59 protein-coding genes and 3 pseudogenes are annotated in these 57671 nt (G+C 42.4%); all 62 read right to left on the bottom strand.

Annotated elements, in window-relative coordinates; translation table 11 throughout:
• Positions 1-227 (bottom strand): annotated as a pseudogene (locus AYJ08_RS05005) (proline--tRNA ligase); the annotation flags it as partial.
• A 32-nt stretch (positions 228-259) separates the two neighbouring features.
• Positions 260-1324, bottom strand: a complete 1065-nt coding sequence (ispG, locus tag AYJ08_RS05010; protein ID WP_064016825.1) for a flavodoxin-dependent (E)-4-hydroxy-3-methylbut-2-enyl-diphosphate synthase — start codon at positions 1322-1324, stop codon at positions 260-262.
• A gap of 41 nt (positions 1325-1365) precedes the next feature.
• The gene (rseP, locus tag AYJ08_RS05015; protein WP_064016826.1) at positions 1366-2625 is read right to left on the bottom strand and encodes an RIP metalloprotease RseP; all 1260 of its coding nucleotides are present in this window, start codon (positions 2623-2625) and stop codon (positions 1366-1368) included.
• A 145-nt stretch (positions 2626-2770) separates the two neighbouring features.
• On the bottom strand, positions 2771-3922 hold the full coding sequence (locus AYJ08_RS05020; RefSeq protein WP_064016868.1) for a 1-deoxy-D-xylulose-5-phosphate reductoisomerase: 1152 nt from the start codon (positions 3920-3922) through the stop codon (positions 2771-2773).
• 41 nt (positions 3923-3963) lie between these two features.
• A complete protein-coding gene (locus AYJ08_RS05025; protein WP_064016827.1) occupies positions 3964-4812 on the bottom strand; it encodes a phosphatidate cytidylyltransferase in 849 nt (282 codons plus the stop codon).
• A gap of 18 nt (positions 4813-4830) precedes the next feature.
• Positions 4831-5601, bottom strand: a complete 771-nt coding sequence (locus AYJ08_RS05030; RefSeq protein WP_064016828.1) for an undecaprenyl pyrophosphate synthase — start codon at positions 5599-5601, stop codon at positions 4831-4833.
• A 71-nt stretch (positions 5602-5672) separates the two neighbouring features.
• Positions 5673-6230 carry a ribosome recycling factor gene (gene frr, locus AYJ08_RS05035; RefSeq protein ID WP_003341354.1) on the bottom strand — a complete coding sequence of 186 codons (558 nt, stop codon included), beginning with the start codon at positions 6228-6230 and terminating at the stop codon, positions 5673-5675.
• On the bottom strand, positions 6231-6956 hold the full coding sequence (gene pyrH / locus AYJ08_RS05040) for a UMP kinase (RefSeq protein ID WP_003336945.1): 726 nt from the start codon (positions 6954-6956) through the stop codon (positions 6231-6233). It abuts the gene before it with no gap.
• A gap of 90 nt (positions 6957-7046) precedes the next feature.
• Positions 7047-7931, bottom strand: a complete 885-nt coding sequence (gene tsf / locus AYJ08_RS05045) for a translation elongation factor Ts (protein WP_064016829.1) — start codon at positions 7929-7931, stop codon at positions 7047-7049.
• A 142-nt stretch (positions 7932-8073) separates the two neighbouring features.
• A complete protein-coding gene (gene rpsB / locus AYJ08_RS05050; protein WP_003341356.1) occupies positions 8074-8778 on the bottom strand; it encodes a 30S ribosomal protein S2 in 705 nt (234 codons plus the stop codon).
• 295 nt (positions 8779-9073) lie between these two features.
• Positions 9074-9808, bottom strand: coding sequence for a prolipoprotein diacylglyceryl transferase (locus AYJ08_RS05055; RefSeq protein ID WP_064016830.1), 735 nt, complete (start codon positions 9806-9808; stop codon positions 9074-9076).
• 1 nt (position 9809) lies between these two features.
• Positions 9810-10406 carry a DUF6115 domain-containing protein gene (locus AYJ08_RS05060; protein WP_064016831.1) on the bottom strand — a complete coding sequence of 199 codons (597 nt, stop codon included), beginning with the start codon at positions 10404-10406 and terminating at the stop codon, positions 9810-9812.
• A gap of 22 nt (positions 10407-10428) precedes the next feature.
• Positions 10429-10758: a hypothetical protein gene (locus tag AYJ08_RS05065; RefSeq protein ID WP_231929006.1), complete on the bottom strand. Its 330-nt coding sequence runs from the start codon at positions 10756-10758 to the stop codon at positions 10429-10431.
• A gap of 18 nt (positions 10759-10776) precedes the next feature.
• Positions 10777-12174, bottom strand: a complete 1398-nt coding sequence (locus AYJ08_RS05070; protein ID WP_064016833.1) for a flagellar assembly protein A — start codon at positions 12172-12174, stop codon at positions 10777-10779.
• 43 nt (positions 12175-12217) lie between these two features.
• Positions 12218-13009, bottom strand: coding sequence for a FliA/WhiG family RNA polymerase sigma factor (locus AYJ08_RS05075; protein WP_003336937.1), 792 nt, complete (start codon positions 13007-13009; stop codon positions 12218-12220).
• Between the two features lie 18 nt (positions 13010-13027).
• A complete protein-coding gene (locus tag AYJ08_RS05080) occupies positions 13028-13423 on the bottom strand; it encodes a hypothetical protein (protein ID WP_064016834.1) in 396 nt (131 codons plus the stop codon).
• A 2-nt stretch (positions 13424-13425) separates the two neighbouring features.
• Positions 13426-13911: a chemotaxis protein CheD gene (locus AYJ08_RS05085; protein ID WP_031413700.1), complete on the bottom strand. Its 486-nt coding sequence runs from the start codon at positions 13909-13911 to the stop codon at positions 13426-13428.
• The gene (locus AYJ08_RS05090) at positions 13898-14533 is read right to left on the bottom strand and encodes a chemotaxis protein CheC (RefSeq protein ID WP_003336934.1); all 636 of its coding nucleotides are present in this window, start codon (positions 14531-14533) and stop codon (positions 13898-13900) included. Before AYJ08_RS05090 ends, AYJ08_RS05085 begins: the two co-directional genes overlap by 14 nt.
• A gap of 3 nt (positions 14534-14536) precedes the next feature.
• Positions 14537-15013: a chemotaxis protein CheW gene (locus AYJ08_RS05095; RefSeq protein WP_031413698.1), complete on the bottom strand. Its 477-nt coding sequence runs from the start codon at positions 15011-15013 to the stop codon at positions 14537-14539.
• 16 nt (positions 15014-15029) lie between these two features.
• Positions 15030-17087 carry a chemotaxis protein CheA gene (locus AYJ08_RS05100; RefSeq protein ID WP_064016835.1) on the bottom strand — a complete coding sequence of 686 codons (2058 nt, stop codon included), beginning with the start codon at positions 17085-17087 and terminating at the stop codon, positions 15030-15032.
• A gap of 19 nt (positions 17088-17106) precedes the next feature.
• The gene (locus AYJ08_RS05105; RefSeq protein WP_064016836.1) at positions 17107-18249 is read right to left on the bottom strand and encodes a protein-glutamate methylesterase/protein-glutamine glutaminase; all 1143 of its coding nucleotides are present in this window, start codon (positions 18247-18249) and stop codon (positions 17107-17109) included.
• Between the two features lie 44 nt (positions 18250-18293).
• Entirely contained in the window at positions 18294-19184 is an 891-nt protein-coding gene (locus AYJ08_RS05110) for a MinD/ParA family protein (protein ID WP_064016837.1), read from the bottom strand.
• Complete coding sequence (flhF, locus tag AYJ08_RS05115; RefSeq protein WP_064016838.1) at positions 19177-20802, bottom strand: flagellar biosynthesis GTPase FlhF; 1626 nt, start codon at positions 20800-20802, stop codon at positions 19177-19179. Before flhF ends, AYJ08_RS05110 begins: the two co-directional genes overlap by 8 nt.
• A complete protein-coding gene (gene flhA / locus AYJ08_RS05120) occupies positions 20802-22835 on the bottom strand; it encodes a flagellar biosynthesis protein FlhA (RefSeq protein WP_064016839.1) in 2034 nt (677 codons plus the stop codon). Before flhA ends, flhF begins: the two co-directional genes overlap by 1 nt.
• A 14-nt stretch (positions 22836-22849) precedes the next feature.
• The gene (flhB, locus tag AYJ08_RS05125; protein WP_064016840.1) at positions 22850-23950 is read right to left on the bottom strand and encodes a flagellar biosynthesis protein FlhB; all 1101 of its coding nucleotides are present in this window, start codon (positions 23948-23950) and stop codon (positions 22850-22852) included.
• Complete coding sequence (gene fliR, locus AYJ08_RS05130; RefSeq protein ID WP_064016841.1) at positions 23950-24729, bottom strand: flagellar biosynthetic protein FliR; 780 nt, start codon at positions 24727-24729, stop codon at positions 23950-23952. Before fliR ends, flhB begins: the two co-directional genes overlap by 1 nt.
• A gap of 3 nt (positions 24730-24732) precedes the next feature.
• Positions 24733-25002 carry a flagellar biosynthesis protein FliQ gene (gene fliQ, locus AYJ08_RS05135; RefSeq protein ID WP_003336924.1) on the bottom strand — a complete coding sequence of 90 codons (270 nt, stop codon included), beginning with the start codon at positions 25000-25002 and terminating at the stop codon, positions 24733-24735.
• A 15-nt stretch (positions 25003-25017) separates the two neighbouring features.
• On the bottom strand, positions 25018-25800 hold the full coding sequence (fliP, locus tag AYJ08_RS05140; protein ID WP_082890869.1) for a flagellar type III secretion system pore protein FliP: 783 nt from the start codon (positions 25798-25800) through the stop codon (positions 25018-25020).
• Positions 25801-25802: 2 nt separating this feature from the next.
• Positions 25803-26474: a flagellar biosynthetic protein FliO gene (locus AYJ08_RS05145; protein ID WP_064016842.1), complete on the bottom strand. Its 672-nt coding sequence runs from the start codon at positions 26472-26474 to the stop codon at positions 25803-25805.
• A 6-nt stretch (positions 26475-26480) separates the two neighbouring features.
• On the bottom strand, positions 26481-26843 hold the full coding sequence (locus AYJ08_RS05150) for a response regulator (RefSeq protein ID WP_003336921.1): 363 nt from the start codon (positions 26841-26843) through the stop codon (positions 26481-26483).
• Between the two features lie 27 nt (positions 26844-26870).
• Entirely contained in the window at positions 26871-28244 is a 1374-nt protein-coding gene (fliY, locus tag AYJ08_RS05155) for a flagellar motor switch phosphatase FliY (RefSeq protein ID WP_064016843.1), read from the bottom strand.
• Positions 28237-29232, bottom strand: coding sequence for a flagellar motor switch protein FliM (gene fliM, locus AYJ08_RS05160; protein WP_018670832.1), 996 nt, complete (start codon positions 29230-29232; stop codon positions 28237-28239). Before fliM ends, fliY begins: the two co-directional genes overlap by 8 nt.
• Positions 29233-29287: 55 nt before the next feature.
• On the bottom strand, positions 29288-29737 hold the full coding sequence (locus tag AYJ08_RS05165) for a flagellar basal body-associated FliL family protein (protein ID WP_031413681.1): 450 nt from the start codon (positions 29735-29737) through the stop codon (positions 29288-29290).
• Between the two features lie 15 nt (positions 29738-29752).
• Positions 29753-29968, bottom strand: coding sequence for a flagellar FlbD family protein (locus AYJ08_RS05170; protein ID WP_031413680.1), 216 nt, complete (start codon positions 29966-29968; stop codon positions 29753-29755).
• 96 nt (positions 29969-30064) lie between these two features.
• Positions 30065-30862 (bottom strand): flagellar basal body rod protein FlgG, encoded by a 798-nt coding sequence (flgG, locus tag AYJ08_RS05175; RefSeq protein WP_064016844.1) that lies wholly within the window; start codon positions 30860-30862, stop codon positions 30065-30067.
• 81 nt (positions 30863-30943) lie between these two features.
• A complete protein-coding gene (locus AYJ08_RS05180; protein WP_064016845.1) occupies positions 30944-31348 on the bottom strand; it encodes a TIGR02530 family flagellar biosynthesis protein in 405 nt (134 codons plus the stop codon).
• Positions 31349-31373: 25 nt separating this feature from the next.
• On the bottom strand, positions 31374-32708 hold the full coding sequence (locus AYJ08_RS05185; protein ID WP_064016846.1) for a flagellar hook-length control protein FliK: 1335 nt from the start codon (positions 32706-32708) through the stop codon (positions 31374-31376).
• 56 nt (positions 32709-32764) lie between these two features.
• A complete protein-coding gene (locus tag AYJ08_RS05190; RefSeq protein ID WP_064016847.1) occupies positions 32765-33664 on the bottom strand; it encodes a MotE family protein in 900 nt (299 codons plus the stop codon).
• Positions 33665-33678: 14 nt separating this feature from the next.
• Positions 33679-34131 (bottom strand): flagellar export protein FliJ, encoded by a 453-nt coding sequence (gene fliJ, locus AYJ08_RS05195; protein ID WP_003336911.1) that lies wholly within the window; start codon positions 34129-34131, stop codon positions 33679-33681.
• Position 34132: 1 nt separating this feature from the next.
• On the bottom strand, positions 34133-35455 hold the full coding sequence (gene fliI, locus AYJ08_RS05200) for a flagellar protein export ATPase FliI (RefSeq protein ID WP_003336910.1): 1323 nt from the start codon (positions 35453-35455) through the stop codon (positions 34133-34135).
• Positions 35452-36288, bottom strand: coding sequence for a FliH/SctL family protein (locus tag AYJ08_RS05205; protein WP_064016848.1), 837 nt, complete (start codon positions 36286-36288; stop codon positions 35452-35454). Before AYJ08_RS05205 ends, fliI begins: the two co-directional genes overlap by 4 nt.
• A complete protein-coding gene (gene fliG / locus AYJ08_RS05210; protein WP_031413673.1) occupies positions 36272-37285 on the bottom strand; it encodes a flagellar motor switch protein FliG in 1014 nt (337 codons plus the stop codon). Before fliG ends, AYJ08_RS05205 begins: the two co-directional genes overlap by 17 nt.
• A gap of 12 nt (positions 37286-37297) precedes the next feature.
• On the bottom strand, positions 37298-38872 hold the full coding sequence (fliF, locus tag AYJ08_RS05215) for a flagellar basal-body MS-ring/collar protein FliF (protein WP_064016849.1): 1575 nt from the start codon (positions 38870-38872) through the stop codon (positions 37298-37300).
• A gap of 37 nt (positions 38873-38909) precedes the next feature.
• The gene (gene fliE / locus AYJ08_RS05220; RefSeq protein WP_064016850.1) at positions 38910-39212 is read right to left on the bottom strand and encodes a flagellar hook-basal body complex protein FliE; all 303 of its coding nucleotides are present in this window, start codon (positions 39210-39212) and stop codon (positions 38910-38912) included.
• Between the two features lie 19 nt (positions 39213-39231).
• Complete coding sequence (flgC, locus tag AYJ08_RS05225; protein ID WP_064016851.1) at positions 39232-39693, bottom strand: flagellar basal body rod protein FlgC; 462 nt, start codon at positions 39691-39693, stop codon at positions 39232-39234.
• A 3-nt stretch (positions 39694-39696) separates the two neighbouring features.
• On the bottom strand, positions 39697-40107 hold the full coding sequence (flgB, locus tag AYJ08_RS05230; protein WP_064016852.1) for a flagellar basal body rod protein FlgB: 411 nt from the start codon (positions 40105-40107) through the stop codon (positions 39697-39699).
• Between the two features lie 345 nt (positions 40108-40452).
• Complete coding sequence (gene codY, locus AYJ08_RS05235) at positions 40453-41232, bottom strand: GTP-sensing pleiotropic transcriptional regulator CodY (protein ID WP_003336902.1); 780 nt, start codon at positions 41230-41232, stop codon at positions 40453-40455.
• 57 nt (positions 41233-41289) lie between these two features.
• On the bottom strand, positions 41290-42690 hold the full coding sequence (gene hslU, locus AYJ08_RS05240; RefSeq protein ID WP_064016853.1) for an ATP-dependent protease ATPase subunit HslU: 1401 nt from the start codon (positions 42688-42690) through the stop codon (positions 41290-41292).
• A 6-nt stretch (positions 42691-42696) separates the two neighbouring features.
• On the bottom strand, positions 42697-43248 hold the full coding sequence (hslV, locus tag AYJ08_RS05245) for an ATP-dependent protease subunit HslV (RefSeq protein ID WP_003336900.1): 552 nt from the start codon (positions 43246-43248) through the stop codon (positions 42697-42699).
• 6 nt (positions 43249-43254) lie between these two features.
• Positions 43255-44181 carry a tyrosine recombinase XerC gene (gene xerC / locus AYJ08_RS05250; protein WP_003336899.1) on the bottom strand — a complete coding sequence of 309 codons (927 nt, stop codon included), beginning with the start codon at positions 44179-44181 and terminating at the stop codon, positions 43255-43257.
• A 61-nt stretch (positions 44182-44242) separates the two neighbouring features.
• Entirely contained in the window at positions 44243-45556 is a 1314-nt protein-coding gene (trmFO, locus tag AYJ08_RS05255) for an FADH(2)-oxidizing methylenetetrahydrofolate--tRNA-(uracil(54)-C(5))-methyltransferase TrmFO (protein WP_064016854.1), read from the bottom strand.
• A 59-nt stretch (positions 45557-45615) separates the two neighbouring features.
• Positions 45616-47694 (bottom strand): type I DNA topoisomerase, encoded by a 2079-nt coding sequence (topA, locus tag AYJ08_RS05260; protein ID WP_064016855.1) that lies wholly within the window; start codon positions 47692-47694, stop codon positions 45616-45618.
• 84 nt (positions 47695-47778) lie between these two features.
• Entirely contained in the window at positions 47779-48867 is a 1089-nt protein-coding gene (gene dprA / locus AYJ08_RS05265; protein ID WP_064016856.1) for a DNA-processing protein DprA, read from the bottom strand.
• A 142-nt stretch (positions 48868-49009) separates the two neighbouring features.
• A complete protein-coding gene (sucD, locus tag AYJ08_RS05270; protein WP_031413662.1) occupies positions 49010-49912 on the bottom strand; it encodes a succinate--CoA ligase subunit alpha in 903 nt (300 codons plus the stop codon).
• 54 nt (positions 49913-49966) lie between these two features.
• Entirely contained in the window at positions 49967-51127 is a 1161-nt protein-coding gene (gene sucC, locus AYJ08_RS05275) for an ADP-forming succinate--CoA ligase subunit beta (RefSeq protein ID WP_064016857.1), read from the bottom strand.
• A gap of 198 nt (positions 51128-51325) precedes the next feature.
• Positions 51326-52396 carry a hypothetical protein gene (locus AYJ08_RS05280; RefSeq protein ID WP_064016858.1) on the bottom strand — a complete coding sequence of 357 codons (1071 nt, stop codon included), beginning with the start codon at positions 52394-52396 and terminating at the stop codon, positions 51326-51328.
• 36 nt (positions 52397-52432) lie between these two features.
• The gene (locus tag AYJ08_RS05285) at positions 52433-53323 is read right to left on the bottom strand and encodes an AlbA family DNA-binding domain-containing protein (protein WP_064016870.1); all 891 of its coding nucleotides are present in this window, start codon (positions 53321-53323) and stop codon (positions 52433-52435) included.
• A 154-nt stretch (positions 53324-53477) separates the two neighbouring features.
• Positions 53478-53762 carry a TrmO family methyltransferase domain-containing protein gene (locus AYJ08_RS24880; RefSeq protein ID WP_064016859.1) on the bottom strand — a complete coding sequence of 95 codons (285 nt, stop codon included), beginning with the start codon at positions 53760-53762 and terminating at the stop codon, positions 53478-53480.
• 262 nt (positions 53763-54024) lie between these two features.
• Positions 54025-55212: an outer membrane protein assembly factor BamB family protein gene (locus tag AYJ08_RS05295; protein WP_064016860.1), complete on the bottom strand. Its 1188-nt coding sequence runs from the start codon at positions 55210-55212 to the stop codon at positions 54025-54027.
• Positions 55213-55607: 395 nt separating this feature from the next.
• Complete coding sequence (locus tag AYJ08_RS25030; protein WP_483295056.1) at positions 55608-56177, bottom strand: hypothetical protein; 570 nt, start codon at positions 56175-56177, stop codon at positions 55608-55610.
• A gap of 18 nt (positions 56178-56195) precedes the next feature.
• A pseudogene (locus AYJ08_RS25035) lies at positions 56196-56516 on the bottom strand (ATP-binding cassette domain-containing protein); the annotation flags it as partial.
• 177 nt (positions 56517-56693) lie between these two features.
• Positions 56694-57653, bottom strand: a pseudogene (locus AYJ08_RS25040) (ABC-F family ATP-binding cassette domain-containing protein); the annotation flags it as partial.
• Positions 57654-57671 lie beyond the last annotated feature (18 nt).

Here is a 57671-nt window from a genome sequence, read left to right on the forward strand (position 1 = left end):
TGAATTGTTGGCATTAAAATCTCTTGAGCACCTGCGTTATTCATTTCTTCACGCACGATGTTTTGAATTTTTTGGAGGACACGTAGAGCTATCGGCATAAATGTATAGATACCGGAAGCTAACTGTCTTGCAAGACCAGCACGCAACAACAGTTTATGACTGGCAATTTCTGCGTCTGCTGGCACCTCGCGTAAAGTAGGGATTAGTAATTGGCTTTGCCTTAACACACAAGTTCCTCCTTTGATCAAATCAACACGTTCTATTTCTCTTCCATGATTGTGTTGATTTCTTTCATTAACTCTTCAAAAAGTTCATCTTCTTTTACTTTACGGACGATTTCACCGTTGCGGAAGATTAGTCCCTCTCCATTACCGCCAGCTACACCCACATCAGCTTCGCGTGCTTCACCTGGTCCGTTGACTGCACATCCCATAACAGCTACCTTCAATGGTTTCTTCAACGTGCTAACTGCGTCTTCCACCTTCGTGGCCAATCCGATCAGATCAATGGCACAACGCCCACAAGATGGGCAAGCAATTACAACTGGATCGTTGTTCACGATATCTAGACTGCGCAAAATCTGTTTCGCTACCTTAATTTCTTCAACAGGATCGGCAGTGAGGGATACGCGAATTGTGTCACCGATCCCCATGGATAAAACCGTACCAATTCCTACAGCAGATTTAATGCTACCAGAGAATTGTGTACCTGCTTCTGTTACCCCTACATGCAACGGGTAAGGACGACGTTCGGCCATTAACGAATACGTCTGAATCATGGTTGGAACATCTGAAGATTTTAGTGAGATCGTAATATTATCATAGTTCAGGTCTTCTAAAATCTCTACATGGTTCATAGCTGATTCCACGATCGCTTCCGGACTAGGATATCCGTATTTGTCTAATAAACGTCTTTCTACTGAACCTGAGTTTACGCCAATACGAATAGGAACATTTCGTTCACGACAAGCATCAACTACTGCCTGAGTTCGTTTCCGATTTCCAATATTCCCTGGATTAATTCGGATTTTATCAATCCCGCTCTCCAATGCTGTAAGCGCTAATCGATAGTCAAAATGGATATCAGCTACTAACGGCAATGGAGAACGTTCCTTAATTTGCTTGATTGCTTTTGCAGCATCTTCGTTAACAACCGCTAAACGAACGATTTGGCATCCAGCTTCATGCAATTGCTCTATCTGTTTGAGCGTAGCTTCTACATCACGCGTATCAGCGGTGGTCATAGATTGGATAACCACACTTTTTTGTCCTCCAATTTGGACTCCGCCTACAAATACCGGTTTGGTCTCCTCGCGCTTATACAAAGTAAGCACACTCCTTTATCTGTTTCTCTCTACGTGTTGAATTACTGTAAAAAGAGACGTTGTATATCATTCCAAGTCACAACTAGAATTAACATCATCAATAAAGCAAAACCAACAAAGTGAACCATGCCTTCTTTGTTAGGATCAATTGGTTTACCGCGCAATGCCTCAATGGCAATGAACACAAGGCGTCCACCGTCTAAAGCAGGAATTGGCAGCAAATTAAAAATACCAAGGTTAATACTCAAAAGCGCTGTCCATGTAAAGAGTGCCGCAAGACCATTTTGCGCAAATTGACTGGTCATTGTAAAGATCCCTGCTGGTCCACTTAAATCCTTCACACTTACATGTCCCGTAAAGAGCTGTGCAAGATTGGTAAAGATGGTTTTCGTCCAGAAGATTGTTTGGTCAATACCATGTGTCAGCGCTAATCCAATCTCTCTTTTGACACCGGCGCCAACCATTATTTTACCTTGTTCATTTACCTGTACGGGTACGACCATGTCTTGCCCATCTCTATTGATCTTCATTTCAATATTTTTATTAGGGGATGCATTAACAGCTCCCACAAACTGGTTCCAGTCATTTATTGGTGTCCCATCGATGCTAATAATGCGATCTCCCTGTTTCAGCCCCGCCTGATAAGCAGGTCCATCCGGAATAACTTGGCCTAAAACAGCATCTTTTGACGGAGCTCCGAAGAATAAAGCCCCCATCACAAAGATAATAAAAGCTAAAATAAAGTTAGCAGCAGGACCAGCAAAAATAGCTAGGAAACGTTGCCATATTGTTTTCCCTTTAAATTGACGATTAAAAGGAGCGATCTGTACTTCCTTGCCCTCAATCACTAGCATTGTCTTGGGATCAACAGCAAATGTCTTCATTTCTCCCTGTATATCCAAGGTCATGATCAAATCATGCTCCAGATCATAACGAACCACATTACCAATCGTTGCATGATTGGGGATATCTTTAGGAGTAACATAAATGTGAGAAATCTGATTAGCTTGATTAAATAAAACCCCGACCTCCATATGAGGTTGTAATACTTCCATCTCAGGGTCTTCACCAGCCATTCGAACCATACCACCGATGGGTAACCAACGCAACGTATATTCTGTTTCGCCCCTCTTAAAGCTAAACATTTTTGGTCCCATTCCAAGAGCGAACTCACGGCATAAAATACCTGCCCGTTTTGCTAACAAAAAATGGCCCATTTCATGGAAAAAGACCAACAATCCAAAAATTACTACGAAGGCGATTACCGATCCAAAACCAATCTGTACGGGAGGCATTTGCATAGATATAGCCACCTTTCCTTCTATTTCGTGATTGAGAAGCACTCACCCGTTCTATCGAAACAGGACCACTACTCTACTATATGTAGGTAAAGCGTCTAATCAGTACCCTGTCTCTGGCAAAGCTTTTCGCTTGTTTCTTTCCCTCTTATTTGCCCCAGTCTCGTGCAGCTTGTCGTGCCCATGCGTCAACTTCGTCAATCTCTTCTAAGGTAGGGTGCGGACTCGTGTTGTGTAAGGCACATACCTGATGAACAACCTCTTCAATTCCTACGATTGTTAGTTCATCCTGCAAAAACCGCGAAACGGCAACTTCATTGGCTGCATTTAGCACAGCGGGCAGTGTACCTCCAACCTTACCGCAATCGTACGCTAGTTTTAAGAGTGGATAGCGGGTGAAATCCATCTCTTTAAAATGAAGCGTCCCGCATTTCACGAGATCAAGAGTCTCAGTCGGCAACGGCCAGCGGCTTGGATAGGTAAGAGCGTACTGAATGGGAACCTTCATATCCGGTGTTCCCAATTGTGCTATCACGGCTCTATCTTTGTATTCTACCATAGAATGAATAATACTTTCATAGTGAAGAATTGTCTCTATCTGCTCATATGGCATTCCAAATAGCCAATGAGCCTCTACTACTTCAAATCCTTTGTTCATCATAGTAGCTGAGTCAATCGTTATTTTGGCTCCCATGCTCCAATTTGGATGCCGCAAAGCATCTTCTCGAGTTACATGAGCTAACTCATCTCGAGACAGATGGCGAAGTGACCCTCCTGAAGCAGTAATAATGAGTTTGGAAACATCCTGTCGATTCTCCCCGTTTAGAGCCTGAAAAATGGCAGAATGCTCGCTGTCAACAGGAACAATTGTCGCCTGATGCCTTTGGGCAGCCTCCATGACCAAGTGTCCTGCACTTACCAGGGTTTCCTTATTAGCAAGTCCAATTGTTTTGCCACGTTCAATCGCAGCCAGGGTTGGTTTTACTCCTACACTGCCTACTACTGCTGACATAACAAATGATGCTTGAGGATGTGTTGCTACCTCAATCAAGCCGTCTAATCCATACACGATCTCTGCGGATAAAACTCCCGCAAGGCGTTTCGATAACTCTCGTGCAAGCTCTTCTGTCCCTACGGAAATGAGTTCCGGTTTAGCATATAAAGCTTGTTCTTCTAATAAGTCAATGTTAGTACCGGCTGCCATGGCTACAATGTTAAATTGTTCGGGGTGCTGTTTCACTACTTCCATAGTACTTGTCCCGATCGAACCGGTAGAACCTAACAGCGATATGTTTTTCACCCATCTCACCTCAAAACCCCTATTTGTCTACGAGCTGCTACTTAAAACAAGCCAAACAAGTACAGTATCGGAAACACAATAAGCATACTATCAAATCGATCGAGAATGCCTCCATGCCCTGGTAGAATATGACCTGAATCCTTTACTGAGAAATGGCGCTTGTAAGCTGATTCTACTAAATCTCCTAGCGGACCGACAATACCTGTAATGGCTGCAATTGCTAAAGCTTGTCCCCACGGAAGAGCTCCGGGTACTTGCAAAAAGATCAGGCAAGCATCAATTGCCCCGACAACCACAAGGGAGGCAAGGAAACCTCCAAGCGCTCCCTCTACTGTTTTATTTGGACTAATATCTGGCCATAATTTACGTTTGCCAAATGCTTTTCCTGCAAAATAGGCTCCAGAATCTGTTGACCATACAGATAACAAGATGATAATCGTAAGCCAAAATCCAGTTAAGCCGATCCCCCCGCGAGCGACGGCAACGTAGTGAAAACCATATCCTATGTATAACGCTCCGAGTAATACCAGAGCGGCATGTTCAATATGAAAGCGATTTTTACTAAGTACAGTATAAAATAGCAACAAAAATAAAGGTAACAGCAGAATTTGACCCCATTCCACTGTGATTGTGCCAATACCATTTACCTTCAAAAACCCCAGCACTGGGAATAATAAAGCTGCGAGGTCTGGTTGCCATGCACTTATTAAAATCACATAGCCTAGTATACCTGGAAAACTAAAAGGCTTTATGCTGGCCATGCGTAAAAATTCAAAAAGGCCGATGAAGGCCATAAGTAATACTAGGGACGAGTACCAAATCCCCCCCAGATATACCAGGGTGAGAAAAACAACACCCCCAAGTAATCCGGTAATTATCCGTTCCTTCACTTGTTCCACCTCTCCAGATCAAACTGCGCCATAGCGACGAGCTCGACCTTGGTATTCAGCAATCGCCTGTACGAAATGCTCTCTGGAAAAATCGGGCCAATACACATCCGTGAACCAAAATTCCGTATAAGCTAGTTGCCATAGCATGAAATTGCTAATACGAATTTCTCCGCTCGTGCGAATTAACAAATCAGGTTCGGGAATTCCTTGTGTATATAAATGTGAGGCAATTGTTTCCTCATCAATTTGTTCAGGTGTTAGCTTGCCTTGGGCGATCAATTGAGCAATCTCTTTTGTCGCTTTTAAAATTTCATCACGCCCTCCATAATTAAGGGCAAAATTAAGTTGTAAGCCTGTATTATTTTTTGTCTTTTCCTCTGCTTCAATTAAAGCGTTTAGAGTATGAGAAGGTAAGCCTTCTCGAGAGCCTATCATACGTATCCGAACATTTCGTTCAACTAATTCTACCAATTCAGTCGACAAGAACTCCTGTGGGAGTTTCATTAGAAAATCAACTTCGTCTTTAGGACGCTTCCAATTCTCTGTAGAAAAGGCGTACATCGTTAATACACCTACACCGATTTCATCTGCTGTTTTTACCACATCTTTTACGGTTTTCATACCCTGATGGTGCCCAGCAACACGCGGTAAATTACGTTTTTTAGCCCATCGTCCATTACCGTCCATAATGACTGCTACATGGTGCGGAATGACTCCTGCCTGATCAAACGCAGTGCTTTTATATTCTTCCTGCCTACCGCTAAACATTTTTCCTAACCGTTCTAACATACAGGTTTCCCCCAAAAAGAGAGATATAGACATAGCTCCCCCTCATCACAGAGGGGGAACATTTTCTCACATTATACCTCGAGAATGTCCTTCTCTTTATCTTTTACGATTTTGTCAACTTCCGCAATAAACTTATCGGTCGTTTTTTGAACCGTTTCTTGATGACCGCGGGATTCATCCTCAGAGATTGAAGCCGCTTTTTCCAACTTTTTAATACCATCATTTGCATCGCGACGTACGTTGCGAATTGCTACTTTTGCATCTTCTCCGCTCTTGTTTGCAACTTTTACTAAGTCGCGGCGGCGCTCTTCTGTAAGTGGCGGAACTGCAATGCGGATTACGGAACCATCATTAGTTGGTGTAAGTCCGATATCAGACTGCATGATTGCTTTATCAATATCTTTTAGAGCGTTCTTATCCCAAGGCTGAACTTGCAGCATACGTGGTTCTGGAGCAACTACGTTAGCCAATTGATTGATTGGTGTTGGTGTTCCATAGTAGTCTACCATGATTTTATCCAACATAGCCGGAGTCGCACGACCAGCACGCAATGTCGCTAGGTCCTTTTTTAATGTTTGAATCGCCTTGCTCATGCGATCTTCCATATCCTTTAAAATGTTTTGTGGCATTTAAGCATCCCCCTTTACTATAGTCCCAATTTTTTCTCCCATGACGGCCCGACGAATGTTGCCCTCTTCCGTTATGGCAAAAACAATAAGTGGTATATGATTATCCATGCAAAGACTGGAAGCGGTAGAATCCATGACGCCTAAGCCTTTGTTTAAAACTTCAAGGAAAGTTAGGTTATCGTATTTTGTAGCGCTTTCGTCAATGCTTGGATCGGCTGTGTACACACCGTCCACCTTATTTTTTGCCATCAGGATAACCTCTGCTTCGATCTCGGCAGCACGCAATGCTGCTGTTGTATCGGTGGAGAAGTACGGGTTACCTGTACCAGCCGCAAAGATGACAACTCGCCCCTTCTCTAAATGACGAATCGCCTTTCTGCGAATGTATGGCTCAGCTACTTGACGCATCTCAATAGAAGTTTGAACACGGGTAGGTACGCCGACCTGTTCTAATCCATCTTGCATCGCAAGTGCGTTCATAACAGTTGCAAGCATGCCCATGTAGTCAGCCGTTGCGCGATCCATTCCTTTGGAGCTTCCGGAAAGACCTCTCCAGATGTTTCCTCCACCTACTACTACGGCTACTTCTACACCTAGCTCTACGATTTCCTTTATTTGATTTGCAATCGAAGCGATAACTTTTGGGTCGATTCCATACCCTAGTTCCCCAGCTAGTGCCTCTCCACTCAGCTTTAGTATGACTCGTTTATATGCAGCGTCTGGCATGCGAAAAGACCTCCATTTTCATTTCGTATTGCTCTTATTTCCTGTCTTTCTTTAAAAATAGGGAACACAGCGGTGTTCCCTATTATCATCTTATTGCTTATTCACTTGCGCCATTACTTCAGCAGCAAAATCTTCTTGTTTCTTTTCAATACCTTCCCCAACTTGGAAGCGAGCAAAGCCTTTGAAGCTAGCTCCTGCTTCTTTCAACAATTGGGAAACGCGTTTGTCTGGGTCCTTAACGAATGGTTGCTCTACTAAGCAATATTCTTCAAAGAATTTTGCCATGCGGCCTTCTACCATTTTGTCTACGATGTTAGCAGGCTTTCCTTCAGACAACGCTTGGTTTTTCAATACTTCACGCTCACGGTCAATCACGTCTTGAGAAACTTCTTCTCTCACGCCAAAACGTGGGTTAGAAGCTGCTGCGTGCATTGCAATGTCTTTTGCCAATACTTCATTGTCAGTGTCATTTAAAGCTACCAACGTACCGATTTTTCCACCCATGTGCAGGTATCCACCGAAAACGCCGTTGTCAGCTTTTTCAAGGATTTCAAAGCGACGGAAGCTGATGTTTTCACCAATTGTTGCGATTTTCGCGTTGATGGTTGTACCCAAATCTTCTCCACCTTGGAACGCTTGAGTCAAAGCTTCTTCAACAGTAGCAGGGCGAGCGTTTACTACATGCTCAGCGATATCTTTAACTAGTTGTTGGAACTCAGGGTTTTTAGCAACGAAGTCTGTTTCACAGTTAACTTCTACTACTGCACCAAAGTTTCCGTTAATTGCAAATCCAGTCAAACCTTCAGCAGCGATACGTCCGGACTTTTTCGCAGCCTTTGCGATACCTTTTTCACGAAGTAGGTCAATCGCTTTTTCGATATCACCGTTTACTTCTTCTAGTGCGCGTTTGCAGTCCATCATACCTGCGCCTGTTCTTTCGCGCAATTCTTTAACTGTTTGTGCCGTAATTGCCATTGAATTACATCCTCCTTCAACTAATCCGCAAGCATCTTATTGCCTACGTATGTAATGTGTGAAACTCTTCGTCGGGAGATACAATTGTATTCGTAGAAAAAGGTGGACGGGGTTCTGAAAACCCTCAGTCCACCCTCATTCATTACGCCGTGGTTGTTTGCTCTCCGCCTTGGTTTCCTTCAGACAGAGCGTCAGCCATCTTGCCAGTTAATAGTTTAACAGCACGGATAGCGTCATCGTTACCAGGAATCACATAATCGATTTCGTCTGGATCGCAGTTAGTATCAACGATCGCTACGATTGGGATACCCAATTTACGAGCTTCCGCAACAGCGATGCGCTCTTTGCGAGGGTCGATTACGAACAATGCGTCAGGCAATTCTTTCATGTGTGCAATACCGCCCAAGAATTTCTCTAGGCGATCCATTTCTTTGTTCAATACGATAACTTCTTTTTTAGGAAGAACATCGAAAGTACCATCTTCTTGCATACGTTTTAGTTCAGCAAGACGAGCAGTACGTTTTTGAATAGTTTCGAAGTTAGTCAATGTACCACCCAACCAACGTTGGTTGATGTAGTAGTGACCAGTGCGTTCAGCTTCTTCTTTAACAGACTCTTGCGCTTGTTTTTTCGTACCAACAAAAAGTACTTTACCTTCGTTAGCAGCAACTTCGCGCATGAAGTTGTAAGCCTCTTCTACTTTTTTCACCGTCTTTTGCAAGTCGATGATGTAAATTCCGTTACGTTCTGTGAAGATATAGCGATCCATTTTTGGGTTCCAACGACGAGTTTGGTGACCGAAGTGAACACCAGCCTCAAGAAGTTGTTTCATAGAGATTACCGCCATATTTCACACCTCCTCTAGTTTGGTTTTTTGTGTCAACCTCCGCCGACCGCATTTTTCAAGCAAAACTACCAAATGGTAGCACCGTTGCCGAAATTAGCCTGCGTGTGTATTTAACACCGAAGAAAACTATATCATATCAAAATAACAAATGCAATAAAGAGTGTTAGAAAAGTTGCTTCGGCTTACCGTTATTTTCACCTAACGATATCCATTTTATCCAAAAAATGAACGATATATCATCAGTAAGCCTATTTTTTAAGTAAATGACTATAGGAAGCATTCTATTTACTGTCACTTATTTATGTTCAGATAATGAATCAGCTACAGGAGTTTTAGGCGGCTCAGGAGGGGTCGGAGGAACTGGCTGCGTTATACCTGATGTATCCTTTTGCTCTGCTCCCGGCTTATTATTCGTAGTTTGCTCAATTGACTGCTCCTGCTTTTTCGCAGGCTCTTTTTCGCCTGTAGTGGACGTGGATGGCTCACTGTTCTCCTTAGAGCTATGATTCTGTTTTGAAACATCCTTTGCTTGTTGTTGCGTTGTAGCTGATGAGCCTTTAGCAGGCTGAGTCGTTTTATTGCTTTCTTTTTCGTTTTCTTTCGTTTTCTTATCCGATTTATCGGTTGATTGTTCCGTCTTCTTTTTCTCTTTGCTGGACTCATTCATTTTCGGAGAAGCCTTCGTTGCTTCCTTATCATGCTCAGAAGCTAGCTTCTTTTTCTCACTATTTGCTGTTGGAGCAGTATCAGGCTTCTTCTCTGGTTGCTTTTGTCCAGCTGGAGCAGAGATAGCTGGTTGCCCGTTTTGTTTTTCTTTACTCGTATTTGGAGTTGCTTGTGGCTGATCTTTTAAAGGAACCTGTGCTTGCATACGCTGAAATTCTTCTTTAGAAAGAACAACCCACCCCTGAGTAGCAGCGATTTGCTTTAGTTCATCTATGCTAATCGCCTTCTGTCCGAAGACTAGAAGAAATACGGCAGAGAATACAATCCCTAGTCCAAAACCCATCCACCCGATTCTCGTTCTCATGTCAGGCCTCTCTTTCAATCGGCTCGGCAAGCGTTAAAATTAATTCAATCTCCCCATGGCCAGCTCCAAGCTTTTTAGCTATCTCGGGAGTAGTAAGCCCTTGTTGTACTAATTCAAACACTCGCTGGTACCGATCTTTTAATGCCAACACGTCTTGAGAAATCTCTGGTTGCTGGTCAGCGCTAGCTTGGCTCAACATCTGGGATTGCTCTACTCCCTTTTTTATTAAAGCGTGGGATTGTTGCAACTCACTAAATTGAAGATGTAATTTTTCCATCTCCTGCTGAAGAGAAAGATTGTCTTGTGCATATTGCTTAGCAGAAGCGAATAATTCCTGCTGGCTTTTTCTGATTTGCTCGATGTTCGCATGCAAATTCTCAGCTAACTCTTCATTTTCCCTTTTCACCTGTTGAACAAAGCGTTTAAGCGTTGTTTCCATGCTAGCGCGATCCAGACTGGTGAGCTCTGCATGCTTCATCGAAGAAATTGCTTCAGAACCGATCTCGTGATGTTTTCTTTTAGATAACCAAAGGGAGAGGCCTGAAAGCGCAATAGCGATTAGGCCAACTCCTAGTAGTATATATAACAATTGAGTCATTTTCTTCACCTAGTTAGAATAGTTACAAAGAAATATCAATATGATGCCCACGGATTGGATCAGGTGAAGGATGGGTTTGCGCTTTCATTTCTCCTTCTGCTTGTCCCTCTCGCATTTGTTTAGGTTCTCCCCCATGCTTCTTTGCAGACTCTTCTTGTTTATTTTTAACATGCTGTTGTTCTGATTTATGCACATTCTCCGTTTTATTCCGTTTGGCTTCAGCTAGCCTCTTCTGTTCTTCCTTAATCTGCTGTTGCTCCGCTGCAGCCCGTTGTTGCAGTTGTTCTTGCCATCTACCTATCTCTTGTGTCCTTGGAATAGCATGCTGTAATTCGAGTGCTTTAAAACTCATCAGCATCTCTCTCCTTTTCTAAATGAGAGTGGAAGTAGATATCTCTCCATCCAAAACTAGGAATCGAGTACGGCTAAACTCTTGTTTAATAAAACGCACATGCTTACCAAAAACCAGTTTTGCTCCTGGGAAAATTAGCTGAGATACCTCAATATAGGATGGGATCTCTTGGTCTAATTCTGCCTCGAGCCGTCGTTTTTCTTCTTCTAACGTTTTTATTTCTTTATCCAATACGAGCTGCGTATTGGTCAATTTAATCTGTAACGACTTCTTGTCAGAAGGCAAATCTCCATAGGCTTGCATCATTTGCGACAATACCTGTAGCCCTTGATCTGCCTTGCGCTTCTGATCATGAAGGTCGGTTAATTTCTTTTTAATTTGGCTGACTTCTTCGCGGCATTGGGGCTTAGCACCCACTTCAAGACTGGTTGGCGTAGAGCTCATATTGCCGACTACCTGTGCAATAATCTTCTCGCCTGCTTGAACGACACCACCAATAATAATCCCCTTGGTTCCTTTGCAAACCACCTGCTTCCCAGCCTTTACGTGTGAAAACATGATGCTTTGTTTAACGAAAACGTTATTGCCGGCAGTTACATTCCCATTTTGAATATAGGAGGTCGTCACGTTATTTCCTGCTTGAACACGTCCCTTATCCTGACCAGCAATCCCGTTTTTAATATCAATGGAGCCTTCTGCAATCAGCTCGGCACCCTCTACACTTCCATAGATACGAATATCGCCTGTGGCTTTTATCGTAAACCCAGTTGGCACATGGCCACGAATAACAACAGTTCCAACAAAATCAATATTACCTACACTAAAATCAACGTCTCCATTGACTTCATAGACAGGGAACACATGAATCTTGTCATTGTCCACTGATACTTGACCGTCTATTACAGCGTATGCCAATGTTCGTTCTTCATTTAACACAATCCCTTTACCAGGCTTTAATAAAGCTTCTTTACCTGGCTTTGGTGGGATCACTTCATCTGTAACCGTTCTACCTGGTACTCCCGGTGTTGCCATAATCTTTTCTGCTAAAAGCTGACCACGTGTCACATTAGCAATATTGAGAACGGAATAATAGTCCACTCGTCCATCTTCAAGCACTTTGGGGGAAGTTTTCTCTGCTGACTCATCTTGAAATAGATAACGAATGCTACCATTTTGACCCGGTATCGGTTTCACTCCTTTAGCAATACTGAGAGGCGTATCAACATATTGCGATGGGGCAGAACAGATAGCACGCACATGATTTTCTATTATTCCATATCTCACACCTTTTGTTTCACAAAATCGAATCAAGTCTTCCTCTTTAAGCGGGACATCACTTGTTGCTTTTAATGTAATTTCAGCAAGAAGTTTGTCAGATGAAATGTGAATTTCCGCGTAATCGGTAATTTGATTCACGAAAAACCCCCCTTTTTCTGCGCTTCTGAGCGCCACCAGTTTTCTACATTAACTGCGATTTCCATTTTGCCAACGTATTGCGTAGACGAAAAATCGCTTTGGAATGCAACTGGGAAATACGTGAAGGGGATAAGCTCATGACCTCAGCGATTTCAGACAGAGTTAACTCTTCAAAGTAAAAAAGTGAAACAACGAGGCGCTCTTTTTCTGGTAGTTTGTCAATGGCTTGAGTTAAAACTTCCTTCAAATTCTGCATTTGGGCGACGTTTTCAGGATTTGGCATAAGATCATCTATTAAATAAGCATGACGAGCAATTTTCTGTTCATCTTCATCACCTACTGCTTCGTCAATCGACAACATACTGGACAGCGAGGTATCATACATCACCTGTTGAACTTCTTTTTCCGTTATTCCCAAATGAACACTTACTTCTTTCTCAGTGGGAGAACGTAACAGATTTTGCTCTAAATATGTATATGCTTCTTCGATTTTTTTTGCCTTATCCCGTACCGTGCGAGGAATCCAATCATTTTCACGCAATCCATCAATCATGGCTCCGCGAATTCTCCACATGGCATACGTTTCAAATTGCAAGCCCCGTTTATAATCAAACTTGTTTAAAGCATCAAGCAACCCGAATCGACCATAGCTGATGAGATCATCCTTATCCACGTTGTTAGGTAAACCTATGGAAAGACGCATTGCCACTTTATTTACTAGCGGCAAGAATTTTTCCACCAGTTCTAATTCCGCTTCTCGACTCCCGTTTTCTTTCCATTCCATCCATTTATCAAATTCTTTTGTTACCTTCTCTTGATTATATACGCGAGCCATGGTTTAATCACCTGCCTTTTACTCATCAGTAAATCTTCTTAACGTTTGGGCAATTAATTTTGGGTCATGCTCTGCAGATTCATCTTGTACACGCTCTACTTTTAGTGGAATAAACTCTTCTTCTGGATGTAAAGACTCGTTCGTTTCTTCCTGATCGGTAGCAGCTTCCTGCTCTTCCCCTGCCGCTGCTACTTCCTCGTCGCCATCTATATCCTCCAGCTCGTTAGGATCTTCTTTTGGAAAAAGAATGGATAATACCCACTGAACAAGAAAGGCGATGATAAAAATAACCAGAAAAGCCATAACTCCACGATAAAACGATACAACAAACAAATTGCCAGTAATGGCAGCCAAAAACGTTAGTAGAAATGCAATGCATCCTAACCAAAGACTTCTTTTCACGGTTTGGTTCATGGTTATACTTCCTTAGTTCCTTGATTTACGGTCCGGATTTGCAATACCCCGGTTTCCGCATCAACTTCAATAGTTCGTCCGCAATTTCCACCAGTATCCTCTGCAATAATCTGAATGGAGAATTGTTTTAAAGCTGCTTTGCATGCCTCCACATTCCGCGGTCCAATTCTCATTGCATCGTTGGTAGAAAGAAAGGTAAACATTTGGGCGCCTCCAGCTAACTTAGCTGTCATATGACGGGTTTGGGCTCCCAGTTTCTTCATTCGTTCAACTAATTCAGGAATTGCTGTATCAGCATATTTCAAATGATTGGTCTCTGTATTTTTCCCTAGGCTTGAATCCGGTAACATGACATGTGCCATCCCCGCAATTTTAGTACTACGATCATAAAGTACAACCCCAACGCAAGAACCTAAGCCCGTCGTGCGAATATGATTGGGGGCACTAGCTACTCCTGCGTCTGCCATTCCAACTTTAATAATTTCCATCTAACGGGACCCCTAATGCTTGGAATAATGTTGCAAATGAATCCGGATCTGGGATGAGGAAAAAGTGACCTTGCATTTTTTCGTTGCCTTCCATAAAAGCTGTGTCGATCGTTAAAGCAAAATCACCAGCCCGACCTAGTTCAATAAGTCCATAGCTCAAAAGAGCGCCTGCCATATCAATCGCAAGAGCAGGTACAGTCGGTTGCATATTAAGCTTCGTAAAATCAGCCAGTGATGACAGATAAGAACCAGCCATAATGTTGCCGATCTCATGCAAAGCCGATAATTCCATTTCACTAAATATCTCTTCCTGCTCTTCTTGTGGTACAATCCCCAGCAGATGCTGCAATAGATTTTTAGCGGAAGGAATATCTATAATAAAAAACATATTTCCAGGGCAATCGCCTTCTACACGTAAAAAGACTGCAATTACCACTACCTCATCTCCACCCAGGAAATCAGCAATTTCCTGGAAAGAGATGATTTTTACTTGTGGAACGGTCATGTCGATTTCTTTTTGAATCAATTGCGAAAGTGCCGTGGTTGCATGACCAGCCCCAATATTACCTACCTCACGAAGCACATCTAATTGAAATTCGCCTAATTTCTTAATATGAGTCATAGACTAAACCTCAAACGAATCCAATTGTTTAATCTCTTCTGTGCTCAACACTTTATCTAGATTTAATAAGATGAGCAGACGTTTTTCTAATTTAGCTACACCACGTAAATAGGTTGCTTCTACTCCGCCAACCACGGCTGGTGGCGGTTCGATTGCATTAACAGGGATATCAACCACGTCGTTTGCAGAATCAACAATTAGTCCAACTTCCAGTTCGTCTACAGCTACGATAATCACCCGTGTAGCTTCTGTGCATTCTGTTTCTGCCAATTGAAAACGACTGCGCAAATCAATAATGGGTGTAACCACACCACGTAAATTGATAACACCCTTTACAAACTCTGGTGTGCGAGGTACGCGGGTAATATGTTCCAGCTTCTCAATCGATCTAACCTGCTGAACCTCTACACCGTACTCTTCGTCTACCAATCGAAAAATAATTACTTTTACTTCTTCAGATGCTGCTTTCATATCCAACATACTCATGACCTCCTACCTACTTAATTAAGGCATTGCAATCGAGAATTAATGCGACCTGTCCATCACCTAAGATCGTTGCTCCGGAAATGGCAAAGACATTGACTAGATACTTGCCTAGCGATTTCAGCACGATTTCTTGTTGTCCAATAAAGGAATCAACAACTAAGCCAGCCATTTTTTCCCCTTTGCGAACAATAACGACAGCCACCTCGTCCTCACGAGCTTTTCCATTAGATGGAATTTGGAAAATTTCTTTGAGAGACACAAGAGGTACAATACGTCCTCGGAAGTCAATCACTTGTTGACGATGAGCCATCATGATTTCGCTTTTCTTGAAGACAGCAGTCTCAATAATGGAGCTTAACGGAACCGCATACTTCTCATTTTCAACCTGAACCAGCATTGCAGAAATAATAGAAAGGGTCAGCGGTAGCTGAATACGGAACACAGAGCCTTCATTTGGCGCTGAGTCAACTGATACGGAGCCACCTAGTGATTCAATCTTAGTTTTAACAACATCAAGACCTACACCGCGTCCTGAGATGTCAGATACTACGTCAGCCGTACTAAATCCTGACGAGAATAAAAGTTCATATATCTGTCTATCCGTCATCGTTTCCGCAACAGCGGCACTTACTACTCCACGGCTGATCGCTTTGTTACGTACCTTATCCTTGTCAATACCTGCTCCATCGTCACGTACTTCAATAAAGACGTGGTTGCCGCTATGATACGCTTTTAGCTGAACCACACCCTCTTCTGGCTTACCAGATTGTTTACGCTTCTCAGGAGACTCTAGTCCATGGTCGATAGAGTTACGCAATAGGTGAACAAGCGGATCGCCAATTTCATCAATTACAGTACGATCAAGCTCCGTTTCAGCCCCAAAAATCTCTAGATTTACCTTCTTGTTTAATTCCTTAGCCAAATCTCGAACCATCCGAGGGAATCGGTTGAATACCTGCTCTACTGGAACCATGCGCATGGTTAGGATGATATTTTGTAGATCACCGCTAATTCGGCTCATGTGTTCCACTGTTTCATGTAGCTCTGTTTTACCGATTTCTCTGGCTAACTGCTCTAAGCGTCCGCGATCAATAACTAGCTCGCTAAACAAATTCATTAAGATGTCTAGACGTTCAATATCTACACGGATGGTTTTGCTAGCAGCAGGTCTTTTAGCAGGAGCTGCTGGGGTTGCCGGCTTTTGCTCTTTTTCAGACTTAGCAACTTCCTTGACAGGAGCTGCCGCAGCTACTTCCTTGTCACCCTCTGCCAATTTAATCTCTTCAATCAAAACCTCCTCGATCTCAGAGATATTGCTGATTGCTTTGTGAATCTCTTCTAAAGATTTTGAAGTGATATAAACAACCTCAAAGGATCTATCAAATTTTTCATTTTCAATTTCTTCTACGGAAGGAGTTGACTTGATTACCTCTCCATGTGTGTCCAGTTGGTCAAATACCATATAAGCACGAGCTGCTTTTAGTACACATTCTGCTTGCAGGCTAACACGAATCCAATATAAATTGTTTCCTGTTTCCTGCGATTGGCGCATAATTGTAATTGCATAATCATCTAGCTGATAGTCGCGTGTTACAGCTTGGGCTTCTTCAACCTGATCATTTGTTTCAGAATCAGAGTCGTCACCTTCAGCTAATGTAGCGGTAGGCTCAGAGGATGATTCGTTAAAATCTCCCGCCACTATGGAACGTAGGACTCCTACTAACGCGCTAACGTCAGCGGCCCCGTCGCCACCTTCCATGATGTTTTGAACCATACCTTCCATAATATCTACACTTTTGAAAATGACGTCCATGATGTCGGTTGTAATCATTAGCTTCTGATTACGGATCAAATCAAGCACGTTTTCCATTTCGTGTGTTAAGCTAGCCAAATCTTCAAAGCCCATCGTTGCTGCCATTCCCTTTAAGGTATGAGCTGAACGAAAAATTTCATTAACGATTCCAATGTCATGCGGATCGGTCTCCAGAGTCAACAGATTGGAGTTAATCGCCTGCAAATGTTCCTTGGATTCTTCAATAAACATATCAAGATATTGATTCATATCCATGTATCTATAACCTCCCCCATCATGTTACGAGTCGAACTAACGTCTCTGCCATGTGGTCCAGTGGAACAATATGATCCGCTAATCCAGCTTGAATGGCTGCACGTGGCATTCCGAACACGACACAACTACTCTGATCTTCTATCAATCCTACAACGTGATGAGCTTCCTTCATCTGTCGTAAGCCCGCTGTCCCATCAGCTCCCATGCCAGTCAAAATGACCGCCCACTGCCTTGTATGCGTAAGTTTGCTCGCTGATTCAAACAAAACGTCAACGGACGGACGGTGACCGCCACGTGGCGCCTCTTGATGTAATTTAATGATGATTTTTCCACCGGATGGTTGCATGGCTTCCATATGATAGCCTCCCGGTGCGATATAAGCTGTACCTGCCTTCACTTCTTCTCCGTCAGTTGCTTCCTTTACTGTGATTTGGCACATGCTATCTAGACGCTGGGCCAAACTTTTCGTAAATCCTGGTGGCATATGCTGCACAATCAATATCGGTGCTGGAAAATAAGCAGGTATCTGAGTTAATAAAGTTTGTAATGCACGAGGTCCCCCTGTGGAAGTTCCTAAGAACACAACCTTCGTCCCTGACTTATCTGTCAAGTCCGCATGTTGCACTCCCATACTTTCTTTCAGAGGAAGGACTTGCTCATTCGTTTTTTCTGTTTGAAATAGCTTCTTCTTTGGCTCTGTTAGTGGTTTTTTAACAGGAGCTTTCGCGATTGGAGCTATTTGTTTATGCCTGAAACGTCCCTTTGCTGCCGCAGCTTCCTTTACGAGTTCGACAAGCTGTTTGCCAACTTTATGGATGTCTAAGGAAATGGGTCCAGAGGGTTTGCCAATAAAATCAAAAGCACCTAACTCCAGCGCTTTTAAAGTGGCATCCGCTCCTTCTTTAGTCAAGCTACTCAACATGACAACAGGCAGAGGATGCTCTACCATCAGCCTTTCTAATGTTGCAAGTCCATCTAAAATAGGCATTTCCACATCAAGCGTAACCACATCTGGCTGTAGTTCTCTTACTTTTTCTAAGCATTCCATTCCATTTCGAGCACGAGCCACCACTTCAATGTTGGGATCGCTTGTCAAAATGTCAGAAATGACCTTGCGCATGAAAGCGGAATCGTCTGCCACTAGTACTTTAATTTTCGTCATGTTACCGCTCCCTTCTAGTCACTTCAATCGTTTACACCATCTGATTATATCCATTTTCTTAATTTAGCAAGAAATCCTTTTAATCCGCCTTGCTCTTCCCGATCTGTTGAAGAAGGGTTGAGCTGGGCAGTATATTTTGCAGCCAGTTGGCGAATGCCTTTTGCCATCTGAGACTGTGGATAAACGAGTAAAAGGGGTTGCTGCTGCTTTACTGCCTTAGAAACATACGGGTCGTCCGGCAATATTCCAAGTACTCCTATAGGAAATTCCAAAAAACGTTGGGCTACTGTAATCAGTTTGTCAGCGGTTTGCTGACCTTCCCGTGCTGTTGAAGTACGATTTATAATTAACTTGATGTTAGCATCAGGTTTTTGCAAATGAACCATCTTCATCATCGCATATGCATCCGTGATAGCTGGTGGCTCAGGTGTGGTCACCAGCAGAATTTCATCAGATGCCATTAGAAATTGCAAAGATTCTTTGCTAAGTCCAGCCCCTGTATCAAAAAGGATAATATCGGCATAACCTTGTAATTTTCCCAATTCATCAAAAACCTTGCTCAATTCCCAATCTTGGAGTCGAGACATTTCGCTAAAGCCTGAGCCACCTGCAATGAATTCCAGACCTTTAGGACCTTTTTCAATGATGTCCCATACAGTATGGTCTGCTTCAAGAAGATGAAATAAGTGTTTCTTAGGAGTAACTCCCATTAAAACGTCAAGATTAGCTAAGCCTAGATCAACATCAAATACAAGAACCTTCTTGCCTTGCTCCATGAGACCTAGGGCTAAATTAAGCGTGACATTTGATTTACCAACGCCACCCTTTCCGCTAGTAACGGCTACGAGTCGCGTTTTGCGCGTCTCTATCTTTTCTTCGTACGCTTGCTTCTTCCGTTGAAACTGTTCCCGCAGCTTTTGAGCTTGATCATGCATATGCCTCTTCCCCCACGATCAACTTGGTCAGTTTCTCCGTTGTGATGACTTCAATATCGTCAGGAACATTTTGTCCTGTAGTCAAATAAGAGAGAGGAAGATCAAATTGCTCAAGTAACGACAAGATGGGTCCATAATGTAGTGTTTCGTCAGCTTTTGTTAAAATAACCTGCGAGATAGGCACGTTCTTAAACTGCTCCATGATTGCCTGCATGTCCGCAAATTTGGAGGTTAGACTCATGACTAATAAATGCTCGCTCATTTCTTCCCATTGTAAATACTCTTTTATTTTGCTTACAAATTCATCATTTCGATAGTTACGTCCCGCCGTGTCAATGAATATTAGATCATAGCCCTGCATTTTGTCCAAGGCATTCTCCATTTCATTTGCAGAGAAAACGACTTCTAAGGGTACATTTAAGATATTGGCGTATGTCTTTAACTGCTCTACTGCTGCAATTCGATAGGTATCGGCCGTAATAAACCCTACCTTTCGTTTTTCCTTTAACATATGCCAGGCTGCCAGCTTGGCAATTGTCGTGGTTTTACCCACTCCTGTTGGTCCAAAAAAGAATAGATATTTTTTCGGATTCTTCGTTTTGGTTTCATCAGGTACATGCTTAGCGATTCGCTCGGCTATTCTTTGCTTCATCAAGCTGTCTACTTCTTCTTGGGTAGCATGATATGGATCAGATAGCTCTAGCAAAATATCGTGCAATAGTGTAGCAATCGTGCTTTCTTGCATTTCATTATGTAAAAGCTTCTCTCGCCATTCGGCAAGGGATGGAGGCAATTGCTCACTGGCCTGTTTAGCAAACAAGAGCTTGTGGAGCATTACTCTCATATCTTTTAGCTCTCCAATCATATCCCGATATTCTTGCATACCTGTTGCTTGATCAAGTCGTTTCTCTTGATGCGCTTTTTCTGTAGAAACAGAAGTCCCAGTCTGATTCATTGATACAGAGGATGCCAAGCTCCGAGAATGATCTGGCAACGAAGACTCTTCTGCGATAGGATTAGAGGTCACCCCTTCTGATGAAGTTCTGAATCCCACGTCTTCCTCTCGCTCCTGCGCTAGAGGAGCGCGATCAGGAGTTGACTTCGGTAATACTGTACTCGCTTGTGGATTGGAATCTGTAAAGGTATTTATTGCTTGCTGATAACGGATGGCCGCAAGCGCTCCTGCCAGTGACTTGGGTTGCCCCTCTGGCTGCACGGCATCTCCATTTTGCGCGGGAGTTGCCAATAGCTCCTCTTTTGGACTTGCGTGAGGAGCTGCGTTGGGCTGAGAAGCTGTTTGAATAACCTTGGGACTCTGTCCAACAGAGGATTGCTCATTGTTTTTAGGTGCTTGATACCCTTGCTTGCCTACCAATGAATTCCCAGTCTCTTGCCTATCCAGTTTAGGAACGGAAGTAGCAGGCTTTGCTGGAGCCTGCTTTTCTTCCTTGGTTTCCGCTGCTGCGATCACTTCGATTTGCTGTTTTTTAAACAGCCCCATGAAGCCGCCTGTCTTAACTTGCTTCGTATTTAAAATGACAGCATCTTTCCCGAGTTCGACACGAATCTTTTCTAAGGCCTCTGGCATTGATTCAACCAAGTATCGTTTGACTTTCATTATACATTCACCACTCCTACACTCTGCACTTCAACATGAGGCTCTAATTCACTGTACGACAGAACAGGAATGTCAGGCAACATGCGCTCCATCAATTGTCGCAAATACATGCGAGTCATAGGAGAAGATAGGATAACAGGCTGTTGACCCATATTCACCATACGATTTACTTGCTCAGATACATTTTGGTAGATGCGTTGAGAGGTATCCGGGTCCATAGCTAGGTAACTACCTTGTTCAGATTGCTCAACACTCTCGGAGATGGTTTTTTCCAAACTTGGTCCTGCCGTAATGACTCGGAGCGGTTCTCCAGGCTGTGTAAACTGTAAAGTAATTTGTCTAGCTAATGCCTGTCTCACATATTCAGTCAATACCTCTGGGTCCTTAGAGAACATAGCATGATCAGCCAATGCTTCCAAAATGACTGGAAGATTACGAATCGAAATTTTTTCTTTTAATAGTTTCTGTAGAACCTTCTGAACGTCACCAATTGAAAGCAAGGATGGGATTAATTCATCTACCAACACTGGTGCTGTTTCACGTACGTTATCAATTAACGCTCGTGTCTCCTGACGTCCGAGTAATTCATGAGCGTGGCGTTTAATAATCTCTGTTAGATGGGTAGCAACTACGGATGGCGGATCGACAACCGTATAGCCAGATAGCTCAGCCATCTCTTTATTTTCCTCAGAAACCCAAAGAGCTGGTAGGCCAAACGCCGGTTCCATCGTAGGGATACCCTCCACAGATTCATCCTCAAATCCAGGACTCATTGCCAGATAGTGATCCATTAAAATCTCACCCGTTGCAATCACGTTGCCTTTGATTTTGATGATGTATTCATTCGGCTTCAGTTGAATGTTATCCCGAATACGGATAACTGGAACAACTAGTCCTAATTCAAGAGCGCACTGGCGACGGATCATAATGACTCGATCGAGTAGATCTCCACCCTGCTTCGTATCTGCTAACGGAATTAACCCATAGCCAAATTCAAACTCAATCGGATCAACCTGTAGAAGATTAACCACACTTTCTGGACTTCGAACTTCCTCAAGCTGCTGCTCTTCTTCCTGTGTAAAGGATTCGGCCAATTCGCTCTTCTGCTGTTTGGTTAATCTCATTGCCGCAATACATAAAATGACTGCTACTATAGCCGTAGGAAGTAGGCTGATTGGTGTTAACAATCCGAGTAATAGCATCGCTGCAGCAACCACATACAGTAATTTAGGGTGCGCGAACAATTGTTCTGTAATATCCTCCCCTAAACCGCCTTCCGAAGATGCACGTGTTACAATAATACCTGTTGCTGTCGAAATCAGAAGCGCAGGAATCTGGCTTACTAAGGCATCACCAATCGAAAGGAGTGTAAAGGTACTTAAAGCTTCCATAAAGCTTAATTTATGTATAGCTACCCCGATAATAAAACCGCCAATAATATTGACGATAAAGATAACGATACCTGCGATAGCATCCCCTTTTACGAATTTACTCGCCCCGTCCATGGAGCCGTAAAAGTCTGCTTCTCGTTCAATTTTACGACGTCGCTGTCTCGCATCTTGTTCACTAATCATTCCTGCATTTAGGTCTGCATCAATACTCATTTGCTTCCCTGGCATCGCATCTAATGTAAAACGAGCAGCAACTTCCGCTACACGTTCCGAACCTTTCGTGATAACGATGAACTGGATGATGATCAAGATTAGGAATACAACAAAACCGATAACAGCGTTACCACCTACTACGAAATCTCCAAACGCTTCGATAACTGTACCGCCCTTACCTGTAGATAAGATGTTACGGGTAGTTGAAACGTTTAGAGCCAACCGGAATAGTGTTGTTAATAGCAATAATGTAGGAAAGATGGAAAATTCCAGAGCCTCTTTGGTATACATCGAGACGAGCAGGATAACCAGGGCCAACGATATATTAACAATTAGTAGCATATCTAACAATCCGGATGGTAAAGGGATTACCATCATTACGACAATGCTTAACACGAAGATGATCATGCCCAACTGTTTTGCACCCATCTCGTCTCCTCCTTTCATCGTTTCACTTTACCTTGAAGTTTATAGACATAGGCCAATACCTCTGCTACCGCTTTGAACAGTTCCTCTGGAATGGTTTGACCAACCTCCACCTTTGCGTACAATGCCCTCGCAAGTGGTTTGTTCTCCATTGTAACTACGCGGTTCTTTTTGGCGATTTCTCGGATTTTCAAAGCTAAAAAATCCTGACCTTTAGCAATCACCGTCGGCGCCATCATTTCAGCAGAATCATACTTAATCGCTACCGCAAAGTGGGTTGGGTTGGTAATAATGACATCTGCGTTAGGAACTTCCTGCATCATGCGGCGCATGGCCATCTGTCTTTGGCGTTCTTTAATTTTACTTTTGATGAGGGGGTCACCCTCCATTTTTTTATGTTCATCTTTAATGTCTTGTTTGGACATGCGTAGATTCTTTTCATATTCGTAGCGTTGATATAGATAATCAAGGAACCCTAAGATAACCAACAGCATTCCGACTGAAATCCCCAGCTTCACGACCTGCCAGCCTGTAAACTCTAGCACTGCTTCGATTGTGGAAAAGGAAAGCCGCGGAATCTTATCCTTGATGTCCCATAAAATCATGTAAACAACAATCATTCCTGCAGTGATCTTTAAAATAGACTTAAACAATTCAACAATAGTCCGGATCGAAAAGATTTTCTTAAAGCCTTCGATTGGATTTAGTTTTTCTAGTTTAAATTGAATTGGTTCTAAAGAGAAAAGCACCCCGACTTGCAAATAGTTGACCACTAACGCGACCAACATGCAGACGCCAAACACCATACCCAGAATCTTGGCTGCCTCCCTGACGACCTGCAGGGTAATCACCTGAAGATTTTCAGCATTTACTTCCCAGGTCGCATAACTGCCCAACGATTCGCGTAGAATGCCTTCAAAGATGCCCAACATCCAAGAGCCAGCGATCATCAACAGAAAAAATACGGAGCTGATCATAAAAGCGGGAGCCAAATCTGAACTTTTGGCAACCTGCCCTTTTTTGCGAGAATCCTGACGTTTTTGAGGAGTTGCTTTTTCTGTTTTTTCGCCGTTAAAAAATTGCAGGTCTACTGTCACAAAAAAACGTGGATAACTCATCATGCTCCTCCCAAAATCAAGATCAATTCCGCCATAGCCTGAAACATCTTGGAAATATAATTACTAAGCACTAAAAAGAATCCAGGCATTACGAAAATGAGCATTAAAAAGCTAATTAACAGTTTCAATGGAAGACCTACCACAAAAATATTAAATTGTGGAACCGTTTTGGCGATAATACCAAGAGAGAGGTCTACCAGAAATAAAGCAATAACAATCGGGATTGCCATCATGAAGGCGCTCAAAAACATCTGCGAAAAAGCCTTCAGCATAAACTCTCCAAATGCTTCGGAAGAAAACGAGACTCCGAGTTTGCTAATCGGGATGGTCTGATAGCTTTTCAGAATGCCCTGAATCATCAAATGATGTCCATTAATACTCAAAAAATATAAGGTAGCTAAGATTTCCTTCAAACGACCCGAAATTGGTACATAAGCACCTGTAGCCGGATCTACAACGTTAGCCATAGCTAAACCCATTTGCAAATCCATGAGTCCACCCGCTACCCGTACAGCCGAAAACATGAGCTGCAGCAAGAACCCCAATAACAAGCCCACGATCGTTTCCTTTACTACATAAGCAGCAAAAGTGATATCCAGCGGAATTTTATCCAAAATAGGCACATAGGCAAAACTGATGAACGCCATAGCAGCAGCAAAGCCAATCTTAAACTGATTAGGCATACCGCGTTGCGTAAATAGTGGAGCCGATACCACAAAGGAAATAATTCGCACAAATACCAGCAGGTACATGGGCAAGAACGTTTCAATCAGTTGCATATTCTACCCCACAAATCTGTACAGGTTACCCATGATATTTGCTGTAAATTCAATGACAATACGCAGCATCCACGGACCAAAAATGAGCAAGGAAAGAAACACAGCTACGATCTTGGGAATGAACGCCAACGTTTGTTCTTGAATTTGTGTTGTTGCCTGAAAAATACTCACCATTAGCCCGACTAACAGCGCAATTCCCAAAATAGGGGCAAGCACGATCAATATGGTATATACTGAGGATTGCGCAATTTGTAAGATCATATCTGATGTCATGTTTCATCAGGCCTCCTAGAAGCTTAAAAAGAGTGATTTCACAACGAGGTACCAGCCGTCCACCATGATAAACAACAGGATTTTAAACGGCAGTGAAATCATGACAGGCGGGAGCATCATCATCCCCATCCCCATCAAAATACTAGCCACAATCATATCGATAACCAAAAATGGAATAAACAACATAAAACCGATTTGAAAAGCTGTTTTTAATTCGCTGATGGCAAAAGCAGGAACCAAGGCTACTAAAGATACATCTTCTATTGACTTTGGTTTTTCAGACTTCGAGTATTGCAAAAATAACGCTAAATCCTTTTGTCTCGTCTGCTTAAGCATAAACGATTTTAGAGGAGTAACTGCTTTATCCAATGCTTGTTGCTCCGTAATTTTCCCCTGCATAAACGGTTTTACTGCGGTATCGTTAATGGTTTGAAATGTAGGCGCCATGACGAAGAATGTTAAGAACAACGCCATACCCACAATCACCTGGTTAGGTGGCATTTGTTGAGTAGCCAAAGCCGTACGTACAAACGACAGCACCACTACAATACGCGTAAAGCAAGTCATTAAAATTAAGATGCTGGGTGCTAAGGCTAAGACCGTGAACATTAACAGCAGTTGAATCGTAGAAGCTGTTTTCTCAGGAGTATCTGCTCCCCCGCCGATCTTAAACTCTACCTGTGGAATTTTGTTTAAAAGTCCTGCTGCATCTGATGTACTTGCTTCAGCAACCTGTGTATAGGTCATCAAACAAAGAAACGTTGCACATATGAATAGAAGTGGCAAAAATCTGTTCATGACTAATCCCCTTTGCGGCGGTTCTGTTCCCATTGATTCTTTTGTTGCTCCGCATGGGAGACTTCCCGCCACTGTTCGTCCAGTAGCTGATCAAAAGAGGCATCTGTTTGTTGAGTGTGCGTGGATGTAGTCTTAGATTGTGCTTGAAACAAATGGCCAAGCTTATTCCATGACCAGTCAGGAGTTGTTTTATTCTCGATATCGGCCAAAATAACATCCAACTCATCACCAGGCGGAATCTGCCGGATAAGTTGAATATTATCCCCCACGCCTAACACATAAAGCGAGTCGCCAATCATCACCAATTGAATGGACTTACCTGTTCCAAGAGAAAAGCCTCCTAAAGTTCGAAATGGGCCACTTTCTCGAAAACCGCCAGCTTGTCTCTTTCCTAACCATTTGAATAACAGATAGATTAGGCCGACAACTACTGCTAATGAAAAGACGATTTGGACCACATACCCAAGAATACTAGGGCTTTTTGGAACTGGAGAATCCGTAGATAACTCTCCCCCAGTCCCTTGTTTTCCCTGTTTTGCATCCTGCTGTAACCAGTCAAAAGCTGACCCTTCTGTCTGTTTTGCCTCCGCATAACTTACTGTTGGTGAAGGCGCTACTACAGCAAAAACTAGTAACATTGCCACGAACAAACTGCGAATGTTCATTGCATTCATAATCGTTTAGCTCAACGTCTTTTTGATGGCTTCGATTACTCGATCCGCTTGGAAAGGTTTTACGATAAAGTCTTTCGCACCAGCCTGAATAGCATCGATAACCATAGATTGTTGTCCCATTGCGGAACACATGATAACACGAGCATTAGGGTCAAGCTTGCGAATTTCCTTCAAAGCTGTGATACCATCCATCTCTGGCATTGTAATATCCATTGTTACTAAGTCAGGACCTAGTTCCTTATATTTCTCAACTGCTTGGGCACCATCGCTTGCTTCCCCAACAACCGTAAAACCATTTTTCGTCAAGATTTCCTTTACCATCATTCTCATAAATGCTGCGTCATCCACGATTAACACTTTGTTAGACATCCTACTGTTCCTCCTTAAAGAATCTGCTTATTGTAACTTCTGTACACGATCCCATTGACTAATTATATCGGTTACACGCACACCGAAGTTTTCGTCAATGACAACGACTTCACCTTTTGCGATCAGCTTGTTGTTGACTAATATATCAACAGGCTCACCCGCTAATTTGTCTAACTGAATAATAGAACCAGCAGACATCTCTAGTATATCGCGAATTAGTTTTTTTGTACGACCCAACTCAACAGTTACCTGAAGCGGAATATCCAATAGCAGCCCTAGGTTCTGCTCATCTGACTGAGCAGCATTGTTTCCTTGGAATGGGGCAAATTGTGCTGGTTGAACATTCGCTGCCGCTACCTGTGAGTTAACCGCTCCCCCAGCATGTTGTGGAGCCTGAGCATATGGCTGCGGATATGGCGGGTATGGATACGGATATGGAGCATACCCTTGATTTGGCGGATAGCCATATGGTGCTGGTTGCGGCGGATACGGATGCGGTGGTTGTTGTTCATAACCACTCGGAGCCGCGCCTATAGGCATACCAGGTGTTTGTTCCATAACTGGCTGTTGAGGCGCTGATGCTGCCATTGGTGCTTGTGCTGCAGGTGTTCCTTGCGGAGCTGCTGCTGGTTTTTCAAAATCCATGGACGCTTCTTGCATGATAGAAGCTGTTGCTGATGTCTCAACCATCTCCGGTCCTTCACTTCCCATCAAACGACTAATCATTTGTTTGGCAAAATCAATTGGCAAAAGCTGCATAATGTTAGAATCAATTAGCTCTCCTTGATCTCCAACCTTAATCTGGAAGGAAATCTTGACAAGCTCCTCACCGCTAGGCAATCCTTCTTCTCCTTGCCCATTTTGTAGGTCCATCATATCAATCCCAGGCGGAGAAATGTTAACTAATTGATTGAAAATAGTCGACATCGAGGTTGCGGCGGAGCCCATCATTTGGTTCATCGCTTCCTGCACAGCACTCAAATGCATTTCTGATAGCTCAAGAGCATTATTTCGACCATCGCCACCCATCATTAAATCTGCAATGACAGAAGCATCTGCTACCTTAATAACAAGCATGTTGATACCTTGGAAGCCATCCGTATATTCAACATGCACCGCAACATGCGGTCGCGGAAATTCATCGACTAACTCGCTTCTCTTCACGATGGAGACTGTTGGTGTCGTAATATCTACCTTTTGACTTAGCAGAGTAGATAATGCCGTTGCTGCACTGCCAAACGTAATATTACCGATTTCACCTAAAGCATCTTGCTCAAAGGGAGAGAGATATTCATCAACATCGGGGATGCTGTTCTCCACTTGTGTTGGCTCCTCAGAGAGGTTATCGTTGGCTTTTAGCAAGGCATCAATCTCTTCTTGAGACAACATATCTCTACTCATAGTTTTCCTCCCCCTCCTCTATCACTTCATCGATTTGTACAGCTACCTTACCTTTTAATGTACCTGGCTGCCCGTAGAATTTCAGGCAATCGCCCACTTTGATATGTAATCTGTTATCGATGGTTTGGTCCAATTGAATGACATCACCTTGTGTTAGTTGTAAGAATTCTCGTACGGTGATGGTGCTTGTTCCTAGTTCCGCACAAATCGGCAATTTAGCAGTTTTGACTTGATCTTCTAAAAGCTGTCTTTCTGCTTCATCTCGTTGTCGTCGCTGTGTTGAGAACCAGTATTGCCCCGATAATTTTGGCATGATCGGTTCTAATACCACGTGCGGCAAGCAAAGATTAATCATGCCTGTCGTATCACCAATCTTGGTGCTAAAGGAAATAACAGCAACAATTTCATTAGGTGAAACAATCTGCATAAATTGCGGATTCATTTCCAGAACTTCCAAATATGGATCTAATTCAATAATTTGTTTCCAAGCTTCGTGAAAACTATCTAGCGCCTTGCTGAAGACGCGTTCCATTACGGTCGTTTCAATCTCGGTCAATGCCCCCATTTTATCTGGGATCATTCCTTGACCGCCCAATAATCGATCCAACATCGCATAAGCGATATTTGGATTTACTTCCATTACCATTCTACCTTCTAAAGGCGGTGCCTCAAAGATATTTAGGATGGTCATCTTCGGTATAGATCGGATAAATTCGTCGTAAGGCAACTGGTCAACAGAGGCGACATTAATTTGCACGAAGGTCCGAAGCTGCGCTGAAAAATAGGTAGTTAAGAGTCTGGCATAATTCTCGTGAATTCGCGTAAGTCCGCGGATCTGATCCTTAGAGAAGCGAAGCGCTCGCTTAAAATCATATACCTTGATTTTTTTCTCGGCATCTTCTTTTTTAAGTTCATTAGCATCCATTTCTCCAGAGGAAAGAGCAGCTAATAACGCGTCTATCTCACTTTGTGAAAGTACCTCGGCCATGGCGGTCACCTCCTTTTGCGCTTTGTTTCATCCCACTCATCGTTTTTCTCATCTCTTATGTCTTTTTTAGGTTCGTTGTGCTAACAAGAATGATTCTACCATCTTGCATAATTGAATTCACATCATTTAGGACTTTGGCCTCAAGCTTGTTAATGCCTTCCGTTCCTTTTAGATCCTCTGGAGTCAATCCAGCCAAGCTTTTAATAATAACCTGCTTTACTTGCGGCAATCTTTTTTCTAGCTCAGCTTTGCCGTCTTTACCGTCTGCTGTAATGTTAAAACGTACTACCACGAAGTTATTGGTTAAGAGGTTAGTGGTAATATCTTCGGTATCTACCGAGTATTCCTTCATTTCATCTGCATTTAATGCTTTTACTACCTCTGCTCCGTTCGTTTGTTTTGCTGGAGCAAATGTGTACATGTACATAAAGAATGCTGCCACACCTAACAGAGTGATAGCAATTAGAATAATAAGTGCCATATTTACCAATTTATTTTGAAACATAGCGGCCTCCCGTTATTAGCTAGATTCGCCTGGTTGCTCAAGCGTCTTTGCCAAATACGATTCCTGATAGAACTGCTTCATTTGAAGAATGATGTCTTCGACTGTCTCTTTGACCAGATACTTCTTGCCAGTGGTTAAGGTAATAATGGTATCTGGTGTTGCTTCTACTACTTCAATATGAACCGCGTTTAAATAAAATGTGTTTCCGTTAAAACGGGTCAAGCGAATCATCGAACGACTCCTTTCAAAGGTGGCAGAGGAGGAGATATTCCTCCTCTTGCCTTATCGTTGTGATGCGTATGATTACTTCTAGCTACTAGCTGTTACCTAGCGTTTTAGGTTAATCAGTTCTTCCAAAACAGTGTCGGAAGTGGTGATAATACGGGAATTCGCTTGGAAACCACGCTGTGCAACAATCATTTCAGTGAACTCTTCACTTAGGTCTACGTTGGACATTTCAAGTTGACCTGAAAGAATTTTAGAATTAGCATCTGTTGGAGTAGTAGGCTCCATTTCAATGTTCCCTGATGCTACTGTAGTTTTAAATAGGGAACCACCCACTTTTTCTAATCCCCCTGGATTTGGAACTGTAACCAAACCTATTGTAGCAGCTGTTTGTACTTGTTGATCGTTCCCAACAGTAGTGATTACCCCATCAGAACCAATTGAATAAGACACTACATTATCTCTCTCAATCTGAACAGGTTGTCCAGTCTCATCTAGTAGCTTCATTCCTTGTGGGTTAACAAGAAATCCCTCAACATCACGCTCAAAGTTACCGGCACGAGTCAGATATTTATTCTCTCCATCCGAAACCACGAAGAATCCATCACCTTCAATAGATAAATCAGATGTCAAATTCGTGGTCATTGGGCTACCAACAGAGTGAACGACGTTAATGGCAGCAACTGTTGTTCCCAAACCTATTTGCTTTGGATTAACACTACCGCGTGTTTCAGATGGTCCTGATTCACTACCAACCTTTTGGCTTAAAATATCCTGGAACATGACACGGCTCTTTTTAAAACCAACCGTATTCACGTTAGCAATATTATTACCAATTACATCTAATTTTGTTTGAAAACCCTTCATGCCGGATACACCGGAATACATCGAACGAATCATCAATAAACCTCCCTTTTTAAAGTATGGATTACCTCAGTCATTTGGCAACCCGTGGGCTTCCTACATGAGGGCCGGCCCTATTTATACAAAGACTGCACTGTCAATATTGGTAAATACATTTTCCTTCATTCGGCTTTCATCCATAGCCGTAATTACCTTGTGATTCGAGATGCTTACGACATAGGCGACATTATCCATTAAGATTAGGGACTCTCGTGCTCCTTTGTCCCTCGCCTTTTGAAAGCCACTCTCCAACCGCTGCATATCTTCTGGTTGCAGCTCAATACCACTCTCACGCATTCTCTGTACTGCATGCTGGCTAAAGGAGAGGGCTTTTGGAGAGGAGTTCTGACTCTGCTGGGTCGTTAAGGAATCAGAAAGCCATTGATCAAATGGCTTAGTCGCTGGTTGCGAAGCTCCCGTCTTCTTAGGAGTGGAGAGCCGCGAAGGATAATAGGTGCTTCCTACACGTATATGATGGTTCAAAGCTATCCCTCCATCCTTATACCCTTTATGCGTTCAGGTCTACGCGAGATGCTCCCAGCCTTCTACTGCTTTCACGCTCGCCATCGAGAACACTGTCAAAGGAAGCCTCTGCTTGCTCGCTCTGCGTACCTTGATCCTGTGATTGCTCACGAGCCTGCTGACCACCATTTCCCTTGTCCTGATCAAATGAGAATGTGGAATTATTGTTTTGTTGGCTTACTTCCAGCTTATCCACTTGGATCCCCTGCTGAGCAAAAGCGGTTCTAAGCTGAGCCATTTGTTGATCCAGCATGTCTTTGCCATGTTTGGATTCAGCAATAAAGTGAGCGGTAATTACACCATTGTGTGAGCTAATACGCACATCAACTTTACCTAGCTCCTGTGGATAAAGGATAAGCTTTGCTTCCGTTACCCCTTGGAGTGTTCCTACTTTTAGCTGACGGACAAATATATCCGTAACCTGTTGAGGCATCTGTTCTGCTCGAACCGGGAAGCTTCTCATTTCCGGTGCTGTCGCTGATTGCTTTTGCACCGGAGTAGCTGAAATGTTCTCCACGTGAAGTTGAGTGGTCGCATCTACGTCTCCATCAACTGTCTCTTGGTTCAAAGCTACTGGTGTGATTGCTTCCTGCATGGTAGCTTGGAACGATTTCACCTGAATACCCGCTTCCTGGCCATATTGGCTCAGTGCGTGATTAACTCGAACGGGTTGCATATGAGTAGGAATTTGGTTGGAAACCTCTGCTCGATTAGCTGTAGCAGGCATCAGCTGCTTTTTCAATTGAGGAGTAACCGATACGGATTGTTGCTCTTCTAAAGCCCCATCCTTTTGTAAGGAAATCCCCATTTGTCCCAGCGTTTTTTGCACGGTTTCAAGCAATTTTTGATAGTCTCCCTTTGCTTGATCAGGAGTCATCGACGGCAGCTTCTGCAACAAATCAGTTAATTTGTTAGCATCCTCCGCAGACATTCCTTGTGCTGTTAATGCTTGAAGTAAAGTTTGTTTTCCCTCATTCGTTGTAAGTGTGATGATTGGAAGCTTGCCGGCAACAGATTCCTCAGCTTGTCCATCCTCCACGCTGATTTGCTGTTCCTGTGGCAAGAGCATCTGTTGATTGGCTCCTAGCAACTGCTGAAGCATCGCCATCAGATCCTCCAAAGCACTTGCATCTTCTTTAGAAAGACCCGGAAGCTCCACTTCAGACATGTTAGTAAAGGCTCCAACCGCTAAGCCTAATTGCAAAGAAAAAATTCCTTGCTCCTGGCCGGCTACAGAAGCCTGTCCTCCATTTGATAGTGGAGTCGCTCCTGTTGTGCCAGTTCCCATAGGCATCACAGTTTGCATGTTTCCAATATTCATCTAATCACCTCCTATATAATTTCGTTGCTATGTAAACGATGAAGAACATTTGTACTTCATCGAGGCAACGCATTCGTCAAGCGCGCTGCTAATTCGGGGTTTGTCTTGCTAATTTCACTTAGCAGCTCGCCCCGTTTATTGTCAGATACTTGTCCCAGTACGCTTAAAGCACGTTCTGAATTAATTTTATACAGTGAGATGATAATTTTAGATGCATCTCCTGCATTCATAGATTCAAAGCTTTTAACTAATTTCTCTGCATCTATTTTGCTTGATTCCCTAGTTTCACTTAAGGCTTTCGTTAAAACTTGGACCCGTTGTTGTAAGGCAGCTATGTCATCATCCTTGGAAATTTGATTATCCTTTAGCAGGATAGAAATATCTGCGGCCTTTTTTGGGTCCATCTTCGCTAGTAGCTGAGCCTGTTCGTCTGTCTTCATCTTGGAAAGAACAACAACGGCTTCCTCCTTGCTAAGATTACTTACTATCGCGGCTGCATTTTTAGCCGACATCGAGCTGTATATCTTAGCTAAATCCTGAAACTGCTTTTGTCTTTCTTCCTCTTCTATGCGCTTTTCTTCAGTTGCTTTTTGTAAATTAGCAATTTGTTTTTGTAAAGCTGCAATTGTGCTATCTTTTTGACTTACCTCTTTTTGCAATTGATCAGCAGCCTGTTTGCTCTTAGCTGCTTCCTCATTTACCTGAGCTTTTGTTTCTGTTTTGCTATCTTCTTTGCTACCTTCTACCGTTTGGCTAGTTGGTGTATCGTCTGGTATCAGCTTTTCTACATATGGAATGTTATTTAGCCAATCTTTTACGCTTCCCACGACATCGTAGCCAAGGAGGCTTGCCAAGATTCCAGCTAACAAACTAGCAAATAAGGCAGGAATAACAATGATGTATAAGAGCCACTCTAGCCTGTTATACTCGCGTTCCTCCTGGATTTCCTCTTCCATGAAGACGCCTCCTTTCACACCTGCTTCAATTGTCGGAGGAATCGATTTGTGCCGATCTCATCCATTTCTTTTTGTTCTACTTGGTTTTGCCATTCTATATATTTGGTTTGAGCTTTATCACGCAGGGTTGACCACAGCTTGGATTCTTGCAAATGGTAGTGCAATTTTTCCTTGCAACGCTCAATTTCTTTATCACAACCAATAATGCGACGTTTTTGCGTTTCAATCTGGCGGTCAACTACCTGCTGAAATCTCGTTACGGCTAATAAGTCAGATGCGCTGCATGCAGAATGTTGCATATCCACAAGCGAATCGGACATCGTATTTCGCTTATCAACAAGTCGATATAGCTTTTGCTCTTCTTGTTGTTTTTGTTGTACCGATCGACCAAATGCCCATTGTGCTTGTTCTGTTTCTTTTTCCTTTAAATCAAGTACTTTTTGCATATGGAAGCGAAAAGGCTTCACGTTACATCACACTCCCAAAATGAGCGGTTAATGCTTGCAGAGTCGTATCAAAATCGGAGGGCTCATTAACACCCTGTGCCGTAAATGCTCGAATCGTCTCTCTATGACGAATAGCGGCATCAATTTCTCGATTCGTTCCCATCTTGTACGCTCCAATATTGATTAGATCCTCTGCCTCTTTATATGTAGCCATGTGTCGTTTTAATTCCTGAGCTGCTTGTAAGTGCTGTGGAGTGCAAATCTCACTCATTACCCGACTCACGCTTTGCAAAATATCAATCGCAGGAAAATGCCCTCGTTGGGCAATTTTGCGATCCAACACAATATGACCGTCTAATATCCCCCGCACAGCATCGGCTATCGGATCATTCATATCATCAGAGTCAACCAATACGGTATACAAAGCGGTAATGCTACCTTTGTCTGATGTACCTGAACGTTCCAATAGCTTAGGCAACATAGCAAATACAGACGGGGTATATCCGCGTGTAGCTGGTGGTTCACCAATGGCGAGACCAATTTCACGCTGAGCCATAGCAAAACGTGTCACAGAATCCATCATTAACATCACGTTAAGCCCACGATCTCTAAAATATTCAGCAATCGCGGTAGCAATCATCGCACCTTTAATACGAATCATTGCTGGTTGATCTGATGTAGCAACTACAACAACAGACCGTTTTAATCCCTCTTCGCCTAAATCTCGCTCGATAAAATCTCGCACTTCACGTCCACGCTCTCCGACAAGAGCAATAACATTAATGTCAGCAGTCGTATTGCGAGCAATCATGCTCATCAAAGTACTTTTTCCTACCCCAGAGCCGGCAAAGATACCTACACGCTGACCTTTTCCCATTGACAATAAGCCATCTATAGCTCGAACACCTAAACTTAGGGGTTCTGCTATTCTCGGTCTCGTCAATGGGTTAGGTGGCATGTTATCAGTTGGATAGTTCGTTAGTCCATAGGGAAGCGACTCATTTGATAAAGGACGACCTAAACCGTCAAGAATACTTCCTAAAATTTCGGGTCCTACCTTCACTGATAAAGGTCTGCCTGTAGCTACTACATCACATCCAGGACCGATGTACGACAAATCACCAAGTGGCATTAATAGAACCTTTGTATCTCGAAACCCCACCACCTCAGCCATAATTGGCTCTTTGTGATGAGGCGATTCAATCATGCAAATCTCACCTAATTTAGCTTCAGGACCTTGAGATTCTACAGTGAGTCCCACTACCTGTGTCACTTTACCATTTATCCGGTGAGGAGTGATTGTTTGCATAGCAACTTTATATTTTTCTGCGTTTAATGTAATCATTGGGATTCACTTCCCCGCGCTACGTCCATCAGAATTTGTTTGACTTCTTTTAGTTGAGTATCAATTTTGGCATCCACGCTTCCGTAGGCTGTCCGGATAATGCAACCTTCATCTTCAACGGCATAATCTGGATAAATGCCTAGTTCCGCTTGCCCATCGATTAACGAAAGCAATTGTTCACGATGCTCTTCGACAAATGGATACAGTTTGTGATTCACCAAAATAGATACTTCTCCATGCGAGCGTGAGCTTTTTAAAGCCTGACGAACAATCTCAACGACCTTTTCAGGTGCCAGCGTCAGCTCATCATGAATGATTTTACGAGAGATATCTAAGCTCAGTTCTACTAAAAATGGCTCGGCTTCCGCTATAACCTTCTCTTTGGTCTCATAAGCTTGCGTTAAAACATCCTTAGCCTTTTGAACATTTTCCTCCTGTTCAAGACGTGCCTGCTCTAAGCCCTGCTCCTGACCAAGAGTGTATCCTTCCTCACGAGCCATTTCCTTGGTCTGCTGCGCCATTTCCTCTGCTTCTTTTTGTTTTTGCTCCCACCACTCGGCTATCTCCTGCCGAGCTTGCTCGCGCAATTGCTCTGCTTGATTAGAAGCATCAGCCATAATACTTTCAGCTAGCTCTTCCGCATCTCGTAGAATGGCTTTCGCTTCTTCTTCCAGTTTCTGATGTTCTAAAACTTTATTTTCCAGCAACATTTCGTCTACTTCATCCGTCTGTACTTGTAAAGCAGCATTCATTTTCTGAGTTACTTCAAGTACATAGGCATCTACAGACTGGACATATCGATTTGCCTTAAAAATCCTAGACAATGATATCATCTCCTCCACCGCGGGCGATGATGATTTCTCCAGCTTCTTCTAGGCGACGAATAGTAGCAACAATCCGGGATTGTGCCTCCTCAACATCACGCAATCGCACAGGTCCCATAAACTCCATTTCTTCTTTGAAGGTATCTGCCATCCGTTTGGACATGTTGCGGAAAACCGTTTCGCGAACTTCTTCACTTGCCACTTTAAGCGCAAGCTGTAAATCGTTGTTGTCCACATCGCGAATAACACGTTGAATGGAACGATTGTCCAGTGTAGCAATGTCTTCGAATACAAACATCCGTTTTTTGATCTCTTCCGCAAGCTCCGGGTCTTGAATCTCTAGTGAATCAAGGATGGTTCGTTCCGTACTACGGTCAACACCATTTAAGATGTTTACGATTGATTCAATACCACCCGCTTGTGTGTAATCTTGGGTTACAGTTGCAGAAAGTTTTTGTTCCAATACCTGTTCTACCTGAGCAATTACCTCTGGAGATGTACTATCCATTAAAGCTATCCGTTTAGCTACATCTGCCTGACGATCCTGCGACAGTGATGACAAGATCATGGATGATTGCTGCGGTTCTAGATAAGCTAGAACCAATGCAATGGTTTGTGAATGTTCATTTTGGATAAAGTTAAGGATTTGACTAGGGTCCGCTTTTCTAGCGAAGTCAAACGGGCGCACTTGCAAATTGGCTGTCAATCGGTTCAAGATATCTAGCGCTTTGCTTTCTCCTAATGCTTTTTCCAAAATTTCTTTTGCATAAGTAATACCACCTTGTGCTATTACTTCCTTGGCAACTGCAATCTGATGGAATTCTGCCAGAATTTTGCCTTTTTCTTCATGATCCACTTTACGTACACTGGCAATTTCCAGTGTAAGCTGTTCAATCTCATCTTCACGTAAATGCTTAAATACCTGTGCCGAGACATCTGGACCAAGCGAAATGAGCAAAATCGCAGCTTTTTGCCTTCCAGTTAACTCTTTTGCGACACGAGCCACTAAACTCACTCCTTAGTCTTCTGCTAGCCACGTACGAAGCAGAACGACGAACTCGTCTGGATTGCTTCGAGCCAATTTTTCCAGCTGTTTACGAACCACCGCTTCATCTGTATCTTCTTCCAAAGTAGATAGGTCTGGAATATCAGGCGATGGAGTAAAAGGAAATTCCTCTTCGAACTCTACCTCTTCTTGCTCTTGCTGTTTGCGTCGACGAATAAGCATAAACGCAAGTGCTCCTATGGCTAATAAAGCTACTGCTCCGACTCCATACATCACGGTTGGAGTAAAGAAGCCATTGTTGTTATCATCTAGCTTGCCGGAGAACGGTTTTGCAAAAACAGAAATACGCTTGTTCACTTCATCATCGGGTAAATTCTTATTGCTGACGGCTACACGAACAACATTACCAATTACTTTTTGTATGTTTTCTTTGGTAGCGTCATCCAACGTTCCTCCATTTGGAGGCTCAACCCCAACGTTGATAGAAATATCGACAATTTGATATGGACTAGCGGTTACGTTCTTCGTTATACGATTTACTTCACGATTGACAGTATCAGACAGCTCTTCATATTCACTATTGCTACCTTGAGTTGTAGCAGACTGATAACTACCAACTTGGTTATCACCTGTACCGGCTACACCACCGATCGGCGGAGTTCCTTGTCCGGTATATGCTTTTGATAATTTTTGAGAACTAATTATAATGCCTTCATCATTTACAACAGGTGAAACTAAATTTTCTACACGGTTTTCTTTTGAGAAATCCATTTGTACCATTGTATGTACGACAACTTTGTCTCGGCCCATAATGGTGGACAGCATGTTGAATAAGTTCTTCTGTATTTCTCTTTCTACTTTGTTGCGTATCCGCTCTTGCTGTTCAAAAGCAGTAAGTGTACTGCCCTCTTCTTTACCAGCTAACTCCAATGTATTGGAATACTGATCGGTAATCGTTATGTTTTCTAAAGGCAAGTTTTTCACTGAGCGTGAAACAATATGATACAAAGATTTGATTTGTGCATCGTTTAATTGAGTACTTGGGTCTACCTCTACCATGACTGATGCTGTGGCTTTATCTGTGTTGTCCGTCACAAACGTGGTTTCTTCCGGCATGGTTAGAATGACTTGGGCAGTACGAACCCCTTTGACTTTTTCCAAGATTTTTCGAATCTCCTGTTGAAGAGCGTCCTTCTTCATCACTTCAAACTGGCGATCGGTCATGCCAAACATATTATTAGAGAAGATTTCAGAGCTGATTCCAGCATCCTTAGGAATTCCTTGAGCTGCTAGATCAACTATGACATCTTGCGCCATTGTTTGCGGCACTTGAATACCTGTCCCATTTCCAGTTAAACGATATGGGATGTTTTTTGCTTCTAGTTCTTGTTTGATCGCACCAACTTCTTGCTCACTCAATCTGTCATATAAATTTACATATACAGGACGAGAAGCTATGTATAAATAAAGGGAAAGCGCGATAAGTAGGAAAAGAGCTGAAGCACCTATCAATAATTTTTGTTTTTTCGTGAGCTTGTCCCACATTGTCTTTATCTTGTCTCGATATAACAATAAACGTTCGTTCATGGTTCACCTCTACAGAGCTGCATACCCGTTTGGAACCTTACACCTGCATGCGCATGATTTCCTGATATGCTTCGATCGCTTTGTTACGTACTTGCATCGTCATTTGTAACATGAGAGAAGCTTTTTGACCCGCTACCATCACCTGATGGACATCGTTCACTTCTCCTGCGGCATATTTTATTGCCATTTCTTCTGAAACTAATTGCGCCCGATTCACCTGATCAAGGGCATCGGTCATATAGGCCGAGAAATTGCGCGCTACTTCAGCCGGTGAAGCTGTATTTTTTACTTGTTGCAGCGGCTGTGCATTTATGACTGAACCTATGTTATTAATTTCCACCTGTCAGCCAACCCCTTTATTATTTACCATTAATCTCTAGTGCTTTTTGCATCATGCCCTTTAATGCATTCATAGCTGTAACATTTGCCTCATAAGACCTAGAAGCAGAAATCATGTCAACCATTTCTTTTGTCACGTCTACATTAGGCATCAGGACGTATCCATCTAGGTCTGCGTCCGGGTGCTCAGGATTATAGACCCTTTGAAATTGACTATTGTCCTCCTTAATCCCGGTAACATGTACCCCAGATTCCTGACGACCTGCTACATTCCCGACCGCTGCTTGTAGAAGATTGTCGAATGACTCTCCTGTTCTTGGTGATAATTCTACCATCTTACGTCGGTACGGTTGCCACGCCCCATTTACGAATTTCCCGCGAGTCGTATGGGCATTTGCGATATTAGAAGCAATCGTATCCAGCCTTAGCCGATTGGCAGTCAAGGCAGAGGCACTTGTATCAATTCCACGAAACAGACTCATCTACTATCTTCCTCCCTCAACAACACTCTTCAGTTTCGTAAAGTATCCATTTGTTAGCTGAACTAGGCCGTTATACCAAATGGTGTTCTTGGCCTGTTGGCTCATTTCAGATTCAATGTCCACATTGTTTCCATTGTTTTGAATTGACGTTTGGTTGTTCGTTATGATCTGGGCCTGAGGGATATTACCTAAACCTGTGCCAAATGGAATGTGTCTCTGATTCGTTCGATATGCTTCTAAGGTTCGACCACTATTTCCTTCCAATGCCTCCTTCAGCAAGCTTTCAAATACTACATGCTTGCTCTGAAAATGAGGGGTATCAATGTTAGAAATATTGTTGTTAATCACTTTTTGTCTAAGCATAGCGGCGTCTAATGAGTTTTCTAGTACATTTAATTGCGTAGATTGAATCAAGTTTCTCTCCCCTCCTTTGTGCCTAAGCTTACATTTTTCTTCTATTTTCTTTGCAATTCGACATCTAACACGCACCTATAATACCATGAAGAAAACTACTAAGAAAGCCCTATCTTACTAGGACTAGGAAAAATGTTACAAAAGTCTCAATTGGTTAAAATGCCTATAAAAACAGTGCTTTTTACCAATTTTGTCACATTCGTTTCATAAATGTATTAATAATGTGAATACTTATTGTGAATACTATATAACTAAGTGATAAATATGAAAAAAAAGAGAAGAAGGTCAATAGACCCCCTTCTTCATTTTTCAATAAAGCGCATAACAACTGGGTTTTATGTCAGTTTATGGCGTTTTAAGCTTTTCTAATTCCGGAAGAAGTTTGCCATTTAGAACTTTAATAAATGTACCCTTCATACCCAAAGAACGCGATTCAATAACACCAGCACTCTCTAATTTTCTCAAAGCGTTAACAATAACAGAACGTGTAATACCTACGCGGTCAGCAATTTTGGAGGCAACAAGTAGGCCTTCTTTCCCATCTAGCTCTTGGAAAATATGCTCAACCGCTTCAAGTTCACTATAGGACAATGAGCCAATAGCCATTTGTACAACAGCTTTGCTGCGCGCTTCTTCTTCAATTGCCTCTGCACGTTCACGCAAAATTTCCATACCTACTACAGTAGCGCCCACTTCAGTTAGAATTAGGTCACCTTCGACAAATTCTTTATTTACACGAGCCAAGATCAATGTACCCAATCGATCTCCGCCGCCCATAATTGGAACAATTGTAGTCCAACCTGTAGGGAACACTTCTTTCATTTCCACTGGGAAAGCACTATGTGGACTGTTTACATCAAGGTTTGCAGATGTTTCTTCAACTTTTAATAGACCATTGCTATATTCTTCTGGGAAACGGCGATCTTCTAGCATTTTGCGAATACGATCATTGTCGATTTCCTGTGCAATTGCATATCCCAGTAATTTTCCTTTTCTACTTAAAACGAAAATATTTGCATCAATAACGTCACTTAGTACGCTTGACATTTCATTAAAATTAACCGCGTTACCAGCCGTTTTTTGAAGCATACGGTTAATCCTTCTAGTTTTTGTTAGTAAATCCATTGTATATTTCCTCCTGACATCTTCTCACAAATAGATCGCCAATATCTATTTTTCTCTCTATAAAATGTATTGACTTAGGTCGCGATTCTGTACAATACTACTTAACTTTTCTTGTACATATTGAGCGGTAATATTGATCACACTCAGGTTAATATCTGGTGCTTCAAAAGATAAATCCTCAAGCAATTTTTCTAATAGGGTGTGAAGTCTTCTTGCTCCGATATTATCAGTGCTTTGATTCACCTCTGTTGCCAATCGTGCTATCTCATGTATAGCATCTTCAGAAAACACAATTTTAATTCCTTCCGTTTCCAAAAGGGCTTGATATTGTGTAATTAATGCATTTTTAGGTTCTGTCAATATTCTTATAAAATCTTCGACTTTCAGGCTTGAAAGCTCTACTCGGATCGGGAAACGTCCCTGTAATTCCGGAATAAGATCAGATGGTTTGGCTACATGGAACGCTCCAGCAGCCATGAAAAGCATATAATCTGTCTTCACTGGTCCATACTTGGTCATAATCGTAGAGCCTTCCACAATCGGTAAAATGTCACGTTGCACTCCCTCACGTGACACGTCAGGCCCACGACTATCCTTTCCGGCGATTTTATCAATCTCGTCGATAAAGATAATCCCAAATTGTTCAGCTCGAGATATTGATTCTTGAGTCACTTCATCCATATCCACCAGCTTTTGAGCTTCTTGTTGAGTCAAGATTTTACGTGCTTCTCGGATGGTCAGCGTGCGTTTTTTGGTTCTCTTAGGCATCAAGCTCCCAAACATTTCCTGCATCTGATTCCCCATCTGCTCTGCACCAGGAATTTGCAACATATCAAACATGGACGGTGACTGATCTTCTACTTCTATTTCGATCTGTTCGTCCTCTAGCTGACCTGCCGCTAGCTTCCAGGCCATTTGTTTTCGTTGTTGCTCTAAGGTTGGATCTTCCTGATCGCTTTTTTCGGTTTGTTGCTGGTTAGAAAATAACATCTCAAAAGGATTCTTAAAGTTGTTTTGCGGTTTCTTTGAAGGAAGTAAAAGCTGAACTAGCGCTTCTTCAGCATTTTTCTCCGCCTGTTCCTTGACTTTTTCCATCTTTTCCATTTTGACAATTCGGATAGATGATTCCACTAAATCGCGTACCATCGATTCTACATCGCGACCTACATAACCGACTTCTGTATATTTTGTAGCTTCTACTTTTATAAACGGAGCTCCGGTTAGCTTTGCGATACGACGCGCAATCTCCGTTTTCCCGACTCCAGTCGGTCCAATCATCAAGATATTTTTAGGAATCACTTCATCCCGAATTTGTTCCGGCAAGCGACTACGACGATATCTATTGCGAAGCGCTACAGCAATGGCACGTTTGGCCTGCTGCTGCCCTACAATGTATTTATCCAAATGTTCTACAATCAAGCGGGGGGTCAATTGCTCCCAATTTACTAACAAGGACATCTCTCCCTACCCTTCCATTTTCATGTCTTCAATTACTAAATTCGTATTCGTAAAGACGCAAATTTCAGCGGCTGTTAAAAGACTGGCTTCAGCAATCTGCCTAGCTGTTAGCTCTGGTGCATATTTTTTCAAAGCCCGTCCCGCTGCAAGGGCAAAATTTCCGCCTGATCCGATGGCTAGTATGCCGTCGTCCGGTTCAATAATTTCACCATTACCTGAGATTAAAAGAAGATGCTTGCGATTACACACAATCATCATGGCCTCCAAACGGCGCAATACTTTATCAGAACGCCATTCTTTAGCTAGCTCGACCGCCGCTCTCTGTAAATTCCCATGATACTCTTCCAGTTTGCCTTCAAAAAGTTCAAACAAAGTAATTGCATCAGCTACAGAGCCAGCAAATCCTGCCATAACTTCCTCTCGATATAGTCTTCGTACTTTTTTGGCGGTATTTTTCATTACCATACTGTTGCCAAACGTAACCTGACCGTCTCCTGCCATCGCCGCTTCACCCTTATGCTGGACGGCAAAAATGGTTGTAGCATGAAATTGTTCCATAGTCGTTCACCCCCTGTGAAAATTTGCACGCGGATGTGCAGTATCGTATACCTCCCGCAATCTTTCTTTTGTAATGTGAGTGTATACTTGTGTAGTGGAGATATTCACATGTCCTAATAGCTCTTGTACCGTCCGCAAATCTGCCCCTGCATTAAGTAAATGGGTAGCAAAAGAATGACGGAAACTGTGCGGTGAAATCCCTAGATGAAGGGCTGCTTGCTGTAGATACTTATCTACCATTCGGCGCACACTACGATCAGATAAAGGGGTTCCCCTATAATTTAACAAGAGTATTGGGTTATCTTTTTCAGCCTTGGCTAATAACTTCGGACGACCTGCCTGTAAGTATTCTTGCATGGCTTTGATAGCAAAACTCCCAATTGGCACATATCTTTCCTTAGCACCTTTACCGAACACAAGAGCAATTCCGTTTTGAAGGTCAACATCATTAATAGACATTGTTACCAATTCAGACACGCGCATTCCACTTGCATATAAAAGTTCCATAATAAGGAAATCGCGAAGACCAAGCGGTGTAGATGTATCAACTACTCCCAATAGAGCTTCTATTTCATGCGGATACATAAAGGTAGGTAGCTTCTTCTCTACTTTTGGTGTAGACACCATTTGGAAAGGATTTTGATCCAAATGCTCTTCACGCATTAAAAAGCGATAGAAGCTCCGCAAGCTAGACAGTTTTCTCGCAATACTTCGACGGGAAAGACCTTTTCTCGCAAGATGAGCTAAAAAAGACCGACCATGTAAATAAGAAACAGCAGCAAATTCATTGATTTGTTGCTGTTTCATAAATACGACAAATTCATTGATATCTGCTACGTATTGCTTCAGCGTATGAGGAGAGACGTTTTTTTCCACCTTTAGGTAATGGATGTAAGATGTGATCCATACGGAAAACTCTGATGAATTGTCCATCTGAGATGTACTCCTCCCAAATCACATATATAGTAACATAGCGTTAAACAATGAAACAACTTTAATTATGTCTTTTATGTGTAAAATTCTGAATACTGCCAAGCGCGCGTTCAGCAAGCTTTTCGTTTTTTTCCTTTTTGTTCCTAATTTTAATTCCTAAACCTGGTAAAAGACCAAAATTAGCGTTCATTGGCTGGAAATGTTTGGCGTTGGTTGTTGTGATATAATGTGCCATACTGCCCATTACGGTCTCAATCGGAAGAATCATTTGCTCTTCACCCTTAGCAAGACGCGCTGCATTGATACCCGCTAGTAATCCAGAAGCCGCAGACTCAACATAACCCTCAACACCGGTCATCTGTCCTGCAAAAAACAAACTATCCCTATCTTTATATTGATAAGTTGGTCGTAGCAACTTTGGTGAGTTGATAAATGTATTGCGATGCATAACCCCATAGCGAATGATTTCACAATTTTCCAGTCCTGGAATCAATTGAAAAACCCTCTTTTGTTCAGGCCATTTCAAATGAGTCTGAAAGCCTACTATGTTATACAAAGTTGCAGCACTATTGTCTTGTCTTAACTGAATAACAGCATGTGGTTGTTCCCCAGTACGCGGGTCTATTAGCCCTACTGGTTTCAACGGACCAAACAGCATTGTTTGCCGCCCGCGAGAAGCCATGACCTCAATCGGCATGCATCCTTCGAAAAAGACCTCTTTTTCAAATTCCTTTAGAGGAACAGTTTCTGCAGAAATTAATGCATCATAAAAACGATTAAATTCCTCTTCGTTCATAGGGCAGTTTAAGTATGCCGCTTCCCCTTTATCATATCGAGAAGCAACAAACACTTTTTCCATGTCAATTGAATCCTTCTCGATAATAGGAGCCGCTGCATCATAGAAATACAGATACTCTTCTCCCGTAAGCTGCTTTAATTTGTCAGAAAGTGCTGGGGAAGTAAGCGGACCAGATGCAACGATCACAATTCCCTCGGGAATCTCCGTAATTTCTTCATTAATTACCTCAATTAACGGATGGTTACGTACTGCTTCCGTAACATACTCTGCAAATTCATGACGGTCAACAGCCAAGGCTCCACCAGCAGGAACCTGGCATCGATCAGCTGCCTTCATGATTACAGAATCAAATTGACGCATTTCTTCTTTTAAAACCCCAACGGCATTGGTTAATGAATTAGCTCTAAGCGAATTGCTGCAAACCAATTCAGCAAATTTATCTGTGTGGTGCGCCGGAGTTTGCTTAACCGGTCTCATTTCGTACAGCTTTACTGCAACACCAGCCTGAGCGATTTGCCAAGCAGCTTCACTCCCGGCAAGACCTGCTCCAACCACGGTTACAAAAGGTTGTGTCATGGTGAAAAATCCTCTCTATACCTACTATTTAATTAATCAGGGGAATAGAACAAAAAGTTCTAAGAATCCCCTTCTTCTTCGTAATCACATTTTGTACAGACAATATTTACGCCTTGTTTTTTTCGTTTCTTTTCAACGAGCATCTCGCCACACTTTGGACAAGGTCTGGAAATTGGTTTATCCCAGGACAAAAATTCACATTCCGGATAGTTGGTACATCCATAGAAAATACGATTCTTTTTGCTTTTACGCTCGACTACCTCACCACTTTTACAGCTAGGGCATTTAACACCGATATGCTTGACAATTGGTTTGGTATTTCTACAGTCTGGAAACCCAGAACAAGCGAGGAATTTTCCGAAGCGCCCTAATTTGTAAACCAAATGCTTACCGCATAGTTCACAAATCTCATCAGACACCTCATCCTTTAGCTCCACTTCCTTCATTTCTTCTTCTGCAACTTTAACCCGTTCGGAGAAGCCTTGATAGAAAGAATCGAGAACCTTTACCCAGTCTGCTATCCCATCCTCAACCTGATCAAGCCCACCTTCCATTCCAGATGTAAATTCTACATCTAAAATTTCAGGGAAAAACTCTTCAATCAAAGTGATGACGATCTGACCAAGTTCGGTAGGTATAAACCTCTTCTCTTCTAAAGCCACGTATCCACGCTTTTGAATTGTTTCTAGAGTAGGAGCATAGGTGGATGGACGACCAATTCCGTTTTCCTCTAACGTCTTGACCAATCTTGCTTCCGTATAACGTGGCGGTGGCTGTGTAAAATGCTGTTTTGGCTCAATAGCTCTCTCAGATAGAAGCTGCCCTTCCTCGATTGGAGGTAACAGCTTATCATCTTCATTGGAACCGTCATCATTTCCCTCAACATACACTTTCATAAAACCTGCAAATTGTACTTTAGAACCGCTGGCACGAAACATCACACCATTGTTTTCTATGTCTACGCTCATTGTATCGAGAACGGCTGAGGCCATTTGGCTTGCTAAAAAGCGTTCCCATATTAAGCGATACAATCGCATTTGATCTCGACTTAAGTATTCCTTCATGTCATCAGGCGTACGTAAGACAGACGTAGGGCGAACCGCTTCATGAGCATCCTGAGCATTTTCCTTCTTAGGTGCTTGACGAGGTTCCTTTACAGAAAACTCCTGCCCATAATGATTGTTTATGAATTCCTTCGCTTCGTCTTGAGCGGTTTGTGATACGCGTGTTGAGTCTGTACGCATATACGTAATTAAACCGACCGTACCTTCTTTGCCTAAATCAATACCTTCGTATAGTTGTTGAGCAATCATCATCGTCTTAGCAGTACGGAAATTAAGCTTACGAGCGGCTTCCTGTTGCAAGGAACTCGTGATAAAAGCAGGAGCTGGATGACGCTTGCGTTCCTTCTTCTGCACTTTTACGACTCTGTATTCGTCTTTCTTGATTTTTCTCAAAATCTCTTGGACATTCTCTTCTGAAGAGAGTTCTACCTTTTCGTTAGCATATCCATAAAAACGTGCTTCAAATGGTTTTTTATTGGATTCTAATGTAGAAGTAATCGTCCAATACTCTTCAGGAATAAACTGCTGAATCTCTTTTTCTCGATCGTTTATCATTTTTACTGTTACAGATTGAACACGACCTGCACTCAAGCCCTTACGTACCTTTTTCCATAAGATAGGACTAATATTATAGCCCACGAGACGGTCCAAAATTCTGCGAGCTTGTTGAGCGTGAACCAAATCCATATTAATGTGTCTTGGATGCTTAAATGCATCTTTAATAGCTTCTTTCGTGATCTCATTAAACACTACACGCAGAGGCTTTGTCATATCAAGACCAAGATATGTGGCTAAATGCCAAGCAATAGCTTCCCCTTCACGATCCGGGTCGGCTGCGAGATATACTTTAGTCGCTTTCTTAGCTGCATCTTTCAATCCTTTTAAAATGTCACCTTTACCACGAATGGTTATGTATTTGGGTTCAAAATGGTTACCAACATCAACCCCCATTTGACTTTTAGGGAGGTCGCGCACATGGCCCATTGACGCTTTCACGACATATTTGCTGCCCAGATATTTACCTATCGTCTTTGCTTTCGCCGGGGACTCGACGATAACGAGAGTATCAGCCATTCTATTTTTTTCCCCCTTACAAAATGAATCTCCCCTATTATTCAATACGGGATATCCATTTGTCAAACTTCTAATATTTTCCTTCTACACTTCTCTTCTTCTATAAAATTGTCCAGCTTCCTCTTCAATCAAACCTTTTCCTACCAATAAAAGTAAAAAAATATGAAAATCACGCTGAAATTCCTTTGCTATTTTACCCTTGATCTCATCTATATGAAGACTCTTCTCCTGCATACTTGACAATAGTGCTATTTCACCTGCTGATAAATCTATCGCCTTCGTATTTACAGATTTTTTCTGGAATGTAGCTTGTAACCGATAAGGTAGTTCCTCTATGATATCTTCTAATGAACCTATTAATTTCGCTCCCTCTTTAATTAAGGAGTGAGTCCCTTCACTTCCTTTAGCAAAGATGGAGCCGGGAATAGCAAATACCTCTCTATTTTGTTCCAAGGCACAACGCGCTGTAATAAGTGATCCGCTTTTCTCTGCTGCCTCCACAACTATTGTTCCCCAGCAAAGTCCGCTAATAATCCGATTGCGTTCAGGAAAAAAACCAGCCCTCGGAGCTGTCGCTTCTGAATATTCAGATACAAGCAAGCCATGCTGTGCCATTTGCGTATATAATAACCTATTTTGAGCGGGATAAATCCGGTCCAATCCGTTTCCAAGAATACCAATTGTTTCCGCCCGATGTTGGAGGGCAGTTTGATGTGCTATGGTGTCAATTCCTTTAGCTACCCCAGACACAATGACCATGCCAGATTTAGCTAAACTACTCACCAACATCTTACAAGCATCTCGACCATAAGCTGAAGGATTTCTTGTTCCCACAACTCCAATTGAAATTTTATGCAGCAACTCCAAATTCCCACGATAATATAAAAGGATGGGAGGGTCAGGTATTTCGCGTAAATTCTTTGGATACTCTTGATCCCAATATGTAATAAATTGGATTTTCTTCCGTTCCCTTTCTACTTTATCCTCATACACCTGTTTTGCAGTGAGACTAGTAAGAAATCTCCCTTCTTCCTCTCTTTTCTCGAACCAATTTAGGTTATAAGGAGGTTCAAAGCCTCTCTTTTCTTCATATATAGCCCACAAAGCTTTTCTCCCTACTCCACGCTGTCTACTCAATGTATAGACCCAATCACGTTCCTCCAGAACTCTCATCTACCTTCACTCTTTCTTTTTCTTCATTATAAAAAGAGTAAGAGGGGTAGCACAAAAATAAAAAACAAAAAGCCAAGCAAACCCAAACATGTCTCCAAGTCTTGTTTTGGAGTAGTTCAGCTTGTTGACTTTTTGTAACCAATTATTTATTCATTACTTTATCTAGCATTCCTTTTTCTGTCAGGAATTCTACTAATGTTTCACCGATAACAGCAGGAGTTTTAGCAACACGTACACCGCATTCCTCTAGTTTCGCAATTTTCTCAGCGGCTGTTCCCTTACCGCCTGAGATAATCGCTCCTGCATGACCCATACGTTTCCCTGGAGGAGCTGTTTGACCACCGATGAATCCAACCACCGGCTTTTTCATGTTAGCTGCAATCCACTCAGCCGCTTCCTCTTCTGCTGTACCCCCGATTTCTCCGATCATAATAACCGCTTCTGTATCAGGATCTTCATTAAATAATGCTAATACATCGATAAAGTTAGTGCCGTTTACTGGGTCGCCACCAATCCCAACTGCTGTTGATTGGCCCATACCGCGGGTTGTTGTTTGATGAACGGCTTCATATGTCAACGTACCAGAGCGGGATACAATCCCCACTTTGCCTGGAGTATGGATATATCCTGGCATAATCCCAATTTTACACTCTCCTGGAGTAATGACCCCTGGGCAGTTTGGACCGATTAAACGCGTCTTTTTGCCTTCCATGTAGCGTTTCACTTTAACCATATCAAGAACAGGAATTCCTTCGGTAATGCAAATAACTAAATCAAGATCGGCATCTACTGCTTCCATGATGGCATCTGCTGCACCTGCTGGCGGTACGTAGATTACAGAGACAGTGGCTCCTGTTTTTTCTACAGCTTCCACAACGGTATCAAAAATTGGAATCCCGTCTACTTCTTGTCCGCCTTTTCCAGCGCGTACTCCGCCTACCATTTGTGTTCCGTATTCAACAGCACCGCGAGTATGGAACAAAGCTGTAGAGCCTGTAATCCCCTGTGTAATCACTTTCGTATTTTTATTAATTAAAATACTCATCGCGTATGTTTCCCACCTTTTTATCGTCTTCTTGCTTCTGCAACGGACAACATCCTACTTTACGAGAGCAACGATTTTCTCGGCTCCATCAGCCATGGAATCAGCTGCAACGATATCTAATCCTGAGTCCTTCAGAATTTGTTTACCAAGCTCAACGTTTGTACCTTCCAGACGAACGACTAGAGGCTTGTCTAAACTTACTTGTTTCGCCGCTGCTACTACACCGCTCGCGATAATGTCGCATTTCATGATACCGCCAAAGATATTGATGAAAATACCTTTCACCTTAGGGTCTGACAGAATGATCTTGAAAGCTTCCGTTACTTTCTCTTCTGTCGCACCGCCCCCAACATCTAGGAAGTTAGATGGATCGCCGCCATAGAATTTAATAATATCCATGGTTGCCATTGCTAAACCAGCACCATTTACCATACAACCGATGTTACCATCCAGAGCGATATAGGATAGATCATATTTAGAGGCCTGAATCTCTTTTTCGTCTTCTTCTTCTAAATCACGTAATTCCACTACATCAGAATGACGATAGAGGGCATTGCTATCAAAGTTTAATTTTGCATCTAAAGCCATTACTTCGCCGTCACCTGTGACAACCAGTGGGTTAATTTCAGCGATGGAACAATCTTTGTCAACGAATGCTTGATATAAGCTCATCATGAAACTAGCAGCTTTATTGACTAACTCAGCAGGAATATTGATCGCAAAAGCCAAGCGGCGAGCTTGGAATGGTAGCAAACCCGTAACAGGATCAATTACTTCTTTAAAGATCTTCTCAGGTGTATGAGCTGCTACTTCTTCAATCTCCGTACCGCCTTCTTCTGATGCCATCATGACAACGCGATTGGTGGCACGATCAACTACTACCCCTACGTAATATTCTTTCTTAATGTCACAGCCTTGCTCAATTAGTAAGCGCTTAACTTCTTTGCCTTCTGGACCTGTTTGGTGGGTTACAAGGACCTTACCAAGAATTTCGTTTGCATATGTACGGACTTCATCCAGATTCTTAGCAACCTTAACACCACCAGCTTTTCCGCGACCACCAGCATGGATTTGTGCTTTTACCACTACGACCTGGGTGCCAAGCTCTTTTGCTGCTTTCACTGCTTCATCTACGGAAAAAGCTACTCGGCCTTCCGGTACCTTTACTCCGTATTGTTTTAGTATCTGTTTTCCTTGATACTCATGAATGTTCATTCTGCAACCTCCTATGGCAGTTTGAATCAATAATGGTGAGCAAAAGTATAATTTCTTGCTAGACCAAGCAAAAACCAGCCCTAAAAAGCTCTGGTCGGACAAAAAGTGTCAATGTTATGACGTATTTATTTTACGATAAGATATGAAAAAAGTCACTCACTTAATGGTACGTTATCATTTATGAACTCAGTAAATTATTCAGTCTTGTCTCGTAAACAGAATAGCCTCTATATTCGCTTGCAAGTTAGGCCAATAGTATTGCTTCCCTTGATAAAAAACATAATTTCCTTCTATCTTCATCGGATATCGTTGTTTATTGATAGTAAAGCTCAGGTTCAAAGATGTATTGGAGCCGTCTTCTTGTCGCCACATGGTAGAAGTAGAAGGCTGGGTACGTGAAAGCACACGAATTGCTTGATGAATTCTGCCCTGTTGCATCAGATTCTGTTTGATAAGATAAGCTTCTCGTTTATTGTCGTGAGATCGGATATCCTCTGCTTCTAATTGTGTTGCTTCATATAATTCCTCCCATACTGACTTTTTAGGACTATCTGGCAATAACGTAGATACGAGTTGATACAAGGAAGGATTTGTTTTGTAATATATTGTTTCCCTTCCTACCACACAGCGAAGCAATGTTGGTTGAAGCAGTTCGTAATGAGGTTCACTCGGTCTCTGAGGATAGTTCACCTGAAAGGAAGGATAAATCGGATATGCCTGAACAGGTTGATCTAACATTTTGCTTTCTGCTAACAACCTAATGACCTCCTGAGCTACTGTCCCTCTCACTGTCAGGGCATTGGATTGGGGTAAATCCAGTGCTTGGAATTCTACCCCATCCAATTCTTGAACTTTTATGATAGCTAGCCCAAGTTGCTTACGTGCGGTTTGGTAGAACACGCTGGCATTTTCACCTCGATATGTATTGTTTGCATAGGTGAAGCCCTGCTCGCCAACCTCTAAAACAAGTGGAGCCTCTTTTTGTCTATAGGCAATTAGTCTAAATTTAACTTCCTGATCCTTCAGCCTATCCTTCGACATCATCAAAGACAGACGACGGCCGGTAAAATTTTTCTCAAATTCTTCTATAGATAGTGGTATTTCTTGTCCTGTTGTAGTGAGGACAGAGACTCCTTCCAATGCCTGAAAAACCTGTGAAAGGTCCACTTTTTCCTCAGACCCATAGCCGTTTGATTGCGTGGAGCACCCAACAACGACAAAACAAGTCCATATAACGGACATTAAGCAAACATGCCAGCTTTTTTTCACGCATGTCCCCTCCTAATCTACTTCTATGTTGTCTATCTACAGCAGTCCTAGACGACGGCTTATATCGCTGCCTAATCTACGCTTTACATAAATTTCGCCGATTTGATGAGGGTCCTTAACAATAAAAGAGCGATTGTTGGTTCGAATGGAGACATATTTTTCATTATTTTTATCAAGTCCGCATATCAATTCATTACCAACCTCTACGAATATACTAACTACAAATTTCCCCTCAACCTCCCGTAACGAGATTTTTGGAAAAGGATGTAATATCGGCGTAGTTTTAATTTGAATATACTGGGTAATAGCAAGTAAGTATTTATCTGGATCACCATAATGGGCAAGCTCATCGTTGACACCTATTATCTTTGAATCATCGCTAATCCCTAAAAATATATTTCCATTATTACTGTTAGCAAAGGCGACAATCGCTTTGATGATCGCTTGCTTTGAATGTAAGAAGTCCTGTTTAAATTCAATCATATCGTTCTCACCCAGCTTAGTAGCGATGAGAGGGTCATCCAGCCTACCTAGATGGCGAAAACGACTCAGTGCTCCTAGTCGATAAACATAATCCTCAAATAAATCGGCCGGCAATGATATATCTTCAATAACTGCATCCATCTTCTGCCATAGCTGATAGGTTTCTCTAGAAAAGCACATATCGAATAAAACCGTGCTTCCTAACGATTTCATGTTCATTCCAACTGCGACACTGTTGCGATAGGCAGGCTGATAAGCATCCACTCCTCTTACCTGCATAACCCCTTTTTCAATAAGGAAGTCAAAATAGAGACGCGGTAATACAAGTAACCGTTTAAGCAGCATCGGATGGAGAGAAGGAAGACGATCATGGAACAAATCAAACAGAATTTCATTTTCCGAGACACGATGGATCTCGGCAAGAAAAGTACATAAGGTTTTCATCATTCACCCCGTTGCCCCTCTAGTGTTTTTATGAAGATGTTCATTAGGCACACTTTTCGTTCAATCATTCTTCCTGTAATTAGGCTCCTTGCTCTTACATTCTTATTCCTTTTTAGTTTATGTTATCTATACTCATTTCAATTAATTTTTCTTATCATACTAAAGTAATATTACAAAACAAAGACAAAAGCTGATCTGATTTCAATTTCTTCGTTCTTACTGTTTTGTTAACAGAAAAAGCGCCCCACAATGGATCGCTTTTTCTGAAAATGAACGTATTTAAAAATATTGTTTCATTAAAATAGTCTACCCAGTCTGGCACTTGTATATCTGAAACATGATCAAAAACTGGAAAATATGGTTTTATATCAAGTACAGGTGTTTCATGTATAGCATCTAACCCTTTTACAATCAAGCGATCCTTGTGAGTATCAATCATTCGAACAGCAGGGGAACCAATAGGTGTAGGTCGATGCTTTCTTAGCCCGTTGTGCGAAAATGCCGGTTAAGGGCATCTCTTCTCTATCCTGTGGTCTCCTAATAAGATGCTCCTTCATTTGAAATGATGATTTGTGCATATAAAACAAAATGATTCGAGTTTTTGATCCATACAAAAAAGGGAATCACTCATTAACAACCATAAGTGATTCCCAATCCATTCATATGTGTAGGCTAGCCTCTTGCCTATTTTTTATAATCTGTTACTTGCCAACAGCCGTCACACGTCCATTTTGAGACACAAGATAAATCGTACCATCCGCACCGATAGCAGGTGCTGATACCGTATTGTCTTTCATGTTGTATTCCCAAATTCGATTTCCTTTTTGATCAAGCGCACGCAGCACACCGTTTCCTGTTACCATGTAAATCACTCCATTAGCGTCAAGGATTGGAGCTGATTCGATTTTATGCCCTCCATTATAGGACCACTTGGTTTTCCCGTTTTTAGAATCTACCGCAAAAAACATACCGCTATCTGTTCCAACGTAAAGTGTTCCATTAGAATCAATAGCAGGGGATGAGGTTATTTTTTTTCCAACAGAAGTAGACCATTTTTCTTTCCCATTGGATGCAATTGCGTATATCTTTCCATCTTCTGTACCCAAGTAAAGCGTACCATCATTTCCGATAACTGGAGATTGCTTCATAGGAGCATTTAATGCCAACGTCCATTTCGTTTTTCCTGATGCCGCATGAACAGCATATAATTTACCGTCTGAATTCCCCACATAAACCACTTGATCCTTTGAAAGGATTGGCGCTGTAGTTACAGGGGCTTTTGAGCTAAATGTCCATTTCTCGGAACCATTCTCGTTAAAAGCTTGTAGTTTGCCATCGCCCGTTCCTACATAAATCGTTCCATCTGAACCAAGAGCAGGGGACGTAGTTACTTCACCAACCGTACGTTTCTCCCATTTTTTCACTCCGCTTGGGTAAACAGCAAACAAGAGATGTTCAGTCGAACCCGTATAAATCGTTCCATCCTTACCAATTACACTACTGGACAGATCGCCTTTGAGCAGAGTTTTCCAATTAATGCGGCCGTTTTGATATGCATAAAGCTCTCCTCCATTAGAGGTTACGTATATCGTGCCATTAGCTGTAACTACAGGTGAGGATTTGATAGATTTTCCTGATGTAATCGACCATTTCTCTACTGGGTTAGGAGCAACATTATAACGCGATTGTCGGGTCCAGTTATATGTAGAAGGTTGTGCTGCTTGATAATCATAGCTACCAGCTTGATAACCTGTTCCTTGCGTAAAGGCTGTTGTTGTTTGAACTGGCTTCACGGCTACAGGCTTAGCCAAAATTGCCTGAGGTACTACCACTGAAGACAAAATCATGGTTCCCGCTACTAACAGTTGGATTCTATTCTGTTTTTTCATGTTAATTCCCTCTCTCTTCCACAGGTTTTTAATGAATTGATCATGTTATGCTTTTATTCCGACTATACGCACAGAAAATGATGGGTTTACTACCAGAAACGTGCGTGATTTCCTTTTGAATATACTGTAAATTGCTAGGTGAGTCTACCGTTTATTGTCAGGTAATTTCACCCATTCTTTCTTAGGACTTTTGTCTGAATATTATTAAAGATAGGTGAAGATGGTCATTGAATCCATGTATCATTTTATGTAAGGCGCCTTATAGCATAAGTTTACACGTTTGACATAGGAATGAATCAGTGTGATTTTTTCCAAAAAAAGAAGGAAGGTTTCTTCAACCTTCCCCTCCATGATCCAACAATTACCTGTATACTGTTAGACCCTTCATCATTTAGTTATCCTCTTTTATTGGCTTCCTCCAGCTCTTCCACCATAATCGATAGCTCAGTCCAACGTTCCATAGCCTGCTCCAATTGGTTGGCTATCTCCTGTTCCTGGGCAAACAGCTCCTGCGCTCGCTCTACGTTACTACCAGCATTTGCAACCTGATTTTTTACCTCTGAGAGCTTTTCCTCCAAATCAGCGATACGATCCTCTATTTCATCCCAATCTCGTTGGTCTTTATAGGATAATTTTTTGGTTCGGTTTCCACCCCTAGTGGCTTGAGCAGATGACTGATCTGATTTTTGTTCACTCACTTTTTCTTTTGCTGCTTTTTCAGCTAAAGCTTTCTCTTGCTTGCTCTCGTCTAGGTACTCAGAATAATTTCCCATGTAATGACGAATTGTCCCTTGCCCTTCAAAAGCAAACAAATGCTCAACGGTTCGATCTAAGAAATAACGATCATGGGAGACAGTAATCACAGCCCCTGGGAAGTTATCCAGATAGTCTTCCAAGATACTAAGTGTTTGGATATCCAGATCATTGGTTGGCTCATCAAGGAACAAAACATTGGGTTCTCCCATTAACGTCCGTAGCAAATACAGACGGCGACGCTCCCCACCAGATAGCTTAGAAATATACGTCCATTGCTGATTTGGAGTAAATAAAAATCGTTCCAGCATCTGTGAAGCAGACAAGGTAAATCCATCTGCTGTTTTGATTTGTTCGGCTACCTCCTTGATATATTCAATGACCCGTAGATTACCATCCATCTCCACATTTTCTTGTGTGTAGAACGCAAGCTTAACCGTTTCACCTGTTTCAATTGTTCCGCTATCAGGCTGAATACGACCTGCAAGCATGTTTAGCAGTGTTGACTTCCCGCTACCATTGGGCCCAATAATCCCAATTCGATCTCCAGGTACTACAATGTAGCTAAAATCAGTAAGCAGTATACGTTCGTCAAAAGCTTTCGAGACCTTCTCTGCTTCAATGACCTTTTTACCAAGACGACTTGCCCCCATAGCAATATCAAGCTTAGCCTGTGGCCCCTCCACCTTCTTGTCTCGTAGCTCCTCGGCTCGCTGCACCCGGGCTTTTTGCTTCGTAGTTCGGGCTTTAGCGCCTCTTCTCAGCCATGCCAGTTCTCTACGCAGTAGATTTTGTCGTTTGCTTTCTTGAGCCAATTCATTCTCTTCGCGCTCTGCCTTCTTTTCTAAAAATGACGCATAGTTGCCCTCATAGCTATACAGCTTGCTGTTATCCAATTCAAAAATACGATTTGTAACTCGATCGAGGAAATAACGGTCATGGGTTACTAGTAATAGTGCACCCTTAAAGGAAGAAAGGTACTCTTCTAGCCACTCTACTGTTTCATTATCAATATGGTTGGTCGGCTCATCTAAAATAAGCAAATCAGCAGGCTGAATTAGCGCACGTGCCATCGCTACCCGTTTACGTTGTCCACCAGAAAGCTCGCCTACTTTCTGCCCAAACTGGGTAATGCCTAATTTGGTCAGTATCGTTTTTGCCTTCGTGTTTGCATCCCAAGCATTCGTTGCGTCCATTTGTTGCTGGGCATGTAATAATCGTTGTAGCTTGCGCTCATTTTCCTGATCCTGCTGCAGTTCTTCCAAAGAAACCTCATATTCCCGTAGGGCCTGCATAAGAGGGGTATCTCCATAAAATACTTGCTCAAGGACAGTTGAATCTCCATCAAATTCTGGATTCTGCGGCAAATATTCTACACGAAAATGATTGGAATGAATAATCTCCCCCTGATCTGCTTCCTCTATCCCCGCTAGAATTTTAAGCAAGGTAGACTTACCAGTACCATTTACGCCAATCAACCCAATCCGTTGATTCTCAGCAATATGAAAGGAGATCATGTCAAACAAGACCTTTTCTCCAAAACTTTTTTTAATATGTTCTACTGTTAATATATTCAATTTGACCATCCTTACTTCTATATAAGATGTCCGTTCGTAGTACTCTACAAAATCTGTTTTTAACGAAACGTAGAGTAAAATATTGTTATCGTACATGGACTTACTTCTCATTGTACAAAATGACAGGCC

It is taken from the genome of Brevibacillus sp. SKDU10 (assembly GCF_001645205.1).
Lineage (GTDB): Bacteria > Bacillota > Bacilli > Brevibacillales > Brevibacillaceae > Brevibacillus_B > Brevibacillus_B halotolerans.

Coding starts and splice junctions, on each gene's coding strand:
- rseP (WP_064016826.1), bottom strand. CDS start 2,625: ATGCAAATGCCTCCCGTACAGATTGGTTTTGGATCGGTAATCGCCTTC.
- AYJ08_RS05030 (WP_064016828.1), bottom strand. CDS start 5,601: ATGTTAGAACGGTTAGGAAAAATGTTTAGCGGTAGGCAGGAAGAATAT.
- frr (WP_003341354.1), bottom strand. CDS start 6,230: ATGCCACAAAACATTTTAAAGGATATGGAAGATCGCATGAGCAAGGCG.
- pyrH (WP_003336945.1), bottom strand. CDS start 6,956: ATGCCAGACGCTGCATATAAACGAGTCATACTAAAGCTGAGTGGAGAG.
- tsf (WP_064016829.1), bottom strand. CDS start 7,931: ATGGCAATTACGGCACAAACAGTTAAAGAATTGCGCGAAAGAACAGGC.
- rpsB (WP_003341356.1), bottom strand. CDS start 8,778: ATGGCGGTAATCTCTATGAAACAACTTCTTGAGGCTGGTGTTCACTTC.
- AYJ08_RS05055 (WP_064016830.1), bottom strand. CDS start 9,808: ATGAGAACGAGAATCGGGTGGATGGGTTTTGGACTAGGGATTGTATTC.
- AYJ08_RS05060 (WP_064016831.1), bottom strand. CDS start 10,406: ATGACTCAATTGTTATATATACTACTAGGAGTTGGCCTAATCGCTATT.
- AYJ08_RS05065 (WP_231929006.1), bottom strand. CDS start 10,758: ATGAGTTTTAAAGCACTCGAATTACAGCATGCTATTCCAAGGACACAA.
- AYJ08_RS05075 (WP_003336937.1), bottom strand. CDS start 13,009: ATGGCTCGCGTATATAATCAAGAGAAGGTAACAAAAGAATTTGATAAA.
- AYJ08_RS05080 (WP_064016834.1), bottom strand. CDS start 13,423: ATGAACCAAACCGTGAAAAGAAGTCTTTGGTTAGGATGCATTGCATTT.
- AYJ08_RS05085 (WP_031413700.1), bottom strand. CDS start 13,911: ATGGAAATTATTAAAGTTGGAATGGCAGACGCAGGAGTAGCTAGTGCC.
- AYJ08_RS05090 (WP_003336934.1), bottom strand. CDS start 14,533: ATGACTCATATTAAGAAATTAGGCGAATTTCAATTAGATGTGCTTCGT.
- AYJ08_RS05095 (WP_031413698.1), bottom strand. CDS start 15,013: ATGTTGGATATGAAAGCAGCATCTGAAGAAGTAAAAGTAATTATTTTT.
- AYJ08_RS05100 (WP_064016835.1), bottom strand. CDS start 17,087: ATGGATATGAATCAATATCTTGATATGTTTATTGAAGAATCCAAGGAA.
- AYJ08_RS05105 (WP_064016836.1), bottom strand. CDS start 18,249: ATGACGAAAATTAAAGTACTAGTGGCAGACGATTCCGCTTTCATGCGC.
- AYJ08_RS05110 (WP_064016837.1), bottom strand. CDS start 19,184: ATGCATGATCAAGCTCAAAAGCTGCGGGAACAGTTTCAACGGAAGAAG.
- flhF (WP_064016838.1), bottom strand. CDS start 20,802: ATGAAAGTCAAACGATACTTGGTTGAATCAATGCCAGAGGCCTTAGAA.
- flhA (WP_064016839.1), bottom strand. CDS start 22,835: ATGGGTGCAAAACAGTTGGGCATGATCATCTTCGTGTTAAGCATTGTC.
- flhB (WP_064016840.1), bottom strand. CDS start 23,950: ATGAGTTATCCACGTTTTTTTGTGACAGTAGACCTGCAATTTTTTAAC.
- fliR (WP_064016841.1), bottom strand. CDS start 24,729: ATGCAACTGATTGAAACGTTCTTGCCCATGTACCTGCTGGTATTTGTG.
- fliQ (WP_003336924.1), bottom strand. CDS start 25,002: ATGACATCAGATATGATCTTACAAATTGCGCAATCCTCAGTATATACC.
- fliP (WP_082890869.1), bottom strand. CDS start 25,800: ATGAACAGATTTTTGCCACTTCTATTCATATGTGCAACGTTTCTTTGT.
- AYJ08_RS05145 (WP_064016842.1), bottom strand. CDS start 26,474: ATGAATGCAATGAACATTCGCAGTTTGTTCGTGGCAATGTTACTAGTT.
- AYJ08_RS05150 (WP_003336921.1), bottom strand. CDS start 26,843: ATGTCTAACAAAGTGTTAATCGTGGATGACGCAGCATTTATGAGAATG.
- fliY (WP_064016843.1), bottom strand. CDS start 28,244: ATGAGTAGAGATATGTTGTCTCAAGAAGAGATTGATGCCTTGCTAAAA.
- fliM (WP_018670832.1), bottom strand. CDS start 29,232: ATGGCCGAGGTACTTTCACAAAGTGAGATAGACGCGTTATTAGCTGCT.
- AYJ08_RS05165 (WP_031413681.1), bottom strand. CDS start 29,737: ATGTTTCAAAATAAATTGGTAAATATGGCACTTATTATTCTAATTGCT.
- AYJ08_RS05170 (WP_031413680.1), bottom strand. CDS start 29,968: ATGATTCGCTTGACCCGTTTTAACGGAAACACATTTTATTTAAACGCG.
- flgG (WP_064016844.1), bottom strand. CDS start 30,862: ATGATTCGTTCGATGTATTCCGGTGTATCCGGCATGAAGGGTTTTCAA.
- AYJ08_RS05185 (WP_064016846.1), bottom strand. CDS start 32,708: ATGAATATTGGAAACATGCAAACTGTGATGCCTATGGGAACTGGCACA.
- AYJ08_RS05190 (WP_064016847.1), bottom strand. CDS start 33,664: ATGGAAGAGGAAATCCAGGAGGAACGCGAGTATAACAGGCTAGAGTGG.
- fliI (WP_003336910.1), bottom strand. CDS start 35,455: ATGATTACATTAAACGCAGAAAAATATAAAGTTGCTATGCAAACAATC.
- AYJ08_RS05205 (WP_064016848.1), bottom strand. CDS start 36,288: ATGATATCATTGTCTAGGATTTTTAAGGCAAATCGATATGTCCAGTCT.
- fliF (WP_064016849.1), bottom strand. CDS start 38,872: ATGAACGAACGTTTATTGTTATATCGAGACAAGATAAAGACAATGTGG.
- flgC (WP_064016851.1), bottom strand. CDS start 39,693: ATGAGTCTGTTTCGTGGAATTGATACAAGTGCCTCTGCCTTGACTGCC.
- codY (WP_003336902.1), bottom strand. CDS start 41,232: ATGGATTTACTAACAAAAACTAGAAGGATTAACCGTATGCTTCAAAAA.
- hslU (WP_064016853.1), bottom strand. CDS start 42,690: ATGTCCTTGTTAGTAAATTGGGAGCAATTGACCCCCCGCTTGATTGTA.
- hslV (WP_003336900.1), bottom strand. CDS start 43,248: ATGGAACAATTTCATGCTACAACCATTTTTGCCGTCCAGCATAAGGGT.
- xerC (WP_003336899.1), bottom strand. CDS start 44,181: ATGGACAATTCATCAGAGTTTTCCGTATGGATCACATCTTACATCCAT.
- trmFO (WP_064016854.1), bottom strand. CDS start 45,556: ATGACACAACCTTTTGTAACCGTGGTTGGAGCAGGTCTTGCCGGGAGT.
- topA (WP_064016855.1), bottom strand. CDS start 47,694: ATGGCTGATACTCTCGTTATCGTCGAGTCCCCGGCGAAAGCAAAGACG.
- dprA (WP_064016856.1), bottom strand. CDS start 48,867: ATGAGAGTTCTGGAGGAACGTGATTGGGTCTATACATTGAGTAGACAG.
- sucD (WP_031413662.1), bottom strand. CDS start 49,912: ATGAGTATTTTAATTAATAAAAATACGAAAGTGATTACACAGGGGATT.
- sucC (WP_064016857.1), bottom strand. CDS start 51,127: ATGAACATTCATGAGTATCAAGGAAAACAGATACTAAAACAATACGGA.
- AYJ08_RS05285 (WP_064016870.1), bottom strand. CDS start 53,323: ATGAAAACCTTATGTACTTTTCTTGCCGAGATCCATCGTGTCTCGGAA.
- AYJ08_RS24880 (WP_064016859.1), bottom strand. CDS start 53,762: ATGATTGATACTCACAAGGATCGCTTGATTGTAAAAGGGTTAGATGCT.
- AYJ08_RS05295 (WP_064016860.1), bottom strand. CDS start 55,212: ATGAAAAAACAGAATAGAATCCAACTGTTAGTAGCGGGAACCATGATT.
- AYJ08_RS25030 (WP_483295056.1), bottom strand. CDS start 56,177: ATGGGAGAACCCAATGTTTTGTTCCTTGATGAGCCAACCAATGATCTG.